The sequence below is a fragment of the Nocardia sp. NPDC050435 genome (genome assembly GCF_040655395.1).
In the GTDB taxonomy this organism is placed as follows: Bacteria; Actinomycetota; Actinomycetes; order Mycobacteriales; family Mycobacteriaceae; genus Nocardia.
The window spans coordinates 1-57,671 of the sequence record NZ_JBFAJW010000011.1; the positions used below are offsets into that span (position 1 = coordinate 1).

Consider the following 57,671-nt stretch of genomic DNA (forward strand, 5'->3'; position numbering starts at 1 on the left):
GCCCGGTCCCATTCCGAACCCGGAAGCTAAGGCCACCTGCGCCGATGGTACTGCACTCGACAGGGTGTGGGAGAGTAGGACACCGCCGGAACATCTTTTGCGGAAGGCCCCCAGCTTATGCTGGGGGCCTTCTTGCGTTGACGGCCCAGTTGGGCATAGCAATTCGCTTCAGCATGGACCGTATGGCGAGAATGACCAGCCAGGCCGATCTGCGCGACAGTAACGCCGAGCTCAAACACCTTGCCGGCCGCACCCACGCCACGTCGGTTGATCTGAAAGCGCGACTCGCTCGATTCGCCGGTGCGAGCACCGCTGCCGAGGAGCGCGCCGAAATCGACACAGTCTTCGGCCCGAATCGTCTCGATGGCTGAGGTACCTCGAGCCCAAGGGCTCCTCGACGCCTGCGTGCTGACGGTATCGCTCGCAGAGCGGGGTCTCGGCGTCTTTGTCGCTGCCCCCCGCGATCCGGTGAAGTGATTCCGAGCGGCTACAGGAAATCGAGAACAGTTTCCGAGCCTCGTCTTTCGACTCTGCCGCAGCTCGTCGATTGACCGTGCTGGCGGACTGGGCGTCGCCGCTGAGCGCTGTGCTCACGATCATTCCGGTGTCCTGATCGCAAGCAGGAGGCCGGCTTTCGGCCCCGGCCGCCGTACACCTGAGGGGGCGGGAATTGGTGGGCGGGGCGAGGCCCTAGACTCGACCGGTGCGCCTTGTGATTGCTCGTTGCCAGGTTGACTATGTCGGACGGCTCACGGCCCATTTGGCTATGGCCAAGCGGCTGTTGATGATCAAGAACGACGGATCGGTGCTGGTGCACTCCGATGGCGGGTCGTACAAGCCGTTGAACTGGATGAGTCCGCCGTGCTGGCTGGAGGAGCGGGATGGGGACGCTCCGGAGGGGGCGAAGGCGCTGTGGGTGGTAACCAACAAGGCCGGCGAGGAGCTGCGGATCACCATCGAGGAGATCGAGCACGACTCCGCCCATGATCTGGGCATCGATCCGGGGTTGGTGAAAGACGGTGTGGAGGCGCATCTTCAGGAGCTGCTGGCCGAGCACATCGAGACCTTGGGTGCGGGGTACTCGCTGATCCGGCGGGAATACATGACCGCGATCGGTCCGGTCGACATCCTGTGCCGCAATGCCGACGGCGCGACGGTCGCGGTGGAGATCAAGCGCCGCGGTGAGATCGACGGCGTGGAACAGCTGACCCGCTACCTGGAGTTGCTGAACCGCGATCCGCTGCTGGCGCCGGTGGTCGGCGTTTTCGCCGCGCAGCAGATCAAGCCACAGGCGAAGACGCTCGCCGAAGACCGTGGGATCCGCTGCCTGACGCTCGATTACAACGCCCTGCGTGGCACGGAGAGCAGCGAGTTCCGTCTGTTCTGAGGTCGGGTCGGGGCGACACGCTCCGACGCGCGTAGCCGGGGATTTGCGTGGTGCGGTGAGGACCTAGGCTGGAATCATGCCTCGTCGGAAACCGCGCCCGCAGAGTCGCAACAGCACCCCCGGTGGCGGCGGTCTGGACGACGGGTTCCCGGCCGGCTTCGAGCTCGGCCGTTCCGTCGCGGGCCCCGATGGCGAGTCCTACGTGGTGCGCACCATTCCGGGCAGCCGCGCTACCAAAACCTACCGGTGTCCCGGCTGTGATCACGAAATCCTCCCCGGCGTAGCCCATATCGTCGCTTGGCCGACATATGGCGGAGAGGAAGATCGCAGGCATTGGCATCGCGGCTGCTGGAACGGCCGCCAAACCCGCCGCATCACGAGACGGTGGTCCTGATCGTCAACGTGCGGCGGGGCTGTCATCAGGCGCATCTATCGGACGAGCAAGGGCCTTCTATCTTCTAGATATACCGTAGGCCCCACCAGCCACATACACCTGGGTCGGTTTCGGGACGGATGTGACAGTGAAACGCCGTCCGCCCACCCTCCGGAAATTAGGAAGGCCGCCCCCTCGCGGGAGCGGCCTTCGAGCGAATTCTGTTGTGGCACTACAGCTTCAGCCGCGGTGCCGCGTTTGTGACCGAGTCACAGCATCGTCCACCCGCGTCGTCGCCTGTGTGGTTGGTGGTCAGGCGATGTCGGCGTTCTCGCGCTCGTCGGCGTCGATGTCCTCGTCCTCGGACGCGACCTCGGGGATGGCCTTGGTGCGGGAGCCGGCGACCTGCTTGTTGCCGCCGCCGATCGACTTGCGCTGATCCGGCACGCCGTCCAGCAGTTCGCTCTCCCGGTTGACCGCCGCGAGCATGGCCGGCACCGAATCGAGCTGGCCGCGGATGCCGAGCAGCTGGGCCAGGACCCGGCCGCGCAGCACGCGCATCTCCTCGGCCAGTTCCTTGGCGTGCGCGATCTTGCGCTCGGAGGTCTGGGTGGCGGAGGTGATGAGACGGTTGGCCTCGTCGGTGGCGTCCTTGATCCGCTGGGCGGCCTCGGCGCGGCTGGTGGCCTCGAGCTCCTCCATGGCGCGGGTGAGCTTGGTGCGACGCTCGGCCATGGTGACTTCGAAGTCCTGCTGGGTGGCCTTGCGCTTGGCGTCGGCTTCCTTGCCGATGCGGTCGGCCTCGGCCTGGGCGGCCTCGATGATCTTGGCGGACTCGGTACGCGCGTTCGCGAGAGTCTGCTCGAATTCGATTTCGAGCGCCTCGCGCTTCTCCTTGGTCTCCGCGAGCAGGGATTCGTACTTACCCCGCATCTCGGTCGCCTGCTGTTCGGCGATCGAGACCATCTCGGCAGCCTCGGCCTGCGCCAGGGCGCGGACCTCGGAGGCCTCGTCGGAAGCCAGGCGCAGCATGCGCGAGATGCGGTCGGACATGCCTTCCGCGGTGGTCGGCGGAACGGAGAGGCGATCGACCTCCTTGCGGAGCTCGTCGATCTCGTCCCGCGCGTCCTCCAGCTGGCTCGCGAGATTCCGGGCCTGCGCCGCAGCGGCATCCCGGTCGGTAGCGGTGACCCTTAGTTCAGCGTCGAAGCGGTCGAAGTAGTTGCGTACCTCGTCTTGCGCATAACCCTTGCGCACAACGGTGAAGGGCAGTGCAACGAAGCGATTGCGATCGGACTCAGGTGACGACATGGCACACAAACTACAGCCTCATCCAACGTCATGGTGACTCGACCGCGAATGTGATTCCGAAGAAGTTTCCGGCTCCGATCTTGGTACTAGTGAGTAAGATTCGGGCTCGGCTCGACCAGCTCGATCAGCACACCGCCAGCATCCTTCGGATGGATGAAATTGATGCGGGAATCCGCCGTGCCGCGCCGCGGAGCCTCGTACAGCAAACGCAGACCTCGATCACGTAAATGGGTCGATACAGCCTCGATATCGGTGACCCGATAGGCCAGTTGCTGCAGGCCGGGGCCACTACGGTCGATGAACTTGGCGATGGTCGATTCGGCGTTCAGCGGGGCCAGCAACTGGATGGCAGTCGCGTTGTCGGCCGCGCCGGGTAGGGAAAGCATGGCCTCGTGCACGCCCTGCGCCTCGTTGACCTCGCGATGTGTCTCGATCATGCCGAGATTCTCGGCGTACCAGGTGATGGCCTTGTCCAGGTCCGGCACGGCGATGCCGACATGGTCGACGGCGATGACGTAATCCCCCGGGATGAATCCCTCTTGATTCGAAGCGTTGCTCACCACTCGAACGTAGCTTGCCCTGCCTGTCTGTGGGGCCGTCATACCAGTTACCGTGGAGTAGTTCCCCATAAGCACAGAACAGCGAGGTCTTGTCGTGACCACTGAGCCAACCCACCCCAACGGCTCCGCCGCTGACCATCCCCTTAGCGTCATCGTTTCCGGTGCGCGTACCCCGGTCGGTCGGCTGCTCGGCGGCCTGAAGGGCTTCACCGGGTCCGACCTCGGTGGCTTCGCCATCAAGGCGGCGCTGGAGCGGGGTGGCGTGGCGCCCGAGCAGGTCGACTACGTGATCATGGGCCAAGTGCTCACGGCCGGCGCGGGCCAGATCCCGGCCCGGCAGGCCGCCGTGGCCGCGGGCATCCCGATGGATGTGCCGGCGCTCACGCTGAACAAGGTGTGCCTGTCCGGCATCAACGCCATCGCCCTGGCCGATCAGCTGATCCGCGCGGGCGAGTACGAGATCGTGGTCGCGGGCGGCCAGGAATCCATGAGCCAGGCCCCGCATCTGCTGGAGAAGTCGCGGGAGGGCTTCAAGTACGGCGACGTGACCCTGCGCGATCACATGGCCTACGACGGCCTGCACGACATCTTCACCGATCAGGCGATGGGCGCGCTCACCGAGACGCGCAACGACACCGACGCGGTGAGCCGCGCCGATCAGGACGCGTTCGCGGCGGCCTCGCACCAGCGTGCGGCGGCGGCCTGGAAGAACGGCGTGTTCGACGACGAGGTCGTGCCGGTCGCGGTGCCGCAGCGTAAGGGCGATCCGATCCTGGTGAGCGCCGACGAGGGCATCCGGGCCGACACCACCGTCGAGTCGCTGGGCAAGCTGCGCCCGGCCTTCCGCAAGGACGGCACCATCACCGCGGGCACCGCCTCGCAGATCTCCGACGGCGCGGCCGCGGTGGTCGTGATGAGCAAGGAGAAGGCGCAGGCGCTCGGCCTGAGCTGGATCGCCGAGATCGGCAAGGCCGGTGTGGTCGCCGGCCCGGATTCCAGCCTGCAGGATCAGCCGGCCAACGCCATCGCCAAAGCGTGCGAACGGCAGGGCATCTCGCCCGCCGAGCTGGATCTGGTGGAGATCAACGAGGCTTTCGCCGCGGTCGGCATCGCCTCGACCCGCAAGCTGGGCATCGATCCGGAGAAGGTGAACGTCAACGGCGGCGCGATCGCCATCGGGCACCCGCTGGGCATGTCCGGCGCCCGCATCGTCCTGCACCTGGCGCTGGAGTTGCAGCGGCGCGGCGGCGGCACCGGTGCGGCCGCGCTGTGCGGCGGCGGCGGTCAGGGCGACGCCCTCATCATCAAGGTCTAGCGGTGACACCCGGGATCGCGAGCGCGCGATCCCGGGTGTGACGCGGCCAACTACGACTTGTCGTAGTGCATACGGCAGAATGTGCCCCATGGGCAATTTCTTCGACCTCAGCACCACTGCGAAGCGTTTCCGCTTCATCGCCGTGCTGGAGGCGATCTCCTGGCTGGGCCTGCTGATCGGCATGGCGTTCAAATACCTGCCCGAGAACGGCAACGAGATCGGCGTGAAGATCTTCGGCCCGGTGCACGGCGCGATCTTCGTCCTGTTCCTGCTCATCTCGCTGCTCGCGGCGCGCGAGCTGGGCTGGAACGCCAAGACCACGCTGCTGGCGCTGGTCTCCAGCATCCCGCCGTTCTGCACCGTGCTGTTCGAGGTGTGGGCGGTGCGTGCCGGCAAGCTGGGTGAGCTCAGTGCCGCCGCGGGTACCCCGGCCGAGGCAGCCGTCACCACTCGTTCGTGACAAACTGGATCCCGTGAATCGACCTGCCCCACGCCGTCCTTCGCCTGCCGTCGCCGCCGCAATGTCCGGTGCGGTGGATCTGTCCAGTTTGAAGCAACCGCCCGCTGGTGCGGCGGGCGCCGCCGCCGGGGGCGATTACGCCGTCGGTGAGGCCGATTTCGAGACGAAGGTCCTGCGGCGTTCCACCGAGGTGCCGGTGGTGGTCGCGCTGTACTCGCAGCGCAGCCCGGGCAGCGTCGAACTGGTCCGCACGCTGGAGCGCCTGGTCGCGGCCGACGGCGGCACCTGGGCGCTGGCCACCGTCGAGGCCGAGAGCAATATGCGCATCGCGCAGGCCCTGCAGGTGCAGGGGATCCCGACGGTCGTCGCGATCGCCGGCGGTCGCCCGCTCGCCGATTTCGAAGGCGCGCAGCCCGAACCGCAGGTGCGCCAGTGGCTGGACGCGGTGGTCGACGCGGTCGCGGGCAAGCTGGCCGGGGCCGGCGAGGAGCAGCCGCAACCCGAGCCGGAGGACCCGCGGTTCACCGCGGCCGAGGAGGCGCTGGAGCGCGGCGATCTGGCCGGTGCGGAGGCCGCGTACGAGGCCATCATCGCCGCCGAGCCGGGGAATGAGGAGGCCAAGTCCGCGCTGCGGCAGCTGCGCTTCCTCGCGCGGGCCCAGTCGATCCCGGATTCGGTGGTCGCCACCGCCGACGGCGATCCGGCCGACCTCGCCGCCGCCTTGGACGCGGCCGACGTCGAGATGCTGAACCAGCGGCCCGAAGCCGCGTTCGACCGGCTGATCGCGGTGATCAAGCGCACCGCCGGCGACGAGCGCACCCAGGCCCGCACCCGCCTGCTCGAACTCTTCGAGCTGTTCGATCCGGCTGAGCCTTTCGTGGTCGCGGCCCGGCGCAAGCTCGCCACCGCGCTGTACTAGAGGCTGGGCTGTACTAGAGGCCGGGCTGTACTAGAGGCTGCGCTGTATTAGAGGCTGCGCTGTACTGGAGACCGCGCTGTATTAGAGACCGTGCTGTACTGGAGACCGCGCTGTACTCGAGGCCGCGCTGCACTGGAGGCCGCGCTGCACTGGAGGCCGCGCTGCACGGAGACCGCGCTGCACTGGAGACCGCGCTCTACTAGAGGTCACGCAGCACTGGAGGCCGCGCTGTCCTGGAGGCCGCGCTGTCCTGGAGGCCGCTGTCCTGGAGGCCGCGCTGCACTGGAGGCCGCGCAGCACCAGAGGCCGCGCAGCACCAGAGACCGCGCAGCACTAGAGCCGGATGTGCTCGAGGGTGACGCGCGCCTGGCGGAGCCGGGTGCGCAGCGGGCCGTCGTCGTTCGGGGTGAGGCGCAGGCCCGCCGAGTCGGCGATGCGGTCGGCCACCCCGGCGACGTCGAGGTGATCGGTGTGGATGTGCTCGGCGAATTCGGGTTGCCGCAGCGCTTCGAGGCACCGGTCGATGCGCTCCACGGCGAAGCTCTCGAAGCGCAGGCCGAAGCGCAGGCCGGGCAGCCCGCGCCCGCGCAGGCGTTCGCGCACCGTGTCGTGCTCGGCCAGCAGGGCGAAATGCCGCACGTCGTGGCCGGTTTCGCGTAACCGGCCGACGGTTTCGGCGAAGTAGCCGGGATGCACCACCGTCATCGGGGCGAGGACGACGCCCTCGTGCCGCTGGAGTACCAGGTCGAGGACCTCGAAGACGCCTTGCCGCCAGGCGGGCAGATCCTGGAAGTCGCCGCGCAGCGCGGCGGGCATGGTGCGGTGCAGGCCGAAGCCGACCATTTCCGGATCGCAGACGACGCTGCCGGGCAGGCGGCGGCGCAGTTCGTGGGCTGTCTGGGTTTTTCCGCCGCCGAACGGGCCGTTGATCCACACGAGCATGGCCGCCACAGTACCGACGGGGCCGGGGGCGGCGTGCGCGTCAGGCGGGCGGCCCGGCCAGCCACAGGGCGCTGTTGGGTGCGAGGGTCAGCGAGACCGAGTGCGGGCGGCCGTGCCAGGGGAGGGCTTCGGTGGGCACCGCGCCGCGGTGGCCCAGGCCGGAGCCGCCGAAGTCGGCGGCGTCGGTGTCGAGGATCTCGGTCCACACCCCCGCGGTGGGCAGGCCCACGCGGTAGTCGCCGTGCGCGGCGCCGGAGAAGTTGTAGACGCAGGCGACCATCGAGCCGTCGGAGCCGTGCCGCAGGAAGGCGAAGACGTTGCGGTCGCGATCGTCGGCTTCGATCCAGGAGTAGCCGCCGGGGCTGGTGTCCTGGGTCCACAGCGCCGGATGCGCGCGGTAGACCCGGTTGAGCGCCTGGACGGTGGTCGTGATGCCGCGGTGCAGCGGGTTTTCCAGCTCCTGCCAGTCCAGGCCGCGGTCGTGTGACCATTCCCGGAACTGCCCGAAGTCCTGGCCCATGAACAGCAGTTGCTTGCCCGGGTGGGCCCACATGTAGGCCAGCAGCGCGCGCACGCCGGCGGCCTTGGCGAAATCGTCGCCGGGCATCCTGGTCCAGAGCGTGCCCTTGCCGTGCACCACCTCGTCGTGACTGATCGGCAGCAGGTAGTGCTCGCTCCACGCGTAGGTCAGCGAGAAGGTGAGTTCGTTGTGGTGCCAGGCGCGGTGGATCGGGTCGCGGCCCAGGTAGCCGAGGGTGTCGTGCATCCAGCCCATGTTCCACTTCATGGTGAAACCGAGGCCGTCGACGTCGGTGCCGCGGGTGACCCCGGGCCAGGTGGTGGATTCCTCGGCGATGGTGACGACGCCGGGGTGGTCGCGGTGCACGGTGTCGTTGAGCTGCCGCAGGAACTCGACCGCCTCCAGATTCTCCCGGCCGCCGTGGATGTTGGGTTCCCAATCGCCGTCGGGGCGTGAGTAATCCAGGTACAGCATGGAGGCGACGGCGTCGACGCGCAGGCCGTCGATGTGGAACTCCTCGATCCAGTACCGGGCGTTGGCGATCAGGAAGTTGCGGACCTCGTTGCGTCCGAAGTCGAAAACGTAGGTGCCCCAGTCCAGTTGCTCGCCGCGGCGCGGGTCGGGGTGCTCGTAGAGCGGCGTGCCGTCGAAGCGGGCCAGCGCCCATTCGTCGCGCGGGAAATGGGCCGGGACCCAGTCCAGGAGCACGCCGATGCCCGCGGCGTGCAGCCGGTCGACGAAGGCGCGGAAATCGTCGGGGGAGCCGAAGCGGGCGGTCGGCGCGTAATAGGAGGTGACCTGGTAGCCCCAGGAACCGCCGAACGGATGCTCGGCGAGGGGGAGCAGTTCGATGTGGGTGTAGCCGACCTCGCGCACGTATTCGACGAGCTGGTCGGCGATTTCCCGGTAGCCGAGGCCGGGCCGCCAGGAGCCCAGGTGCACCTCGTAGACGCTCATCGGCGCGCGTGTCGGATCGCCCTCGGCGCGGCGGCGCAGCCACTCCTGGTCGGTCCACTCGTGCTGTGCCGCCGTGACCACCGACGCGGTGGCGGGCGGCAGTTCGGTGGCGAAGGCCATCGGGTCGGCGTGATCGACGGTACGCCCGTCCGCGCCGTGCACGCGGTACTTGTATTTGGTGCCCACGTCGACGCCGGGGACGAACACCTCCCAGACGCCGGAGCCGCCGAGCGCCCGCATCGGGGCGGTCTGCCCGCCCCAGCTGTCGAAATCGCCGAAGACGGTGACGCCCCGGGCATTCGGCGCCCACACCGCGAACGAGGTGCCGCTCACCTCGCCGTCCAGGGTGGTGTATCGGCGGGGATGCGCGCCGAGAACATCCCAGAGCCGTTCGTGCCGGCCCTCGCCGATCAGGTGCAGGTCGAGTTCGCCGACGGTGGGCAGGAAGCGGTAGCCGTCCGCGCCGAGCATGGTCTGGCCGCCGGGATAGGTGGTGAGGATGCGGTAGTCCCGCAGCTCCGGATACGGCAGCACGGCGGCGAAGACGCCGTGGCCCAGCGACTTCAGCGGATGGTCGGCCGCGCCGACGCGGATCGCGACGGTCTGGGCGTGCGGTCGCAGCACGCGCACGATGGTGCCCTCGGGGTGCGGGTGCGCGCCGAGCACGGTGTGCGGGTCGGCGTGGGTGCCCGCCGCCAGCAGCAGGAGATCGCGGCGGCTGGTGGTCACGACGTGACCGCCGGGCTCATCGCAGCGTCCTGCGATAGGCCAGTTCGGTGCGGGCCCGCTGCGGGACGGGCGGCAGGGCGATGATGTGGGCGACCGCCTTGGCCGGGTCCAGGCGGATGTAATTGCTCTGCGCCCAGTGGTATTCCTCGCCGGTGATCTCGTCGGTCACCACCGGATGGTCGTGCCATTCGCGCCCGATGGCGGGCAGATCCAAGGACAGGAAACCCTGTTCGGGCCCATAGGGATTGAGGTTGAGCACCACCAGCACTGCGTCGCCGCCGGCCGGATCGATCTTCGAATACGCGATCAGGGCGTCATTGTCGATCTGATGGAAATGGATGCAGCGCAGCTGTTGCAGCGCGGCGTGGTTGCGGCGGATCTCGTTCAGCCGGGTGATCCACGGCTCCAGGGATTCGCCGCGGGCCAGCGCCTCGGCGAAGGGGCGCGGCCGCAGCTCGTACTTCTCCGAGTCCAGGTACTCCTCGCTGCCGGGGCGCACCGCCTGGTGCTCGAAGAGTTCGAAACCGGAGTACACGCCCCAGGTGGGCGCCAGGGTCGCGGCCAGGGTGGCGCGGATGGCGAACATGCCCGGCCCGCCGTGCTGCAGGCTCTCGTGCAGGATGTCGGGGGTGTTGACGAACAGGTTCGGCCTGGCCTCGTCGGCCTTCGCGGCGAGCTCGTAGCCGAATTCGGTGAGCTCCCACTTGTGCACGCGCCAGGTGAAATAGGTGTAGGACTGGGTGAATCCGCGCCGCGCCAGGCCGTAGAGGCGGGCCGGGCGGGTGAACGCCTCGGACAGGAAGATCACGTCCGGGTCGGTGCGGCGCACCCGCGCGATCAGCCACTCCCAGAAGTCGGCGGGCTTGGTGTGCGGGTTGTCGACGCGGAAGATCTTGACGCCGAACCCGATCCAGAACCGGACCACGCGCAGCACCTCGGCGTAGAGGCCGTCGGGATCGTTGTCGAAGTTGACCGGGTAGATGTCCTGGTATTTCTTCGGCGGGTTCTCGGCGAAGGCGATGGTGCCGTCGGGCAGCGTGGTGAACCATTCCGGGTGGGCGGCCACCCACGGATGATCCGGTGCGCACTGCAGGGCCAGATCCAGCGCTACTTCGAGACCGGAATGCGCTGCCGCGGCGACGAAGTCGGCGAAATCGGACTCGGTGCCCAGCACCGGGTGGATGGCGTCGTGCCCGCCCGCGTCCGACCCGATGGCCCACGGCGAGCCGACGTCGCCGGGCTCGGCGACCAGGGAGTTGTTGCGTCCCTTGCGGTTCACCTCGCCGATCGGATGGATCGGCGGCAGGTAGACCACGTCGAAACCCATGGCGGCGATGCGGGGGAGTTCCTTGGCGGCGGTGGCGAAGGTGCCGTGGATCGGGGTGCCGTTGGCGTCGCGGCCGCCGGTGGACCTCGGGAAGAACTCGTACCAGGACCCGAACAGGGCGCGGCGGCGCTCGGCCAGCACGGTGTGCTGCGGGCCGCGGGTGACCATGTCGCGCAACGGCGTCGCGCGCAGGATCTCGGCGATTTCCTCGGTGAACGCGGGGGCGACCCGGGCGGGCAACTGCTCGTCGCCGCGCAGCGCGGCCGCGGCCGCGCGCAGGCGCTCGAACTGTTTCTTGGGCACGGCCTGGGCGGCGCGTTCGAAGAGCTGGGCGCCGAGTTCCAGGTCGTTGGCCAGATCGGCGGCGCTCTGCCCGACGGCGAGTTTGGCTTCCACGGCGTGCCGCCAGGTAGCGATCGGGTCGCTCCAGCCTTCGACGCGGAAGGTCCAGGTGCCGGGCTGGTGGGCGACGAATACCGCGTTGAACACGTCCGGCTCGTAGTCGGGTGTCATCGGGATGCGGGTGATCCGGGACGAGCCCGGCCCGCGCACCGCCAGGGTCGCGGCGACCGCGTCGTGCCCTTCGCGCCACACCACCGCGCGCACCGGGAACACCTCACCCACCACGGCCTTGGCCGGGTATCCGCCGGGGATGGATGGGGCGGTGTCATCGATGGCGATGCGGCCGGTCACGTCGACCAACCTACCGGGCGCGGTGCGCGCGGCGTGCGCCCGCGGCCGGACCGGCACCGAGCCCGACCGAGATCGCGCCGCACCCGTCGCCGGATTCCGGGACCGTCACCGCTGTCGGCGGATGCCCTCCAGGAGGCGGTGCAGAGCGGCGATGGTGGTGGGGAGGGCAGCGGGGTCGTCGGTGGCGGCGAGCCAGAGCGCGGCCTCGTTCATGGCACCGGAGAGCAGGTGGGTCAGCGGTGCGATGGGCTGCGGGTCGAGCAGACCCAGGGGGATCAGGGCGGCCAGCGCCTCGCCGAGGTGGCGGGCCGAGGCGGCCTCGTCCATGGCGCGCCATTCGTGCCAGCCCAGCACCGCGGGGCCGTCGATGAGCATGATGCGCTGGGTGCTGGGATCGGTGCAGGCGGTCAGGAAAGCCTCGCAGCCCGCCAGTAGCTGGTCCCACGGATCCGCGGTGGCCTGCGCCGCGGCGGCGACCTGCTCGCCGACCTCGTGCTGGACCTGCTCGAGCACCGCGCGGAACACCTCGGCCTTGCCCGCGAAGTTGTGGTACAGCGCGCCCTTGGTCACCCCGGCGGCGCTGACGATCTCCGAGAGGCCCACGGCGCCATACCCTTTCGCCGCGAACAGGCGGCGGCTCTCGGTCAGCAGCGTGCGCCTGGTCTCTTCGCGCTGCTGGGCGCGCAGGGTGCCGGCCATCCACTACCTCCTCTTGACATACCGATGGTATGCGAACTACCTTCATTGACATACCAACGGTACGTGAAAGGCAAGCGCGATGGAACTACAGAGCTTCTACCCCGTCCTCGGCACCGGCAAGATCGCCGAGGCCCGCGATTTCTACACCAAGTGGCTGGGCTTCGAGATCCTGTTCGAGGCCGACTGGTACATCAGCATGCGCCGGCAGCAGGGCGGCAAGTCCTTCGAACTCGCGCTGCTCGACTACACCCACCCCACCGTGCCCGCGGCCTACCGCAAGCCGGTGCAGGGCCTACTGCTCAACTTCGAGGTCGACGACGTCGACGCGGAATGGGAGCGCATGGTCGTACAGGGCGGGATGAAAGCCGAGCTGGAGCTGCGTTCGGAGAGCTTCGGGCAGCGCCACTTCATCGTCGCCGACCCCAGCGGCGTGCTGCTGGACATGATCACCGAGATCCCGCCGACCGCGGCGTACGCCGAGCAGTTCAGTCCCGAGTACGCGGCGGAGCTGGCGGACAAGGCCGGGCCCGCCGCGATTGGGTAGGGTTCGCGGGGTGAAAGCGCTGCGCAGATTCACTGTCCGGGCCCATCTGCCGGAGCGGCTCGCGAGCCTCGCTGAGTTGTCCACGAATCTGCGCTGGTCATGGCACTGGCCGACGCAGGATCTGTTCGAGACGCTGGACCCGGCGCTGTGGCGCGAAGTCGGCCACGACCCGGTCCGGATGCTCGGCGAGGTCTCCGCCGCCCGCCTGGACGAGCTGGCGCGCGACAGCGAATACGCCGGGCGGGTGGACGCGGCCGCGGCGGATCTGCGCGAATACCTGAGCCGCCCGCTGTGGTTCCAGAGCCAGCTGTCCGAGCAGATCCGGGGCATCGCCTACTTCTCCATGGAGTTCGGTGTCACCGAGGTGCTGCCGAACTACTCCGGCGGGCTCGGCATCCTGGCGGGCGATCACCTCAAGGCCGCCTCCGATCTGGGGCTGCCGCTGATCGGTGTCGGCCTGCTCTATCGCTCCGGCTACTTCCGGCAGTCGCTCTCGGGCGACGGCTGGCAGATCGAGCACTATCCGGCGCTGGACCCGCAGGGCCTGCCGCTGCGCCTGCTCACCGCCGACGGTTCGCCCGTGCTGATCCACGTCGCCATGCCCGACCAGCGGGTGCTGCGGGCCCGGGTGTGGATCGCGCAGGTCGGACGGGTGCCGCTGCTGCTGCTGGATTCCGATATCGCGGAGAACGATCCGGAGCTGCGCGCGGTCACCGACCGGCTCTACGGCGGGGACCAGGACCACCGGATCAAGCAGGAGATCCTCGCCGGCATCGGCGGGGTGCGCGCGGTGCGGGCCTACACCCGCGCCGCCGGGCTGCCCGATCCCGATGTCTTCCATATGAACGAGGGCCACGCGGGGTTCCTCGGCGTCGAGCGGATCCGCGAATACGTTGCGGGCGGGCTGGATTTCGAGACCGCGCTGGCGACGGTGCGGTCCGGCACCGTGTTCACCACGCACACCCCGGTGCCCGCGGGCATCGACCGGTTCCCCATGCACCTGGTGCGCCGCTACTTCGGCGGCGCGCACGGCGAGGCCGAATCAGCGCTGCTGCCAGGGCTTTTCGTCGATCGGATCCTGACGCTCGGTCGCGAGAACGATCCGTCGGTGTTCAACATGGCGCACATGGGTCTGCGACTTGCCCAGCGCGCCAACGGCGTCTCGCAGCTGCACGGTGAGGTCAGCCGGGAGATGTTCGCACCGCTGTGGCCGGGTTTCGACGCCGCGGAGGTGCCGATCGGCTCGGTCACCAACGGCGTGCACGCACCCACCTGGGCGGCGCGCGAGTGGCTGGACAAGGCGCGCGAGCACATCGGCCGCGAACTCGTCGAGGAGGCGCGCGGCTGGGAGCGGCTGCGCGAGGCCGATCTGGGTGAGCTCTGGTCCACCCGCAACAACCTGCGCGCCCTGCTGGTCGCCGAGGTGCGCCGCCGGGTGCGCGCGTCCTGGTTGCAGCGCGGCGCCGCCGAGGCCGAACTGGGCTGGGTGGACGGCGTTTTCGACCCGAACGTGCTGACCGTCGGCTTCGCGCGCCGGGTGCCGACCTACAAGCGGCTCACGCTGATGCTGCGCGACCCGGAACGCCTGCGCGCGCTGCTGCTCGATCCGGAGCGGCCGATGCAGCTGGTGGTGGCCGGCAAGAGTCATCCCGCCGACGACGGCGGCAAATCCCTGATCCAGCAGGTGGTCCGGTTCGCCGACGATCCGCAGGTGCGGCACCGCATCGTCTTCCTGCCGGACTACGACATGTCGATGGCCCGGTACCTGTACTGGGGATGCGATGTGTGGCTGAACAATCCGTTGCGCCCGCTGGAGGCCTGCGGCACCTCGGGCATGAAGTCGGCGCTCAACGGCGGGCTCAACCTCTCCATCCGCGACGGCTGGTGGGACGAGATGTTCGACGGCGAGAACGGCTGGGCCATTCCGACCGCCGACGGCGTCACCGACGAGCACCGCCGCGACGATCTGGAAGCCGCCGCGCTCTACGACCTGTTCGAGCGCACGGTCGCGCCGCGCTTCTACACCCGGGACGCGCAGGACATGCCGGTGCGCTGGGTGGAGATGGTGCGGCACACCCTGCAGACGCTCGGCCCGCAGGTCCTGGCCTCGCGGATGGTGCGCGACTACGCCGTGCGGTATTACGCGCAGGCGGCCGGCGCCTTCCGCGGCGCCGTCGCCGACGAATTCACCGGCGCCCGTGCGGTATCGGAGTACCGCCGGCGGGTGGAGGAGGCCTGGCCGAAGGTGCGGGTGGTGCAGGTCGACAGCGCGGGCCTGCCGGATACCCCGATCATCGGCGCGGATCTGTCGCTGACCGCCCGGGTCGATCTCGGCGGGCTGCGCGTCGCCGACGTGGTGGTGCAGGCGGTCCTGGGCCGGGTCTCGCCGTCCGATGATCTCAGCGACGTCACCACCCTCGCGATGACGCACACCGGATCCGATTCGGGGACCGAGCTTTTCGCGATCGACACCCCGGTCCCGCTGTCCGGCGCCGTCGGCTACACGGTGCGGGTGCTCCCGCACCACGACCTGCTGGCCTCCGACGCCGAGCTCGGGTTGGTCGCCGCGCCGAGCGCCTAGTCCGGAATCGTTGCCACGGCGTCGATTTCGACCAGGGCGCCGGGGCGGGCGTGACCGGCCGTGCTGATGACGGTGATCGCCGTGCGATGCTCGCCCCAGACCTTGTAGGCCGCCGCGTAGCCGGTCCCGGCGTCGACGCCGGAGACCAGGTAGATGTTCAGCTTGACCACGTGCGCGGGGTCGGTGCCGGCGGCGTCGAGCACGGTCAGGACATTGCGCATGGCCTGCTCGGTCTGCGCCTCGATGCCGTCGAGCAGGCGGCCCGTGGCGTCGCTGCCGAGTTGGCCGCCGACGTAGAGGGTGCGCCCGGCCGGGGCGATCACGCCCTGGGTGAAGGCGGGGTTGTAGTGCAGGGCCTCGGGGTCGAGAAGGATGTTTTCGCTCATGACCCCACCCTCGCAGCCCTAGCGGACAGGTACGGTCCGCTAGTTTCGGACCATGGGTGCTGACGTCGAGCGGGGGACCGCCGAACGGGTGCTGGCGCTGCTCGGATTGCTGCAGCAGCGGCAGGTGTGGACGGGGCCGGAGTTGGCGCTGCGGCTCGGTGTCACCGCGCGGACCGTGCGGCGCGATGTCGAACGGTTGCGCGCGCTCGGCTATCCGGTGCACGCCGGCAATGGTGTCGGCGGCGGCTACCGGCTCGGGGCGGGACGGGATCTGCCGCCGCTGCTGCTGGACGACGACGAGGCGATCGTCGTCGCGGTAGCGCTGCTGGCCGGTGTCGGCGGGGCCGTGGCCGTGGCCGGTGACACCGCGGTGCGCGCCCTGGCCAAACTGGATCGGGTGCTGCCGGGGCGGCTGCGCGGGCAGGTCCGGGCGCTCACCGAATCGGTGGAATCCTTCACCGGGGGCAGGATTCCCGCAGATCCGGAGGTGCTGATGACCCTGGCGCGGGCGTGCCGGGACGAGGTCCGGGCCCGGTTCGACTATCCTTCGGGGGACCAGACGCACTCGCGCGAGGTCGAGCCGTACCGTCTGGTCGCCTCCGATCGCCGCTGGTATCTGCTCGCCTACGATCTGGAGCGCGCAGACTGGCGGACCTTCCGGGTCGACCGCATGACCGAGGTGCACGCGCGGACCTGGCGTTTCCAGCCGCGTCCGGCGCCGGAGGCCGCCGTCCACGTCCAGGAGGGCGTGGCCAGCCGGGTCTACCCGCGGCAGGCCCGCGTGCTGGTGCACGCCCCGGCCGCCACCGTGCGTGCCCGCGTCCCGGGCGCCGCCGCGGTCGTCCGGCCGCGCGGGCCGGAGCGCTGCGAGCTGCTCAGCGGCGCGGCCGATCTCGACGCGGTGCTGTATTACGTGCTGCGGCTGGGCCACGATTTCGAGATCCTGGAGCCGCCGGAACTGGCCGAGCGGTGCCGGACGCTGGGGCGGCGGCTGCTCGCGGCGGGCACTGAAAGCCGAGCGCGCCACACCCACCCCGACGGTGACGAATCTTCGATTCGGTCAACTGTCCGCTAACGTGCCTGAGCACCCCTTTTCGTACTCAGTCACGACTGGAGAATCCACATGGCCACCGACGTGCCGGCGCGTCCGCGCAGTCGCTTCGACGACTTCTTCGGCGTCAGCGCCAACGGCTCGACCATGAAGCGCGAACTGATGGCCGGCACGGTCACCTTCTTGGCGATGTCCTACGTGCTCGCGGTGAACCCGGCGGTGCTCGGTGACAATGGACCGCTCGGCGACAAGGGGATTCCCACCCAGGCGGTCTTCACCGCGACGGCGGTCGCGGCGGTGTTCGGCACCCTGGTCATGGGGCTGTGGGCGAAGTATCCGATCGCGCTCGCGCCCGGCATGGGCCTCAACGCGTTCTTCGCCTACACGGTCGTGCTGAGCATGGGGATTCCCTGGCAGGTCGCGCTGTCGGGCACGCTGCTGTCGGGCATCATCTTCTTCGTCCTCGCGGTCACCAAGATCCGGGAGAAGATCCTGGACTCGATCCCGATGCAGATGAAGCTCGCGGTCGGCGCGGGCATCGGCCTGTTCGTGGCCTTCCTCGGCCTCAAGGCGGCCGGAATCGTGCGGGCCAGCGACGCGACCTTCGTCACCCTGGGCGACTTCCACAAGGGCACCACGCTGCTGGCGGTGTTCGGCCTGATCGTGACCGTGATCTTCCTGGTCCGTGGCTGGCACGGCGCGGTGCTCTACGGCATCGTGCTGACGGCGCTGCTCGGCATCGTCACCGGGCTGGTGGATCTGCCCGACGGCGTCGTGGAGATGCCCAAGGGCCTGGACCAGACCTTCGGCCAGGCGATCATCCACCTGCCCGACGCGTTCACCGCGCAGATGGCCATCGTCGTGCTGACCATGCTGTTCGTCGACTTCTTCGATGCCTCCGGCACCCTGATCGGCGTCGCCAACCAGGCCGGGCTGCTCGACAAGGACGGCCGCCTGCCCCGCGCCTCGGCCGCGTTCGCCGCGGACTCGGTCGGCACCATGGCCGGCGCGGTCATCGGCACCTCCACCACCACCGCCTACGTCGAGTCGACGGCCGGCGTGACGGCGGGCGGGCGCACCGGGCTCACGGCGGTCACCACCGCGGGCTGGTTCCTGCTGGCGATGTTCTGCTATCCGATCTTCGCGATCGTGGCCGGTTCCGGTGAGATCACCGCGCCCGCACTGATCGTCGTCGGCATCCTGATGGCGCGCTCGCTCGGCGAGATCGACTGGGGGCGGCTGGAGTATTCGATCCCCGCGTTCATCACCGTGGTCATGATGCCGCTCACATACTCGATCGCCAACGGCTTGGCGATGGGCATGATCTTCTACCCGATCGTGATGGCCGCGAAGGGCAAGATCAGGGAAATCCACCCCGCGATGTGGGTGCTGATGGTGGTGTTCGCCGGCTATTTCTACTTCCTGGCGGAGTGAATTCTCCGGACGGCGGAAATATCTCGCCGGTCGAATGTGGTTGGGTCGGAACATGCTTCGAATCGGACCCCGGTCCGTTTGTTGCCGAGGCTAACGGAAGCTGTCACCGATCACGCAGGGATGAGGAACCAGCATGACCACCACCACCGAAACCAAGCCCCGGGTCCAGTCGGCGTCGTCTTTGGATGCCGACGCCACCGGCGTCGGCCTGCTGATCGCGCGCGTCGTGTTCGGCGGCCTGATGCTCGTGCACGGCGTCCAGAAACTGTTCGGCTGGTTCGACGGGCCGGGCCTGGAAGCCAACAACGCCGGGTTCGAGGCCATGGGATACAACCCCGGCGCGCTGTTCGGCACCCTGGCCGCGCTGAGTGAAGTGGCCGGCGGCCTGTTGCTGCTGCTGGGCCTGGCCACACCGCTGGCCGCCGCCATCGTGATCGGCACCATGATCAACGCGATCAACGCGACCTGGGCCAACGGCATGTTCGGCGCGGTCGGCGCGCAGGGCTGGCAGCCCGGCTACGAGCTGGCGCTGCTGTTCGCCGCCGCCGGTGCGGCGCTCGCCTTCACCGGCCCCGGCCGGTACTCGCTCGACCACGGCCGCCCGTGGCAGCGGCAGGGTGTGGTGATCGGAGCGGGCGCGGTCGCCGTGGGCGTCGTCGCGGCGGTGCTGACGCTGATCCTGAAGTGGGTGCTCTGACCCCCGACCGGATGTGAAGCCCGTCTCCTTTGGGAGGCGGGCTTTTTCGTCGATGTCACACCGCCGGCGGCCGCGTCGTCGTCCCGATATGAGCATCGAGATCAGCAACCCCGCCGAACTGCACGACCCGACCGCATTCGGCTACAGCCATGTCGCGCGGGTGCGCGGCGAACTCGTCTTCCTCGCCGGACAGTACGACTCCGACGCCGCGGGGCACACCACCAGCACCGATTTCGCGACACAGGTGGACCGCGCGTTCGCCAACCTCGGCACCGCGCTGCGCGCGGCCGGACTCGACTACGCCGACGTTTTCCAGCTGCGCACCTTCATCGTCGATCACGACCTCGGCAAGCTCGAGGTGCTCGGCAAGAAGATCGCCGAGATCTGGGGCGACCGGCCGCCGGTGCAGACCCTGCTCGGCGTCGCCGCACTCGCGCTGCCCGACATGCAGTTCGAGGTCGACGCGGTGGCCGCCGCCGGGTGAACCTCTCGTCCCCGCACCTGCGCGCGCGGGTGCGGGGGACTAGGGTCGGGCGGGGTGCCGATCGAGAGGAGGGGGCACGATGGTGGCCGCGGGCGCGCATTTCGCCGGATACGTCATCGAACGCCGGCTCGGGCGCGGTGGTATGGGGGCGGTGTACCTGGCCCGGGATCCGCGCACGGCGCAGCGCGTCGCGCTGAAGCTGCTCAGCCGGGAACTGTTCTCCGACAGCCGGATCCGGGCTCGGTTCGAGCGGGAGGCCGATCTGGTCACGCGGCTGGCGCATCCGAACATCGTGGCCGCGTACGGCAGTGGGCTCGAGGACGGGCAGCTGTGGATCGCGATGCACTACGTCGACGGCGCGGACGCGGGCGCGCTGGAGACTCGCACCCTGCCGCCGCAGCGCGCCATGCGCATCGTGTTCGACACCGCCGCGGCCCTCGACTACGCGCACGGCGCGGGCGTCCTGCACCGTGACGTGAAACCCGCCAACATCCTGCTCACCCGGTCGGTTCCGGAGCAGGTCTTCCTCACCGACTTCGGGATCGCGAAGCTCCGCGACGACGCCGGTCACCTCACCCAGACCGGCGCCTTCACCGCCACCCTCGCCTTCGCCTCGCCCGAACAACTCATGGGCGCCGACCTCGACCCCACCTCCGACCAGTACTCCCTGGCCTGCACCCTCTACTGGCTGCTGACCGGAACCACGCCCTTCGAATCGAAACACGCCCCCGTCATCGTCCAGGGCCACCTCCAGCAACCGCCGCCCGCGATCAGCGAGATCCGCTGGGGCCTCCCGCCCGCCCTCGACGCGGTCCTGCACCGCGCCCTGTCCAAACGCCCCGGCGACCGCTTCCGCACCTGCACGGAATTCGCCCACGCGGCAAACCTGGCCATGGGCGGCGTGCTCCCGGCGCCTGTGACGCGCGCCGCCGACACTGCCGCACAACCCGCGCCCCAGGTCCGACCCGCTGCTGAGGCAGAGCAACTCCCACCGCAGCCGCTGGCTGCCGGGTCGGACGCGCCGCGAGGGTTTGCTCCCGGCCAGGGGCAATCGCAGCCGCCGCTGCCGTCACCTGCTCAGGCCGGTGCGCCGTACCAAACCCACTCCACCGCAGGACAATCGTTACTTGGCCAGCCTGTTTCGCCGTCCGGATCTTCTCCTGTGTCGGGGCAGCCGTTGCCGATGTCGGGGTCGCCGCTCCCGCCCCGTGTCGGCGGAGATGAATCGCTATCCGACGAGTCGCCTGCCGCTGGGCGTCATGCCGCTTCCGCGACCGGGGAGTTTCCGCCGGGGCAGCCGCGCCAGCCACTGTCCGCCCCGCCTGCCTCGTCACAGCGGGGGCCGACGGCAGGCCAATCGCTGCCTGGCGAGTCGGCCTGGCCGCCTCAACCACCCCCGTACGCGGGTCGAGCATTGACTGCTGAGTCGGCGTCGTTGCCGCAACCGCCTTCTTTCGCGGGCGGACCGTCGACCGGTGAGTCGGCCTCATTGCGGCAGCCATCTTCTTTCGCGGGCCAAGCGCCGCCTGGTGATTCGGCTGCTTGGCCGGCGCAGCCATCTTCTTTCGCGGGTCAGCCGCCGTCTGGTGATTCGGTTGCCTGGTCGGCGCAGCCATCTTCTTTCGCGGGTCAGCTGCCGTCTGGTGATTCGGCTGGCTGGTCGGCGCAGCCATCTTCTTTCGCGGGTCAGCTGCCGTCTGGTGATTCGGCTGGCTGGCCGGCACAACCACCTTCTATCGCAGGCCAACCGCTGCCAGGTGAGCCGGCGTGGCCACCTCAACCGCATTCCTCCACAGGTCTATCGGTGCCGCGCGAGTCTTTCGAGGCGTACCGCGACGGTCCGCATTCCCCAGTTGCGCCGCCGGCTCCGGGGCGGCACCTGGGAGATTATGATCACGCGGGGCCGGGAACCGTGGGTCAGCCTATGCCGCACTTGCCCGGTGGGGCAGGGCAATTCACCCCTTATCCGGCGGGTGGTCGGCCGGGGCCGGGTGGCGGATCGCAGCCGATGCCGCAATCCGGGTTGGCGCCTGAGCAATTGGCGCGGCAGGGTCAGGAACCGGGTAGCTCCGGTGCGGAGGGGCCGGAGCAGCCGCGTCCGACGACTGTCGCTGTGATCGGGGTTTGCCTGGGGCTGGCGTTGCTGGGTGTGCTGGTTTTCGTGCTTGTTGCCATGTGATCGGCGGAAAACTCCTGGCTGGTGGGGGTGCGCGTCGATAGCGTCGTGCGGTGACAGTGGACGTGGTGCTGGCGGAGTTGGATCGGGCCTTCGGGGTTGGGGTGGGGCGGACGGCGGCGATCGCCGGTTGTAGTCCGCACTGTTTCAGTGCTGCGGAGCTGGAGCGGCTTTCCGGTCCGCTGGACCGGATTCCGGAACGTGAGTTGTCGCGGGCCGTGTTCAAGTGGGGGACGACGCTGGACGCGAGTGTGGGGTGGCTGCGCTGGGTGTCGCCGCGGTTGTTGCGGGGGGTCGTCGAAAAGAGTAGTGACGCGGAGTTGGTGGGCTGCCGGATGTTCGTGGCCGACTGGCGGTCGTGGCCCGAGGCGGCGGCGATCGAGGGGTTCTGTGCAGGGTACTGGCGGGCGGCGCTGTCCGGCGCCGGGTGCTCGGCGGTCGACGCGCTGTCGTTCCTGGTCGCGCTGACCGGCGCTGTCGAACCCTGGTTGCGGATCTGGACCGAGGATGCGGGGCCGGTGGCGGACGGGCATTTTCGCGAGCTCTGGCAGCGCTGGGCGATGGAGATCCTGGGCGGCGAGCTCGACGTGTGTGTCTACCGGGATGGCCCTAATATCGCGCCGGCGCTGGCCGCGTGGGTGCTCGCGGAGGCCCCGGCTCGGATCAGGCGGGGTGCGCTGGATCCGGGCGGTGAGTGGCTGCTCGCGCAGCTGCCGTTGCCGCCGGAGTCGCGGTGGCGGTGAGAAGCGCTGCGCGGTAAAGGCTCTCGCGGGGGCGCGGTATTCGGGAACAATGGTGTTCGTCGAATGTTACAGTGATTTGTCTAACGCAACATGTGTAGTAACAAGGCTGGTCGCTGCTCCGACAAATTTGACATGACTCTCAAAGGTAAACAGCTGCAACAGTTTTCGATTCGTGCCGGTGTCATCGCCGCGGTGGCGGCCGCCGGGCTGACCGGGCTGGCGGGGCCCTCCGCCGCGCTGCCCACGGACCCGGAGGCCCGCTTCACGCCCACGCTGACGCGGGTCGGCGGGCCGGAGTGCGCCGCGATCATCACCGGTGTGGTGGTGCCGCAACCGAAGTCCGGCGTGTTCGGCGTCCGGCTGAAGATCACGCAGGTCGGGGAGTTCTGCAGTCGATACAAGGTCGCGGTGCGCTGGAAGAATCTGGACACCGGACGGGAGAACGGCCAAGCGCATCCCGTCGACGAGCGCGGCAATGTCCTGAACACCTCGGACGGTGTGATCGTCGGGTTCGGCATGGGGCCGGGCGCGGGGCGCGTCGAAGCGCGGATCGTCACCATGACCGAGCGTGACCAGCCGCTGGAGCAGGTTTCGGGCACGGCCACGTTCACCCTCGGCTGACCCGCGCGGCGCCGGGTCCGGCACCCGCCGGGCCCGGCGCCGTCCGGTCAATCTCCGTGCAGCACCAGCATCGTGTGCGCGCCGTGATGGAACTCGTACTCCGTCTCTCGCAGCGACGTATGAATACCCTTGTGGCGCAGCTCTTTCCGGAGTTGCTCGACGAGCACATCGTGGTGGCGGCCGATGTGGTCGACCAGCGGATAGAGCCGGACCTCGCCGGAGGATACCCGCGACAGTTCGAGCAGGGCCGTCAGATGGAAGTGCGCGTCCAGCCGATCGGCGTAGGTGAACAGCAGGTGCGAACTGAGCGCCAAGTCGAAACTGTTGTCCCGGAACGGGAGCGAGGGCAACTCGGCAGCGATGTAGCGCTCGGGGTGCTCGTTCAGGTCGTCGGCGAAGCGCGCGGCCGCCGCGTGGCGCACGGCGCGGTGCCGCTCCGGATCACCGTCGTACCAGTCCCAGCGGTAGCGGTCGCGATGGGCCGCGGCCCAGTCGCTTCCGCGATCGGTCTCGCTGACCGCGAGTTCGCGCAGCCGCTGGGCGGAGCGGGAGTAGATGGGATCGGCCGCGGTGACGCGGGCGCCCAGAGCACTCGCTTCCACGGTGAAACTGGCTGCTCCGCCGGGGCAGTCGAGGATGCGACCCTGCAGGTCGGCGTCGGTGAGTTCGAAGATCGCGCGGTACTCCGCCAATGATCTTGCGCTGACGAGAAATTCGCCGAGGACATCGGTGTCGAGAGGGTGCTTCATCTGCTCAACGGTCTCATGCGGCGCTCTATGGCGAAACCGAAATTGCGTCACGAGTTAGGTGGGGCTCAGCGGTGCCCCCGCGCCGCGTGCAGGGCTTGGCACGGGGGCTGCCGATGCCTTCGGTGGGGAATTGGGGGTCACCGAAGGACTGCCTCCAACATACTTCCGGATGGAATCAAGTCCAGTTGTTGTGCGCGGTTTCACATCCCGGGCAACCAACCGGCGAAATCACGCCTTGGTCAGGCGTTTCAGCGCCTTGACCACGACCTCGGGATCGGCCGTCTCCCAATACGGCGGCAGCGTCGCGCGCAGATATCCGCCGTAGCGCGCGGTGGCCAGGCGGGAATCCAGGATCGCCACCACACCCTTGTCGTCCACGCTGCGCAGCAACCGGCCGGTGCCCTGCGCCAGCAACAGCGCGGCGTGATTGGCCGCCACCGTCATGAAGCCGTTGCCGCCGCGCGATTCCACCGCCCGCTGCCGGGCCGTGAGCAGCGGATCGTCCGGGCGCGGGAACGGAATCCGGTCCAGGATGACCAGGCTCAGCGACGGGCCCGGCACATCCACGCCCTGCCACAGCGACAGCGTCCCGAACAGTGACGTCTCCGGATCGTCGGCGAATTTGCGCACCAGCGCTCCCGTCGCGTCGTCTCCCTGGCAGAGCACCGGGGTGTCCAGGCGCGAACGCAGTGCCTCCGTCGCCGCCTTCGCCGCGCGCATGGAGGAGAACAGGCCGAGCGTGCGCCCGCCCGCCGCGGTGATCAACCGCTCGATCTCGTCCAGATAGGCGGGCGCCAGGCCGTCGCGGCCGGGGGCGGGCAAATGCTTGGCGACGTACAGGATTCCGGACTTGGCGTGATCGAACGGGGAGCCGACATCGACCGAACTCCAGCGCACCGTCTCGCCGTCGGCGGGCGCCTGCGCGCCGTTCGCGGTGGCGGTGTCGGGGCGGTTCGCATGCTGGGCGGGCAGGCCCCAGGTGACGGCGAGGCTATCGAACGAACCGCCGATCTGCAGTGTCGCGGAGGTCAGCACCACGGTGGAGGTGCCGAACAGCCGGCTGCGCAGCAGCCCGCCCACCGACAGCGGCGCCATCCGCAGCGATTTCCGGGCCACGCCCCGGATCTCCTCGGCGGAAAGCCAGATGACATCGCGGCGCTTCGCCGGATCGGGCTCGTCGAACGCGGTGAGCGCGCGCACCGCGCTGTCGTGTACCTCGTCGATCGCCGCCAGCGCCTGCGTGCGCGCGGCCGCGGTTTCCGGATCGCCCTGCTCCCGCGAGGATCCCGGCGGGGCCAGCTCGGTGCGCGCGTTCCACGCGGCATCGCGGACCAGGGCCAGCACCGGCGCGGCGCCGTCGGGCATGCTGTCCCAGCGGGTGGCCGGGAGGTCGTCGAGGAGTTCGTGCCAGGCTTCGGCGGCGCCTTCGAGCCGGTCCACCTCGCGCTCGTCGATGAGTTTGGCGCAGCGGCGGGCGGCGGCGCTGATCGCCGGCGAGGCGAGTTCGGCGGTGGCCACGCCGGTGACCCGGTCGACCAGTTCGTGCGCCTCGTCGATGACGACCACATCGTGTTCGGGCAGCACCTGGATGCCGCTGATGGCGTCGATGGCCAGCAGCGCGTGGTTGGTCACCACCACATCGGCCTGGCCGGATTCGGCGCGCGCCTTCTCCGCGAAGCAATCCTGGCCGAACGAGCAGCGCGACTTGCCGAGGCACTCGCGCGAGGACACGCTGACCTGCCGCCAGGCGCGATCGGTGACGCCGGGGGCGAGTTCGTCGCGATCGCCGGTCTCGGTGTCGGAGGCCCATTCGTTGAGGCGCTGCACCTCGCGGCCGAGCCGGGAGATGGCGAAGGCGTCGAACAGTTCCTGCTCGGGCTCCTCGGGAATCACACTGTTGATCTTGTTGAGGCAGAGATAGTTGTTGCGCCCCTTGAGGATCGCGAACTGCGCCTCGCGCCCGAGCGGCGCTTTCAGCGCCTGGGCCAGGCGAGGCAGATCGCGGTCGACGAGCTGGCGCTGCAGGGCGATCGTCGCCGTGGAGACCACCACCGTGCGCCCGGTGCGCACCGCGTGCCGCAGGCTGGGCACCAGGTAGGCCAGCGACTTGCCGGTGCCGGTACCGGCCTGGACGGCCAGGTGCTCCTTGGTGTCGATCGCGTGATCCACCGCGGCCGCCATCGTCACCTGACCGCTGCGTTCCTTGCCTCCCAACGCCTGGACGGCGGTGGACAGCAGCTCCAAAGCAGACGGGAGTTCAGGCACCCGAGCAGACTACTGCCCGGGACCGACAGGAATAACCCCCGTCAGCCGACCGACCCCTCCAGCTCCACTCCCGCCTCGCGCAACTGCGCGAGCGCGGCGTCGACGGTGCCCGGCGCGACCCCCGCCGTGAGGTCCAGCAATACGCGGGTGTCGAAACCGGCGCGCTCCGCGTCCAGGGCGGTGGCGCGCACGCAGTGATCGGTCGCGATGCCGACCACGTCGACCGCCTCGATATCGCGCGAGCGCAGCCACTTGGCCAGCGTGCTGCCGTCCGGCGCGGCACCCTCGAAACCCGAATAGGCGGCGGAGTATTCGCCTTTGGAGAAGATCTCCTCGATCCGGTCGGTGCGCAGCCCCGGATGGAATTCCGCGCCCGGCGTGCCGACCCGGCAGTGCGGTGGCCAGGTGTCCACGAAATCCGGATTCGCCGAGAAATGCGGGCCCGGATCGATGTGGTAATCCCGGGTCGCGACGACGGCGGCGTAATCCCGGGTGGCGACGTACTCGCTGATCCGCTCGGCCACTGCGGCGCCGCCGGCGACGGCCAGGGAACCGCCTTCGCAGAAATCGTTCTGCACGTCCACGATGATCAACGCCCGGTTCATGACAAGGCTCCTTTGCGCGGGAATGTAAACGAAGGCTACCGCCGCGCGGATTACTGTGTGCCGCCGCTACTCGGCCCCGGGAGGAAAGACATGGGCAGCACCACTCTTCGCATCGTGTTCGGCATCGCCATCGGCTATCTCGCGTACCTCGGCGTGACGATGTGGCTGGACGGCCCGCCCGAAAGCGCGGGCGGCTGGATCGATCTGAGTATCCGGGCGCTGGCCGTGGTCGCCGTCGCCGCGCTGGCGGTCGAGTTCCTCAACCGCCGCAAGCGAGCCAAGGCCCGCCGGTAACCCAGACCCGTTCACGATTGGTTTTCGCTGTGTCGCAACAACTCGAGCGCGTCGCCGGCGGTGTCCGGAGCACGCTGACGCTGTGGGCGGTGCAGGCGGTCATGTTCACCGCCTGCGCACTGGCCTTCAGCGGCCTGTGGCTGCTGTTCGATCCCCCGGTCGACGGCGTCGAATGGGGCTGGCTCGGCCTCCGGGGCGCGATCTTCGCCGCGCTGTTCATCGGGTGCAGCCTGCTCTACGAACGCCGCCGCGGCTGATCAGCGCACGAAGGTCGTGGGGATCGCGGGCTCACCGGCCGAGAGCTTGAGCCCCTCCCACGGCAGGCTGACCAGGCCGCGGCGCACCAGCTCGCGGCTCTGCTCCAGCGTCGGCAGGTCGTCGAGCACCCGGCCCGCGCGCACCAGCGGCGCCTGCAACTCGCGCACCTCGAATCCGTTCGCCGCGGGCGCGGGACCCGTTGCGGGATAGACGATCTCCTCGACGACGGTGCCGGTGTGCCGGGACAGCCGGATCGCCTTCTTGGTGCCGCCGCGCGACTCCTTGTGGCTGCTGCGTTTGGCGACCGGAACGCCGTCGACCTCGACGAGTTTGTAGACCATGCCCGCCGTCGGCGCCCCGGAACCGGTGACCAGCGAGGTGCCGACGCCGTAGACGTCGACCGGATCGCCGCGCAGCGCGGCGATGGCGTATTCGTCGAGGTCGCCGGAGACCACGATGCGCGTCTTCGTGGCGCCGAGCCCGTCGAGCTGGTCCCGGACCTGCTTGGCCAGCACGCCGAGGTCGCCGGAGTCGATGCGCACGCCGCCGAGCTCGGGGCCCGCGACCGCGATCGCGTTGGCCACGCCCTGGGTGATGTCGAAGGTGTCCACCAGCAGCGTCGTGCCGACGCCCTGCGCCTCGACCTGGCTGCGGAACGCTTCCTTCTCGTGCGCGCCGTCCGAGCCGCTGTGCAGCAGCGTGAACGCGTGCGCGCTGGTGCCCGCGCTGGGCACGCCGAAACTGCGCGCCGCTTCCAGGTTCGAGGTGGTGTCGAAACCGGCCAGGTAGGCGGCCCGGGAACTGGACGGCGCGGCCAGTTCGTGGGTGCGCCGCGAACCCATCTCGATCATCCGGCGGCCGGCGGCGGCGCTGACCATGCGGGCCGCGGCCGAGGCGATCGCGCTGTCGTGATTGAGGATGGACAGGATCAGCGTCTCCAGCACCACGCCCTCGGCGAAGCTGCCCCGCACGGTCAGGATCGGGGAGCCCGGGAAGTACAGCTCGCCCTCGGCGTAGCCGTCGATGTCGCCGGTGAAGCGGTAGTCGCGCAGCCACTCGACAGTGCGGGTATCCAGGAATCGGGAGACCACGGCGAGCTCGTCCGGGCCGAACCGGAACCGCTCCAGCGCCTCCAGCACGCGGCCGGTCCCCGCGACGACGCCGTAGCGGCGGCCGTTGGGCAAGCGCCGGGCGAACACCTCGAACGTGCACTGCCGCTCGGCCGAGCCGTCGGCGAGGGCGGCCGCGAGCATGGTCAATTCGTACTGGTCCGTCAGGAGCGCGGTGCTGGGTGTCTGCACAGGGCCACTGTAGACATCGAGATCGTCCTGTGGCCTTCTCGCGCGCCTGTTGTCCTGCCCCGGTCGAGTCGTACCCTGGACGTTATGGCCTTGTGCGAATCGGAACTGACAACGACGCTGTCGGCGGCACAGGCGACTCCGGAAGCGGTCGAGTTCACCGAGATCCTGGAGGCGGAGGACCGCCCCTGGGTGACGGTGGTCTGGGACGACCCAGTGAACCTGATGCACTACGTCACCTACATCTTCCAGAAGCTCTTCGGCTACACCAAGGCGAAGGCCACCGAGCTGATGCTGCAGGTGCACAACGAGGGCAAGGCCGTGGTGTCCTCGGGTTCGCGGGACAAGATGGAGCAGGACGTGCGGCGCCTGCACGCGGCTGGCCTGTGGGCCACGATGCAGCGGGATGACTGACTGTGCGACTACCCTGACTCACCGTGCGTAGGTGGAGCCGGAAGAACTCGCTGAGCGGCCTCAAACTGCGATCCGAGATGGATCAGCGGGAGGCCGCGGTCCTGCGGTCGCTGGTCGGCGCGGTGTCCGGGCTGCTGGTCGAACGGGCCCAGTCCGCCCCCGAAGACGAGCTCGCCGCCCTCACCGGACTGCGCAGTGGCAACACCGCCCCGCCCGACGACCCGCGCCTCAAGCGCCTGCTGCCGGACTTCCACCGCAGCGAACCCGGGTCACCCGACGCCGACCGCTCGGACCTCAACAGCGCGCTGCGCGGTCTGCACGAGCCGGAGATCATCGATACCAAGGTCGCGGCCGCCACGGTCGTGCTCAACACCGTCCCCGTCGAGGGCGGCAAGATCTCGCTGACGCCCGAGCAGGCTGATTCGTGGTTGACGGCGCTGACGGATGTCCGCCTTGCCTTGGGCACTGTGCTGAACATCGACGCTGATACTCCCGATCACTACGAGCCCGGGGACCCGCGGGGCGTGCATCTGGACGTCTACCACTGGCTCACCTGGATGCAGGACTCGCTGCTGCAGGCGCTGTCGCCGGAGTAGGCGCGCCGGGTTCCGCTCGAGGGGCGGCGATGGTCCGGGCAACCCCGTGCGCAACTCGATTCGTTTCTTCCTATCGGCTGCGGCGCGGTGCGCTGTGGGGCAGGTCACCCCGGCCGGGTCCGGCCGGGGGATGCCGGGAATAGGTGAATATCGTGGTGGGTTGTCGGCTGGGACGGCCGGGGTATGGAAGGGTTCGACTGGTGCTGGTGATCAAGAGCGACCTCGTGGACGCGATGGTGGCGCACGCGCGCGCCGACCACCCGGACGAGGCCTGCGGCATCATCGCCGGGCCCGAGGGTTCGGACCGGCCCGAGCGCTTCGTCGCCATGATCAACGCCGAGCGCTCGCCCACCTTCTACCGGTTCGATTCCGGTGAACAGCTGAAGGTTTGGCGCGCGATGGACGACGCCGACGAGACGCCGGTGGTGATCTACCACTCGCACACCGCGACCGAGGCCTACCCGAGCCGCACCGACATCTCCTTCGCGTCCGAACCCGACGCGCACTACGTGCTGATTTCCACCCGCGATCCCGAGCAGCACGAGCTGCGCAGCTACCGGATCCTGGACGGCGTGGTCACCGAAGAGCCCGTGCAGATCGTCGACGCGTACTAAATCACCAGGAAATCGAGGAGTTCCCATGTCGGTAACCGTGTCCATCCCGACCATCATGCGCAGCCTCACCGGCGGCGAGAAGCGGGTGCAGGCCAGCGGCGAGACGCTGTCGGCCCTGATCACCGACCTCGACGCCAACCATCCCGGCCTGGCCGAGCGACTGCTCAAGGACGGCAAGCTGAATCGCTTCGTCAACATCTATGTCGACGACGAGGACGTGCGGTTCTCCGGCGGGCTCGCGGCGGAGGTGCCCGAGGGCGCGTCCGTCACCATCCTGCCCGCCGTCGCCGGAGGCTAGATTCCGCCGTGGCGCGCTATGAATCGCTGATCGCGACCCTCGGCGACACCCCGCTGGTCGGGTTGCGCACCCTGTCTCCGCAGTGGGACGGCGACGACCATGTCCGCCTGTGGGCCAAGCTCGAGGACCGCAACCCCACCGGATCGATCAAAGACCGTCCGGCGCTGCGGATGATCGAGCAGGCCGAGGCCGAGGGCAGGCTCACCCCCGGCTGCACCATCCTGGAACCCACCAGCGGCAACACCGGCATCTCGCTGGCGATGGCGGCCAAGCTGAAGGGCTACCGCCTGGTCTGCGTGATGCCGGAGAACACCTCGGTGGAGCGGCGTCAGCTGCTCACCATGTTCGGTGCGGAGATCATCGATTCGCCCGCCGCCGGCGGGTCCAATCAGGCGGTGGCCAAGGCCAAGCAGATCGCCGCCGAGCATCCCGACTGGGTGATGCTCTACCAGTACGGCAACCCGGCCAACGCGCTCGCGCACTACGAGACCACCGGCCCGGAGATCCTCGCCGACCTGCCCGAGATCACCCATTTCGTGGCCGGGCTCGGCACCACCGGAACGCTCATGGGCACCGGGCGTTTCCTGCGCGAGAAGGTGCCGGACATCGAGATCGTCGCCGCCGAACCGCGCTACGGCGAGCTGGTGTACGGGCTGCGCAATATCGACGAGGGCTTCATACCCGAGCTGTACGACGAATCGGTGCTCACCACCCGGTTCTCGGTGGGGCCGTTCGACGCGGTCAAGCGCACGCGCGAATTGGTCTTGGAGGAAGGGATTTTCGCGGGTATCTCGACCGGCGCCATCCTGCACGCGGCGCTCGGTGTCGCCCGCAAGGCGGTTAAGGCGGGCAAGCGCGCCGACATCGCGTTCGTGGTCGCCGACGGCGGCTGGAAGTACCTGTCCACCGGTGCCTACGACGGCACGCTGGAGGAGGCCGAGGAGCGTCTGGACGGCCAGCTCTGGGCCTGAGTCGCACCTGCCGCCCCGGTACCCTCGGTAGGGCGGGGCGTCGCGCTCGGGCGTCCCGGACCAGGAGGTAGTCATGGCCGGCGGTATGGGGGCCTCGTTCGATCCGGACCGGATCGCGCGGTTGCGCGGCCGGTCGTCCGGCGGCGGTCTCGGGCAGCGGGTCTGGGCGCAGGCCGCGGTGTTGATCCTCGGTTTCGTCGCACTGCTCTACGGGATCGAGGGCGTCGACACGCTGGAAAACGGCCGCCTGGAGCAGGCCGGGATCGAGCCGCGGGAGGCCGACGGTCTCTGGGGCATCCTGTGGGCGCCGCTGCTGCACGGCGGGTGGCCGCACCTGCTCGGCAATACGGTGCCGGTGCTGGTGCTCGGGTTCCTGGTGCTGCTCAGCGGGATCGCCCGCGGGCTGGCCGCCACCGCGATCATCTGGGTGGTGGCGGGCGTCGGCACCTGGCTGATCGGGCCGGAGTACAGCGTGCACATCGGCGCGTCGTCGCTGATCTTCGGCTGGCTGACCTACCTGATCTCGCGCGGCTGGTTCGCCCGCGATATCGGCCAGATCCTGCTCGGACTGGTCATCTTCGTGATCTACGGTTCGGCGCTGTGGGGAGTGCTGCCGGGACAGCCCGGAATATCTTGGCAGGGCCATCTTTTCGGCGCGTTGGGTGGACTGCTCGCGGGCTGGGTACTCTCTGGTGATGCACGCCGAAGCCGCCGCAGCGATCTGCCGAAGGTCACCGGGCGGCCCAGGTGAGGCCGTTGACCATTCTTTGCGACGATTCAGCCGAATGTGGGGGATCCGTTGGTGACCGAAAATTCGTCGTGGCAGCATGAGGGAATGCGCCTTACCGTCCTCGGGTGCTCGGGCAGTGTGTCCGGCCCGGACTCCCCAGCGTCGGGGTACCTGCTGACCGGACCGGATATGCGGCCGGTGGTCATCGATTTCGGACCCGGTGTGCTCGGTGCGCTGCAACGCTACGCCGACCCGGGCGAGGTCGACATCTTCCTCACCCATCTGCACGCCGATCACTGCCTGGACCTGCCGGGCCTGCTGGTGTGGCGGCGTTACCACCCGACGCCGCCGGTCGGCAAGGCCATCGTGCGCGGCCCGTCCGACGCGCCGCTGCGAATCGGCAACGCCTCGGCCGAGGTCGGCGGCGAATGCGACGACTGGTCCGATGTGATCGACCATCGGGCCTGGGCCGAGAACGCCCCGGTCGAGTTCGGTCCCGGCCACGTCGTGGAGGCCCGGCGGATGTTCCACCCGCCGGAGTCCTACGGTCTGCGCATCACCACCAAGGCGGGCAAGACCTTCGTCTATACCGGCGACACCGCCATGTGCGACGCGGTGCTGGAGCTGGCGCAGGGCGCCGACATCCTGATGTCGGAAGCCTCCTGGACGCACGATCCGGCCAATCGCCCACCCGGGATTCATCTTTCGGGCACCGAGGCGGGGGAGATCGCGACCCGGGCCGGGGTGAAGGAGCTGCTGCTCACCCACATCCCGCCGTGGACCTCGCGCGAAGACGTGATCGCCGAGGCGAAGGCCGCCTTCGCCGGTCCCGTGCACGCCGTCGCCCCGGGCGAGACCTTCGACATCTGAGCGGCCCGCCATCTCCCCGGAGGACGCGATCCGGTTAAGCTCAGCCGGTGTCGAGACGAGCTGATGGCAGGGCGGACGACGAACTCCGCGAGGTACGGATCACCCGGGGATTCACCACGCACCCGGCGGGCTCGGTGCTGGTGGAATTCGGGCAGACGCGGGTGATGTGCACCGCGAGCGTGACCGAGGGCGTGCCGCCGTGGCGGCGCGAGTCCGGGCTGGGCTGGCTCACCGCCGAGTACGCGATGCTGCCCGCCGCCACCCACACCCGCTCCGGGCGGGAGTCGGTGAAGGGCAAGGTCGGCGGACGCACCCAGGAGATCAGCCGGCTGATCGGCCGGTCGCTGCGCGCCTGCATCGATCTCGCCGCCATCGGCGAGAACACCATCGCCATCGACTGCGATGTGCTGCAGGCCGACGGCGGCACCCGCACCGCCGCGATCACCGGCGCCTACGTCGCGCTGTCCGACGCGGTCACCTACCTCGCCGCGGCCGGTCGCCTGACCGATCCGCAGCCGATCTCCTGCGCGATCGCCGCGGTCAGCGTCGGCGTCGTCGACGGCCGGGTGCGGCTGGACCTGCCCTACGAGGAGGATTCGCGCGCCGAGGTCGACATGAACGTGGTCGCCACCGACACCGGAACGCTCGTGGAGATCCAGGGCACCGGCGAGGGCGCCACCTTCCCCCGCTCCACCCTGGACAAGATGCTCGACTCGGCGCTGGCGGGGTGCGAGCAGATCTTCGCGTTACAGAAGGAAGCGCTGGGGCTCCCGTACCCGGGCGTGCTGCCGGAGCCGGTGGAGAAGCGCAAGTGAGCAGGGTCCTCGTCGCCAGCCGGAACGCCAAGAAGCTCAACGAACTTCGCCGCATCCTCGCCGACGCGGGGATCGCGGGCATCGAGATCGTCGGCCTCGACGACGTGCCGCCGTATCCGGAGGCCCCGGAGACCGGCGCGACCTTCGAGGAGAATGCCCTGGCCAAGGCGCGCGACGGGGCGGCCGCGACCGGATTGCCCTGCGTCGCGGACGATTCCGGTATCGCGGTGGACGCCCTGAACGGCATGCCGGGCGTGCTCTCGGCCCGCTGGGCCGGCGGCCACGGTGACGACGCGGCCAACAACGCGCTGCTGCTCGCGCAGCTCGGCGACGTGCCCGACGAGCGGCGGGGCGCGCAGTTCGTGTCCACCTGTGCGCTGGTGGTGCCCGGCGGCGAGGAGATCGTGGTGCGCGGCGAGTGGCCGGGCCGGGTGGATCGGGCGCCGCGCGGCGACGGCGGTTTCGGTTACGACCCGCTGTTCGTTCCGGACGGTGGCGAGGTCTCCGCGGCGCAGCTGACCCCGGCCGAGAAGGACGCGGTGTCACATCGCGGGCGCGCCTTGAAGCAGCTGCTGCCCGCCCTGTCGGCGCTGGCCTTACCCGCTCAGACCCCGAATTCTTGCTTGACCTTCTGCGCGTTCACGTGCTCGACGTAGAAGGACAGGAACGGGATGGTGCCGGCGATCAGCGTGCCGACGGTGCGGGCCAGCGGCCAGCGCACCTTGACCGCGAGATCGGCGGTGACCAGCAGGTAGGCGAAGTAGACCCAGCCGTGCACGACGGCGATCCAGCTCGGGGTGTCGACGCCGAAGCCGTACTTGGCGACCATCTCGCCGGTGAGCAGCAGCAGCCAGAGGCCGGTGATCCAGGCCAGGGCGCGGTAGCGGGTGAGGGCCGCCGCGATCTTCTGCGTCTTCGCGCCGGGCGCGGTCTCGGTGGCGCTCATCCGGCGCTCCTCTCGGTGCGGTCGTCCAGGCCGGCCTCGCGGACCTGGGCGGCGATATCTTGGGCGTGCAATCGGGCTAGGTAGTCGTTGTACTCGGCCAGGACCGGGTCGTCGTCGCGCGCGGCCCGCGGGCGCTCCGGCAGGACTCCGGCCGGGATTTCCCGGGGCGCAACGGGTTTCGAGATCCTGGGCGTGTCTTCCCCGGTTTCCTCGGATTCGCGTTCCAGCCGCACGAAGCGGAAATAGGCGAAGACCGCGAAACCGGCGAACAGCGGCCACTGCAGCGCGTATCCGAGATTCTGTCCGGTGCCGCTGGCCGACTCGAAGCGCTCCCACTGCCACCAGCCCAGCGCCAGGCAGGCGGCCGCCGACACGATGACCAAGGCGATGAGAGCCGGGCGATTGTGTGCCGAGCGGCGGGGAGGAGCAGACACGGCTACCACGGTACCCGTCTACTACAGCGCCCGTAGGAGCAGGTCGGGGCCGACGTGCGTCGTCCCGGCCGCATCGGACCGGGACGACGGGCGCGCCGCGCTCAGAACTTGTAGGTGACCCCGGTCAGGCGCTCGGACTCTTCCCACAGTCGCCGCCAGAGCTCGCGGTCCTGGGAGAGCTTGCTCGACGGCGACGGCTCCACCGGGCCCTGGCTCTGGAAGTAGCGGGTCGGCCCCCAGTAGGTCTCGGGGTCGGCGTCGGCTTCGGTGGCGGCGAAGAGGGTGGAGTGGGCGGCCTTGGCGGGCGGGTGGCCGACCAGGCGGATGAAGGGCTTGCTGACCCAGTCCAGCGGGGTCTCGGTGCGGGCGAACAGGTCGGTGGCCGAGACGCCGGGGTGCACGCCGTAGGAGCGCTTGCCGGAACCGGCCTCGCGCAGGCGGCGCTGGAGCTCGCGGGCGAACATCAGGTTCGACAGCTTGGCCTGGGCGTAGGCCAGGTTGCGCTGGTAGCGGCGGTGCTCGTAGTTCAGGTCGTCGGCCCAGAACTTCGGGGTCTGCTTGTGCGCGATGCTGGCCAGCGTGACGACGCGATCCCGGATCCGGTCGAGCAGCAGGCCGGTGAGCGCGTAGTGCCCGAGATGGTTGACGCCCCACTGGGTTTCGAAGCCGTCCTTGGTGCGCGAGAACGGCACGTTCATCAGGCCCGCGTTGTTGATCAGGACGTCGAACTCGCCGGAGGCATCGGCGAACTTGCGCACCGAATCCAGGTCGGCCAGATCCAGCGTCGCGGTGCGTACGTCGCCGGGGATGGCGTCGGCGACGGATCGGGCCTTCTCGGCGTTACGGCACGCCATGATGACCGTGGCGCCCTTGGCGGCGAGGACTTTGGTGGTCTCCGTCCCCAGACCGCCGTTCGCGCCGGTGATGACAAAGGTGCGCCCGGTTTGATCCGGGATCTGTGTTGGTTTCCACGCCATGCGCCAACCTTACTCTGGAGTAAGTTCCGAGGGAAGGGCGCGGCGTAATTGACTCAGACAATACGCCCTGGACCGGCTGAGTACCGTGAAGCGGGTGACAACCGTGGGCAGGCAATACGGCGGACGCGCCGTCACCGAACGCAAAGCCGAACGCCGGCTACGGTTCCTGGACGCCGCGACCCGCATCTTCGCCGAGCGAGGCTACACCGACTGCTCGCTCGCCGACGTGTGCGCGGCCGCCGGGCTGTCCAAAAGGCAGTTCTACGAAGAGTTCCAGACCAGGGAGGACGTCCTGGTCGCCGCCTACGACCGGATCCAGGACGAGGCCGCCGCCACGGTGATCGCCGCGGTGCGCGCTTTGGATCCGGCCGGCGACGCGCTCGCGGCGATGCACACCTCGATGTCGGCCTACCTCGGGTCGATCGGCTCGGATCCGTTCCGCGCCAAGGTCGCCTTCATCGAGGTGGTCGGGGTCAGCGAGCGGATGGAGACGCACCGCCGCGCCCGCCGGCACAAGTGGGCGCGGCTGGTGGAATCGGTGGTGATCCCGCGGGTCGCGCCCGGCGGCCGCCTGCGCGGCGGCACGCACCTGGGCGCGTCCGCGCTGATCGGGGCGATCAACGGTCTCGCACACGAATGGCTGCTGGCCGACCCGCGCCCGCCGGTGGACGCGCTCGTCGACCTGCTGGTGCCGATCTCGCTGGCACTGATCGAGCCGCCGCGCTAGCTTCGCGCGGCGTGCTCAGCCGAGCATGTCAGCGAGGGTGCGCGCGCGGCTGGGCTGGCGCAGCTTGCCCAGCGCTTTCGCCTCCAGCTGCCGGATCCGCTCCCGGGAGACGCCGAGCGCGGTGCCGACCTGCTCCAGGGTGCGGGGTTCGCCGGCGCGATCGAGCCCGTAGCGCAGCAGGATCACCTCGCGTTCCCGGTCGCTGAGCGTCGCGAGCACCGCGTCCAGCCGCCCGCGTACCTGACCGTCGGCGACCAGTTCGGCCGGGTCCGGGGCGTTGTCGGCGATCAGGCTGCCCAGCTCGGTGTCGTCCTCGTCGCCGACCGGGGTGTGCAGCGAGATCGGGGTGCGGCCGTGGCGCATGACCTCCTCCACCTGGGTGACCGAAAGCTCCAGCTCCGCGGCGATCTCGGCCGGGGTGGCCACCCGGCCCAGCTGCTGCGAGAGCGTGCGCTGCGCGCGGGTGACCTTGTTCAGCACCTCCACCACGTGCACCGGGATGCGAATGGTGCGGCCCTGATCGGCCAGCGCCCGGCCGATCGCCTGGCGGATCCACCAGGTGGCGTAGGTGGACAGCTTCAGGCCGCGCTCGGGTTCGAACTTCTCGATCGCGCGAATCAGGCCGAAGGTGCCCTCCTGCACCAGATCCAGCAGTGACATGCCCGTCGGCAGCGGATAGCGCTTGGCGATCGAGACGACCAGTCGCAGGTTGGCCTCGACCATGTGCTCCTTGGCGCGCTCGCCCTCGGTGGCCGTGCGTCGCAGCGCGCGCCGGGTGGCGGTGTCCAGGTCGCCGGCTTCGTCCAGGCGTTGCCGGGCTTGCAGGCCGGCCTGGATGTGCTCGGCCAGTTCGACTTCCTCACCGGCCGTGAGCAGCGGTGTGCGGCCGATGGCGCGCAGGTAGTCCTTGACGGGATCCTCGCTGACCGAGCCGGAGATCGGGGCGAGCCGGCGGGTGGCGCAGAACTGAGGCATGGGTGGGCCTTTCGATCGTGGAGACAACCAGTGCGCGCCGATGCGCGGGCGGGGGCCGGTGCGGATCAGTGCCTGGTAGAAGCGCACCGAGGGGCGGAATATTCCGCGACGGCGGACTTCTACCGACCGGGAATCCGCAGGGGACGCCGCACCTGCGGACGTCGCGTTTGCGGCTGCCGCGGCCCTTCGCGGCGGAGGTCGCGCCGGGTGCTCGGCGCGGCCGGGAATCGCGAGGTGGGGGCCGCGGTGCCAGGGGCGTGAATCATGCGCGAGATTTCTCCTTCGATCGCGTGCCGTCGCCGGCAACGAAGACAAAATTAGAACAGACCTAAAAATATGTCAAGTATAAATTTATGACGGATTCAGCTAGGCTGTCCGCATGACCGAACCCGGACTCCGAGCGCGCAAGAAACAGCAGACCAGGCAGCACATCTCCGATCAGGCGACGCAGCTGTTCCTGGAGCGCGGCTTCGACAAGGTGACCATCGCCGAGGTCGCGGCGGCCGCCGACGTCGCCAAGATGACGGTGACCAACTACTTCCCGCGCAAGGAGGATCTGGCGCTGGATCTGGGCGAGGTCTTCGTCGAACAGCTCGCTACGATCGTGCGCGACCGGGCGCCGGGGGAGTCCGCGCTGACGGCCCTGCGGCAGGAGTATCTGGCAGCGGTGGCCCGGCAGGATCCCGTGGTGGGTTTCTCCGGTCCGGTCTTCGCTCGGATGATCGCCGACAGTCCGGCGCTGACGGCGCGGCTGCGCGAGTTCCACGAGGACCGGGAAGCGGCGCTGGCGCGCGCGCTCGCGGCGGAGACGGACGCGCCCGCCGAGGAAATCGCGCCCCGAGTCGCGGCGGCACTGCTGGCGGGCGTGCACCGGGTGCTGTTCGCCGAAACCATGCGGCGCACGCTCGACGGTCAGAGCAACGACGAGATCGCCACGGCGCTGACCGAATACACCGCCGCCGCCTTCGCCGCCCTGGCGCCCGCGCTGGCCGACTACGCCGTTCGCGCTGATTAGCTGCCGTGTCGCTATAGGGGCGGGGTGACGGCGTCAGACCATACTGGGCCCATGACCGAGGCAGTTGCTGTCGCCGAAAAGCCCGCCTCCGCAGCGCTGAGTCGCGCCCGGATCAACCTCATCTTCGGCACCATCGTGCTGGGCATGCTGATGGCCGCGCTGGACCAGACGATCGTGTCGGCGGCCCTGCCCAGCATCGTCGCCGACCTCGGCGGAGCCGGGCACATGGCCTGGGTGGTGACGGCCTACATGCTCACCGAGGCCGTGTCGACGGCGCTGGCGGGCAAGCTCGGCGACCTGTTCGGCCGCAAGCTGATCTTCCAGGTCAGCGCCGTCATCTTCATCGCGGGGTCGGCGCTGGCCGGGCTCGCGCACGACATGCTGCTGCTGATCGTCGCGCGCGGCATCCAGGGCGTCGGCGCGGGCGGCCTGATGGTGACCGCGATGGCGCTCATCGCCGACACCATCCCGCTGCGCGAGCGCGGCAAGTACCAGGGCGCGCTCGGCGCGGTGTTCGGCGTCACCACGGTGGTGGGGCCCACCCTCGGCGGCCTGTTCACCGACCACGCCAGCTGGCGGTGGTGCTTCTACGTCAACGTGCCGATCGCGATCATCATGATCGCGCTGGCGGCGCGGACCATTCCGCACGTGCGGGCCGCCGCCCGCCCGATCATCGACTACGCGGGCATCGGCCTGGTCGCGGCCGGCGTCTCCTGCCTGATCCTCGGCCTGGAGTTCGGCGGGCAGGAATACCCCTGGGGCTCTTGGCAGATCCTCGCGCTGTTCGTGGCGTCGGCGGTGCTGCTCGCGGCCTTCGTGGCGGTGGAGCTGCGGGCTCGCGAGCCGATGCTGCCGATGAAGCTGTTCCGCAGCAACGTCTTCACCGTCTGCTCGATCCTGAGCTTCATCGTCGGCTTCGCGATGATCGGCTCGATGACCTTCCTGCCCGCCTACTTCCAGTACGTGGACGGCGTTTCGGCGACCATGTCCGGCGTGCGCACGCTGCCGCTGGTGGTGGGCCTGATGTTCACCTCGATTCTGTCCGGTCAGGTGGTGGCGAAAACCGGCCGCTACAAATACTTTCCGATCGTCGGCACCGCGGTGATGGCGCTCGGGCTGTTCCTGATGTCGACCATGGGCCGGTCCACGGGCACCTGGCGCGAGTCGCTGTACATGCTGGTGCTGGGCATGGGCATCGGTCTGTCCATGCAGGTGCTCACGATCGTGGTGCAGAACACGGTGCCCTACGCCGATCTGGGCACGGCCACCTCCGGCGTCACGTTCTTCCGCACACTCGGCAGCGCCTTCGGCGCCACCATCTTCGGCACGCTCTACACCAACCAGCTCACCCCGAATCTGGCGGCGGCGCTGGAACGTTCGCCCGGGGTGCCGCCGCAGGTCGCCTCCAGTCCGGAGGCGCTGCGCCGGCTGCCGATCGAGCAGGCCGCCCCGATCATCGACGCGTATGCCGAGGCGATCGACTTCGTCTTCCAGTGGGTGGTGCCGGTCGCGCTGCTGGGCTTCGTGGTGGCGTGGTTCCTGAAGCAGGTGCCGCTGCGCGACAGCGTGCGCGGCGGGGCATCGGATGTGGGCGAGGGCTTCTCGATGCCCAACAGCTCGGATCGGGTGCTGCTGCTGGAGCAGAGCGTCTCCCAGGTGATGCGTAAAGCCAAGCGGGACAAGACTATCGGCCCCGCCGTTCTGGCGGATTCGGGCAGCGGACTGACGCGGGGCCAGGCGTGGGCGCTGGGGCAGGTCTACATGGTGAACCGGGTGCGGGGCCGGGCCACCATCGCCGCGATCGCGCAGCTCCACCACGTCCCGGACGAGGTGCTCGAGCCGGTCTTCGTGCGGCTCATCGGCACCGATCACCTGGAGGCCGAGGACGGCAGCCTGCGCCTGACGGCGGACGGGCTGCTGGAGGTGGAGCAGGTGCGCGCGGCGTGGCGGCGCTGGCTGGACACCCAGCTCGAGGACTGGGACAACCGGGATCCGGCGGATCGCGCACTGCTCGATCAGGCCCTGGACAACCTCGCCGCGAAGCTGCTGGACGAGGCGTTCCAGGAGGCCGACACCGCGAAAGTGGTCTGATCGCACCCTTGCCGCCGATTACTCGTAGACGTATATTCGTAGACGAGTAAGGAGGCGCGATGGCTACCAAACGCAAGGTCAACAACCTGCTGGCGCTGGCGGTGCTGTCGGTGATCGTGGAGCGGCCGATGCACCGCTACGAGATCGCGTCGAAGCTCAAGGAGCGCGGCAAAGACCGCGACATGGACATCAAATGGGGCTCGCTGTACACGGTTGTGCAGAACATGGCCAAGGCCGGATTTCTGGAGGCGATCGGCAGCGAGCGCGACGGCGCCCGGCCCGAACGGGTGATCTACCGGATCACCGAGGCCGGTCGAACCGAAATGCGGGATTGGACCGCGGAGTTGATCGCCGACCCGGATCTGGAGGCGTCACGGTTCACCGCCGGGCTCTCGATCCTCGGCGCGCTGCCGCCCGATCTGGTGATCGAACTGCTCGGCCGGAGGATCGCCGTCCTGGACGAGACGATCGCGGGTATCCGGCAGGAGCTGGGCGCGCTGGTGGGCAAGCTGCCGCGGATGTTTACCGTCGAGACCGAATACGGCCTGGCCATGCTGAGTGCGGAGGTCGAGTGGGCGCGGTCCTTCCGCGCCGAACTGGCCGAGGGCACTTTTCCCGACTTGGAGTTCTGGCGGCGCGTACACGCCGACAACATCGATCCGGCCGAATTCTTCGACCAGGTGGAGAGGGGGGAGACACCGCAGTAGACAGACCCGGGCTCAGCGGAGGTGCGGCAACACCACCGCCGAGCTCGAGCTAACCGTCTCGAACCGTGCCCGCGTACGCGCACCCAGCCCAAGGTTTGGCAACCACAGGATAGCGGGATGCGCCGCGGGGCGTTTCGAGGAACCTCGAACACCTCGATTCGGAGTACAACCATGTCCACCACACGTTCCGCCCTGGTGATCGGCGGCGGCATCGCCGGCCCGGTCGCGGCCACCGCACTGCACAAGGCGGGCATCGCCGCCCGCGTCTTCGAGGCCTACCCCGGGCCCGCCTTCAATATCGGCAGCGGCCTCGCGCTCGCCGCCAACGGGCTGGCCGCCCTCGATCTGGTCGGTGCCGGAGATCCGGTGCGCGACATCGCCGTTCCGATTCCGGGAGCCCGTCTCTCGGTCGGCGGCAAAACCCACCAGGTGCCCAGCCTGCCCGGCTCGGAGCCGTTGCAGATGGTCGACCGCAGCGAACTGCACCGCACCCTGCACGACCACGCCGTCGCCGCGGGCGTGCCGTTCGAATACGACAAGCGCCTGGTCCGCGTCGAGGAGCACGCCGACGGCGTCACCGCGCACTTCGCCGACGGCAGCACCGCCACCGGCGATGTGCTGATCGGCGCGGACGGCATCCGCTCCACCGTGCGGCGCCTGATCGATCCACAGGCGCCCGGCCCGGACTACACCGGAATGCTGGGCTTCGGCGCGATCGTCGAATGCGACCTCGACACCCCGCCGGGGGTGATGGTGTTCGCCTTCGGCAAGCGGGCGTACTACCTGTACGGCGCGCTCGGCGACGGCCGCTTCATGTGGGGCGCGAATCTGCCCAGCAAGCAGTACCTTTCGCTGACCGAGGCGCGGGCCATCCCGAACGAGCACTGGCTGGGCGTCCTGCGCGAGACCTACGGCGCGGACGCGGCGGGCGGCGTGCTCGTCGCGGCGACCACCACCGACAACCTCGAGGTCGCCGGCGCGCTGCACATCATGCCGCCGGTGCCGCACTGGTACCGGGGCCGCATGGTGCTGGCGGGGGATTCGGTGCACGCGCCGTCCAACAGCTCCGGGCAGGGCGCCTCGCTCGGCATCGAGAGCGCGATCCAGCTGGCCCGCTGCCTGCGCGACCTGCCGCACGAGCGGGCGTTCGCGGCGTACGAGGGGCTGCGGCGAGCGCGGGTGGAGGGCGTCGCCCAGCGGGCCGCCAAGATCAACCACAGCAAGACGCCGGGTCCGATGGCGCGCAAGATGATGAATCTGGTGATGCCGGTGATGTTCCGGTTGATGGATCCGGAGAAGCAGCTCGGCACCGAGCAGCGCTACCGGATCCAGTGGGACGCACCGGTCGCCGGGTGATTCCAGCGCCGTTTCGCACCCTTGGGTGGGGAATCGCTCACCCCCGGGGGTTGCGTGCGCCAGCACTGGGGTTCCTGTCGAGAGGCGTCTGAACAGGGGAAATTAGAAGTCGTCAACAAGATACGGATTACGACTTCGGAGGACCCCATGTACACCGCGAACCTCTCCCAGAACCGCACCGGCGCTGGCCAGGCGCTGGCGGTGTCCACCCTCGACACCGACCGCGACCACCTGGACCGCTGGTCCAACCGGCTGGCCCGGGTGCTGCTGGCGCGCGGCGCCGCGCCCGGCACCCGGATCGCCGTGGCGGTCGACCCGGCCGTCGAGTTCGTGGTGACCCGGTGGGCGATCGAAAAGATCGGCGCCACCGTGGTTTCCGCCGACTCGGCCGCGCTCGGCGGACGGCTCGGCGTCACCACCAAGGAGGATCGCGGCGCGCTGACCGACGCGATCGACTGGCTGGTGCTCGACGATCGCTCCACCCTGGTGGGTTACCTCACCGGCTCGGACGCGCCGATCACCGAGGCGGATCTGTTCCACGTGCCGCACGCCTGCTGAGCCAGAACTACGGACGGACAACGGTGTCCGTCCGTAGTGCGTTGAGCGCATTTCAAGTTATCCGCGTATCGCCGCGAGATAGACTCCCGAGGAAAGAAATACACGCGCACGCTGGTCGAATATCCCGCTGAAAGCCGCGATCCCGCGCGATCGGACAGGCTGATCGGCCTCGACTGCGCGCCCGCCGGGCACCGGTGCGGCGCGCGTTCTGCCTTGTCCTCACTGGCTATCTCCTGAACTTCCAGGAACTTCTATGCGATCCCCTTCGCCGGTCGCGCCGGAGCGGTTGCCCGCCGGTGCTTTTCCCCTGTCCGCCGCCCAGCGTGGTATCTGGTTCGCCCAGCATTTCGCCGGTGACACCGCCATCTCCATCGCGCAGTACGTCGAGTTCGCCGGACCCGTCGACGTCGGCTTGCTCGCCGACGTCGCGCGGCAGGCCGGGCGCGAATTCGGCACCGGCTATGTGCGCCTGACCGAGGTCGACGGCTTTCCCTACCAAGTGGTGGACACCGCGCAGGACGACCGGATCCCGGTGCTGGATCTGCGCGGGGAAGCCGATCCGGTGGCGGCGGCGCAGGCCTGGATGAATGCGGAATACACCGCGCCGCTGGATCTGCTGCGCGATCCGCTCGGCTGCTATGTGCTGCTGCGGCTGGCGGAGGATCACTGGTACTGGTATCAGCGAATTCACCACATCGTGCTGGACGGGTTCGGCGCGATGACGATGCTGCAGCGCACCGCCGAGCTGTACAACGCGGCGCTGGCCGGGCGGGAGCCGCCGCCGAACCGCGCCGAGGATCTGCGCAAGATCATCGACAGCGATGCGGCATACCGGGATTCGCCGCGGTTCCAGGCCGACGGACAGTACTGGCGCGAACATCTGGCGGGGATGGCCGAGCCGGTCAGTCTGGCCGGGCGGGCCGCCGAGGTGGACGCGCATCCGCGGGTCGCCGCCGGCGAATTGCCCGCGGGGACCGCCGAACTGCTGGACGCCGTCGCCAAGGCGGAGAACTCCAGCATCGCGCCGATCGTGGTCGCGGCCTTCGGCGCCTACCTCGCCGCCATGACCGGCGCGCCGGAAGTCGTGCTCAGCCTGCCGGTTTCGGGACGCACCACCGCCTCGCTGCGCCGCTCCGGCGGCATGGTCGCCAATGTCGTGCCGCTGCGGCTGCGGCTGGACGCGGCGCCGACGGTCGGCGCGGTCATCCGGGCCGCGCAGGGCGAGCTGACCTCGGCGTTGCGGCGGCAGCGCTACCGGCAGGAGGACATCGTCCGCGATCTGGGCTGGGCCGTCGACGAGGGCGCGTCCTTCGGGCCCACGGTGAATCTGATGATGGCCGACACCCGCATCGAGCTCGGTGAGGTCACCGGGCGGATGCACGTCCTGACCTCCGGAATGATCGACGACCTGTTCCTGAACCTGTATCCGGGGATGGGCGGGGAGAGCACCCACATCGATTTCCAGGCGAATCCGAACCTGTACAGCGCGGCGGAACTGGCCGGGCAGCACCGGCGGTTCCTGGCGTTCCTGCACCGGTTCCTGCTCGCCGGGCCGGACGCGCCGCTGTCGACGGTGCCGGTGCTGTTCGACGACGAGGCGGCGGAGCTGGTTCCGGCGCGCGGCGCGACCGACGTGCCGCCGCGGACGCTGCCCGAGATCCTCACCGCGGGCGCGGCGCTGGATCCGGCGGCGGTGGCGCTCGTCGCGGGTGCGGAGCGGCTCACCTACCGCGACTTGGACCTGCGCACCAACCGGCTGGTGCGGGCGCTGATCCGTGCCGGGGCGGGACCGGAACGCACTGTCGCGCTGTCGATTCCGCGATCGCTGGATTCGGTGCTGGCGATGTGGGCGGTTGCCAAGACCGGCGCGGCGTTCGTGCCGATCGATCCCGGGTACCCGGCGGATCGCATCGAGTACATGGTGCGGGACAGCGGGGCGGTCGTCGGCGTCACGGTGCTCGAGGTGCGCGCGGCGCTGCCGGACGCGCTCGAGTGGTGTGTTCTCGAATCGGGGAGGCTCGAGATCGCGGGGGCCGCCGCAAGTTCGGAAGAGCCTGGCGATCTGACGGCACCGGCAGCCGAGCAACTGGCTGCGGATAGCGAGCCGTCGGGGCAGGTCTCCGACTCGAGTGAATCCCTCCGCGGCCCCGGCGCGTTCGTCGCGGACCCGGCGGCGTCGGCAGCCGGTGCCCCGTCTGCTGTGCCGACCGACGCTGACCGGATCGCTGCCGTTCATCTCGACCAGCCTGCCTACGTGATCTACACCTCCGGGTCGACCGGACTGCCCAAGGGCGTCACCGTGACGCATCGGGGGTTGGCGAATCTGGTGGCCAACTCCGGTGCGGCGTTTCAGGTCGACGCCGATTCTGTGGTGGCGCACGCGGTTTCGCCGAGTTTCGATATCTCCATCGAGGAGCTGCTGGTCGCGTTCGCCGCCGGGGCGACCGTGGTGGTGGTGCCGCCGGCGGCGTACGCGGGTGCCGAGCTCGCGGAAGTGCTGCGGGCGCAAGCGGTTACGCATTTGAATGTGACACCGGCGGTGGTCGCTTCGCTGGATCCCGCGACCCTGCCCGCGTTGCGCACTGTGATCGTCGGCGGCGACGCGTGCCCGCCGGAGCTGGTGGCGCGGTGGGCCGGGCGCAGGCTGCTCAACGGGTACGGTCCGACCGAGACCACGATCACCGTGACGGTGAGCGCACCGCTGGAACCCGAGGCGCCGGTCACCATCGGCAGCTTGGCGCGCGGCGTCACGGCGGTGGTGCTGGATCCGTTCCTGCGGCCGGTGGCGCCCGGGGCGACCGGGGAGCTGTACCTCGGCGGTCCGGCGGTGGCCCGGGGCTATCACCGGCGCAACGGGTTGACCGCGAGCCGTTTCGTCGCCGACCCGTACACGCCGGGGGCGCGGATGTACCGCACCGGCGATCTCGTGCGCTGGTGCCGCACCGAGGGACGGCTGGAGCTGGAGTACGCGGGCCGCAGCGACTTTCAGGTCAAGGTGCGTGGGTACCGCATCGAGCTCGGTGAGATCGATGCCGCGTTGCAGCGGCAGCCCGGGGTCGAGTTCGCGCTCACCATCGGTGCGAAGACGCCGGCCGGTGCGACCGCGCTCGTCGCCTATGTGCTGGGCGAGCCGGGTGTGGAGGTGGCTGCCGAAGCGCTGAAAGCGGCGCTGGGGCAGGAACTTCCGGCCTACATGGTGCCTACGGTCGTGATGCCGATCGACCGGGTTCCGCTGACGCCGGTCGGCAAGGTGGACCGCAAGGCGCTGCCCGCACCGGATTTCAGCGTGCGCACCGTGGTGAGCCGGGCGCCGTCGACGCAGCGCGAGGAGGTGCTGGCGGCGCTGTTCGCGGAGGTGCTCGGCGTGGACGCGGTCGGCGTCGACGACAACTTCTTCGGCCTGGGCGGCGACAGCATCATCTCCATCCAGCTGGTGTCGCGGGCGCGCGCGGCCGGTCTGGCGTTCAGCGCGCGTGACGTGTTCGAGCGCAAGACCGTCGCCGCCCTCGCGGCCGTGGCCACCGAGGCGGCCGACACCGCCGTGCGCGAACTGCCCGGCGGCGGCGTCGGCGCGATCGATCCGACGCCGATCGCGCACGCCATGCTCGCCCAGGGCGAAACCTGGCAGCGCTACAGCCAGGCTGTGCTGATAGGGCTGCCCGCGGGCGCCACCCGCGAGCAGTTGGCCCGAGCGGTCCAAGCACTGCTCGACCGCCACGACATCCTCCGGAGCAAGGTGCTTCGCGCGGGCGACACCTGGGAATGGCAAGTCGCCGAACCGGGTTCGATCGACGCGGAAGACCTGATCGACACGGTCTCGGAAGGCCCCGACCCGGACGCGACCTACGAGCACGAATTGCAGCGCGCCGCTGACCAACTCGATCCAGCGGCCGGTGTGATGGCCCGCTTCGTGCTGATAGAGGCTGCGCCGGGCGCTGCGCGAGCCGAATCCGATCACACAGCCGCGAATACCCCGGTGTTGTGGCTCGTGGCGCATCACCTGGTCACCGACGGTGTCTCCTGGCGAATTCTGCTGCCGGACTTGGCTACCGCGTTTCTCGGTGGGGAGCTCGAGCCGGTGGGGACGTCTTATCGCCGCTGGGCGCATGCGAATGTGCTGGAGGCGGGGCGGCGGGCGCCTGAGCTCGAGGCGTGGGAGCGGATTGTGCGGACGCCCGATCCACTGATCGGTGCGCGGGCGGCCGATCCGGCGGTCGACGTGGTCGCGACCATGGCCGAGCTGCGGACGAGCGTGGCGGCGGAGGTGGCGGGTGCGGTGCTCGACGTTGTGCCGCAACGTTTTCACTGTGGCGCGGATGATGTGCTGCTGGCCGCCTTGGCGCTCGCGGTCGCCCGCTGGCGAGATCGGGCGGGTGCGCTGTTCCTGCTGGAGGGGCACGGGCGGGAGGAATCGGTGCTGCCGGGCGCGGATCTCGGGCGCACGGTGGGCTGGTTCACCAGCGTCTATCCGGTGGCCATCGATCTGACGGGCATCGACGTGGACGACGCGTTCGCGGGGGGCCCGGCGGCCGGCGCCGCGATCAAGGCCGCGAAGGAACAGTTGCGGGCGGTGCCGGACAAGGGTGTCGGCTACGGCATGCTGCGGTACCTGAATCCGGAGACCGCGCCCGTGCTGGCGGCCGCCGCGCCGCCGCAGATCGGTTTCAACTATCTGGGCCGCGCGGCCGGGGGACCGGAGGGCGATTGGCTGCCCAGGCGGTTCGCCTCGACCCAGGACGACCGCGCGCCGCTGCCCGCCGTCCTCGACATCAACGCGATCATGGGGGCCACCGACCTGGAGGTGACCTGGGCGTACGCCTCGGGGATCCTGGACGCGGCGCAGGTCGGCGAACTCGCCCGGCTGTGGTCGGCGGCGCTGGCCGCGCTGGCCGGGGCGCAGGCCGGTGGGCACACCCCCTCCGATTTTCCGCTGACCCGCGTGACGCAGTCCGAGATCGAGACCTGGGAGCGCGCCTACCCGGCGCTCGCGGATGTGTGGCCGCTCTCACCGCTGCAGTACGGGCTGCTGTTCCACGCCCTGTACGACACCGACACCGCGGACGGCTACACCGTGCAGACCCGGCTCACCCTGGCCGGGCACGTGGACGCACCGCGATTGCGTGCCGCCGCACAGGCGCTGGTGGACCGGCACGAGAACCTGCGCGTCGCCTTCGTCGAAACCGCGGACGGCCCCAGGCAATTGGTGCTCGCGGCCGCCGAAGTGCGCTGGCGGGAACTGGATCTGCGGCACCTCGGCGAGCCCGGCGCGCGGCAGCGGGAACTGGACCGCACCCTCGCGGTGGACGCGAGCAGCCGCTTCGATCTGACCCGCCCGCCGCTGCTGCGGTTCCTGCTGATCCGCACGGCGGACGACACCTACACGCTGCTGATGACCAATCACCATGTGGTGCTGGATGGCTGGTCCACTCCGCTGCTGGTGCGCGAGCTGCTGACCATGTACATCGCCGCCGCGTCCGGCATCGCGACGAGTGCGGCGCTCCCGCCCGCGCCGTCCTACCGTGGGTTCCTGACCTGGCTGGCCGATCAGCGGGCCGTGGAGTCGCTCGAGGCGTGGCGCACGGCGCTGGCGGGGGTGGACGCCGCGACCCGGGCGGTGCCGACGCTGGCCGAGGTGCAGTCCACCGAGTCGGGCATGGTGTCGGTGGATCTGCCCGCCGAGCTGATCGCCCGGCTGGAGGCGACCACCCGCGGCGCCGGAGCCACCACCAATACTGCCGTGCAGGCGGCGTGGGCGCTGCTGCTGGTGATGCTGACCGGCCGCACCGACGTGGTGTTCGGCGGCACGGTGTCCGGGCGGCCGCCGCAGCTGGCCGGCGTCGAGGACATGGTGGGGCTGTTCATCAATACCCTGCCGGTGCGGGTGCGGCTGGATCCGGCCGAGCGCGTCGCGGATCTGCTGGCGCGGTTGCAGGCCGAGCAGGCGCGGCTGCTGGATCATCAGCAGGTCGGCCTGGCCGAGATCCACCAGGCGGTGGGTCTGGCCGAATTGTTCGACACGCTCACCGTTTTCGAGTCGTACCCGATCGATCGGGAGACGCTGTCGCGGTCGCTGGACATCGCGGGCATGCGGGTCCTCGACGTCGAAGGCACGGACGCGACGCCGTACCCGCTGAATCTGATGGTGATTCCGCTGCACGGCGAGGCGGGCGGGCGCGACACCCTGCGGATCACGGTGAAATATCTCGCCGACTATTTCGCCGAACCCGACGCGGCTCGGCTGCTGGATCGTTTCGTCCTGCTGCTCCGCCAGATCGCCGAGCGGCCGGACGCCCGGGTGGCGCGATTGCGGCACTGTGACCGGGCCGAGCACGCGGCGCTGTTGCCGCGCCGGGGCGCGCCGCCGGTGCCGGGGCGCACGATGCCGGAGCTGCTCGGCGCGGGTGCCGCGATAGACCCGGACGCGATCGCGGTCAGCCTGGGCGGTGACCGCATGACCTACCGCGATCTCGACGCCTGGTCCAACCGGTTCGCCCGGGTGCTGCTGCGGCGCGGCGTCGGCGCGGAGGTGTTCGTGGTGCTGGCGCTCACCCGATCCATCGAATCGGTGGTCGCGGTGTGGGCGCTGGTGAAGACCGGCGCGGCGTTCCTGCCGCTGGATCCGAACTATCCGGTGGAGCGGATCGAGCACATCCTCACCGACTCCAAGGCGCCGATCGGCGTCACGGTGCACGCCACCGGCGAGACGCTGCCCGGCTCCATCGACTGGCTGCTGCTGGACGAGCTCAACACCATCCGCCGGGTGATGACGGTCTCGGCGGACCCCATCACCGACGCCGAACGGGGCGGGGCGATCCGGATGGATCAGACCGCCTACCTGATCTACACCTCCGGCTCGACCGGAAAACCCAAGGCGGTGCTGCTGAGTCATCGCGGCGTGGCCAATCTCGTGACCGCACAGCGGGAGTCGCTGGCCCTGGATCCGACGGCGCGGCAACTGCAGGTGGCCTCGCCGAGCTTCGACGCCTCGGTCTTCGAGATGCTGTGTGCGCACGGCATGGGCGGGCAGCTGGTGCTGTCGCCGGCGGAGGTGTACGGCGGCAGCGAACTCGAGCAACTGCTGCGGGCCGAACGCGTCACGCACGCGGTGATCACGCCGTCGGTACTGGCCACCATGGACCCGCGCGACCTGCCCGACCTGCGGGTGCTCTCGGTCGCCGGCGAGGCGGCGGGCGCGGAGTTGACCGCGCAGTGGTCGGCCGGGCGGCGCATGCTGAATCTGTACGGCCCCACCGAATTCAGCATCTGGGCCACCGGGCCGGGCGAACTGCGAGCGGGGGAGCCGGTGACCATGGGCGGCCCCATCCGGGGTGCGGACCTCATGGTGCTGGACGGCTGGCTGCGGGCGGTGCCGGTCGGTGTCGAGGGCGAGCTGTATCTGGCCGGATCCGCCATCGCGCGCGGCTATTTCAACCGTTTCGCGCTGACGGCGGCCCGGTTCGTCGCGAACCCGTTCGCCGCGCCGGGGGAGCGGATGTACCGCACCGGCGACATGGTGCGCTGGGTGCTGCGCGACGGTGCGCTGGAGCTGGAGTATCTGGGGCGCAGCGACTTCCAGGTCAAGATTCGCGGTCTGCGGATCGAGCTGGGCGAGATCGACGCGGTGCTCGGCGCCGACGCGGACGTGGAGTACGCCGCGACGATCGGCCTGCCGGGACCGGGCGGTGAAACGGTTCTGGTCTCGTATGTCGTGCCCACGCAGGCATGGCGGGAATCCGTCGGCGCGGAAACGGAATTCGACACCGAGCGGCTGCGCACCAAGGTGGCGGGCCGACTGCCCGGCTACATGGTGCCGGGGTATCTCCTGGTGCTGGACGACGTGCCGCTCACCCCGGTCGGCAAGCTGGACCGGAAGGCGCTGCCGATACCGGATTTCGAGCGGGCGCAGCGCCCCTACCTCGCGCCGCGCACCCCGGTGGAGGAGGCCGTGGCCGCGGTGTTCGCCGATGTCCTCAGTACCGAGCGGGTCGGCGTCGACCAGTCCTTCTTCGAACTCGGCGGCAATTCGCTCAGCGCGACCCGGGTCGTCGCCCGCGTGAACGCCGCGCTGGGTTCGACCATCGCACTGCGTGACCTGTTCGACGCACCGACCGTGGCCCAGCTGGCGAGCCGCGTCGTGCCCGCCGCGCCCGGCGCCCGTGCCCGCTTCGCCCTGGCTCCGCGCCTGCGGCCCGACCGCCTCCCGCTGTCGCCGGCCCAGCAGCGCATGTGGGTGCTCAACCGGCTCGAACCCGCCTCGGCCGCGTACAACATCGCGGTCGCGCTGCGCCTGACCGGGGCGCTCGACACCGCGGCGATGCGACGGGCGCTGGCCGAGGTGGTGCACCGGCACGAGAGCCTGCGCACCATGTACCCGGCCGACGCCGAAGGCCCGCGCCAGGTCGTCGTCGGAACCGACACGGCGGCAACGGAACTCGTGGTCGTCGACACCGAAGACGGTGCGCCGCTGCGGGCGCGGATCGACGCGCTGGCGGGCGTCGGCTTCGATCTGTCGATCGAGCCGCCGCTGCGGGTGGGCCTGTTCCGGGTGCGGGGCGACGACACCGCGGATCACGAGCTCGATGCGCCGGTACACGTGGTGGTGCTCGTGGTGCATCACATCAGCGCGGACGGCGCGTCCATGGCGCCGCTGGCCACCGATCTGATAACCGCCTATGCCGCGCACTCCGCCGGGGCGGGCGCGGCGCTGGCGCCGCTGCCGGTCCAGTACGCCGACTTCGCCCTGTGGCACCGCGAACTGCTGGGCGACGAAGCGGACCCGGAGTCGCTGGCGGCCGGTCAGATCCGGCAGTGGCGTACCGCGCTGGCCGGTGCCCCGGATCTGCTGGAGCTGCCCGCCGATCGGCCGCGCCCGGCGGTGCAGTCGATGCGCACCGCCGATCTGGACTTCGCGCTGGCGGCGGACCTGCACCGGGGCGTGCTGGAAGTGGCGGCCGCACACGAGGTCAGCGTGTTCATGGTGGTGCACGCCACGCTCGCGGTGCTGCTGGCGCGGCTGGGCGGCACCGACGACGTGGTGATCGGGACGGCGGTGGCCGGGCGCGGTGAGGCGGCGCTCGACGGCATGGTCGGGATGTTCGTCAACACCCTCGCGCTGCGGTCCCGGGTCGATCCGAACCTCGCCTTCGGCGAATTCCTCGCCGCGGTCCGCGATGCCGACCTGGCGGCGTTCGCCGCCGCGGACATGCCGTTCGAGCGCCTGGTGCAGGTGCTGAATCCGGCCCGCTCGACCGCGCACGCGCCGATCTTCCAGGTGTCGCTGTCATTGCAGAACTTCGTGGAGCCGGTCCTCGAACTGCCGGGGCTGCGGGTGACGGTCGAGGATCTGGAACGCAGCGCGGGCCAGTTCGACCTGGCCTTCGACCTGCGCGAGCGGTTCACCGGCGCGGGCCCGGACGGCATCGCGGGCGTACTCACCTACGCCGCGGATCTTTTCGACCGCGCGACCGTGGAGTCGGTGCTGGCCCGCTGGCGGCGGGTGCTGGCGGCGATCATCGCCGACCCGGCGCGCACTCTCGCCGACATCGATCTGCTCGAACCCGCGGAGCGGGCCGAGCTGGTACCGGTGCGCGGCCCGGCCGGAGCGAATGCCGTGACGCTGCCGTGGCTGCTGACGGACTCGGCCGCCCGCTACGCCGAGCGTCCGGCCCTGGTCCACGCGGGCCGCACCACCACCTACGCCGAACTCGACGCGCGCTCGAACCGGCTCGCGTGGATCCTGCTGGCCGCCGGAGCGGGGCCGGAAACCGTGGTGGCGCTGGGTCTCACCCGCGGCCCCGAACTGCTGACCGCAGTCTGGGCGGTGGCCAAGGCCGGCGCGGCCTTCCTACCGGTCGACCCGAAACATCCGATGGACCGCATCGGGCACATGCTCACCGACTCCGGAGCGGTGCTGGGGCTCACGCTCGCCGGGCACCGCGCAGCGCTCGGCGACGGCCACTGGCTCGTGCTCGATGATCCTGCGTTCCAGCGGGATTGGGCCGCCGCCGACGACACGGCCGTGCCGGCGACGGCGTTGCGACTGGATCATCCCGCCTGGATGATCTACACCTCCGGTTCGACCGGGACACCCAAGGGCGTGACCGTCAGCCATCGCGGCCTCGCCGATGTGGTTGCCGCCCAGCGCCGGTCCCTGCGCGTGGACGAGCACTCCCGGGTCTTGCAGGTCGCCTCGCCGAGCTTCGACGCCTCGATCTTCGAGGCGCTGATGGCGTTCGGTTCCGGCGGCGCGGCGGTCATCGCCCCGCCCGAGGTGTTCGGCGGTGACGCGCTGACCGAATTGATCGACGCCGAGCAGGTCACCCACGTGGTGATCACGCCGTCCGCGCTGGCGACGGTGAATCCCGCGCAGGTGCCGAGCGTGCGGGTGCTGGCGGTGGCCGGGGAGGCGGTCGGCGCGGAACTCGTCGAGCGGTGGTCCACCGGCCGGTCGATGATCAATCTGTACGGTCCAACCGAATTCACCATCTGGGCAACGGGTTCGGCGGCGCTGAGCGTGGAGCGGCCGGTGACCATCGGCGGCCCGATCCAGGGCGCGGCGGCGCTGGTACTGGACGACCGGCTGCGACCGGTGCCGCTCGGCGTGCCCGGCGAGCTGTATCTGGCGGGCCCGGCGCTGGCGCGGGGCTACCACGCCCGGCCCGACCTGAACGCCGCCCGCTTCGTGGCCCACCCCTACGGCGACCCGGGTGAGCGGATGTACCGCACCGGCGATCTGGTGCGCTGGACCCGCGGCCCGGCCGGGATGGAGCTGGAATACCTCGGCCGCACGGATTTCCAGGTGAAGGTGCGCGGCCAGCGCATCGAGCTCGGCGAGATCGACGCGGTGCTCGGCCGGGCCGAGGGCGTGGAATTCGCTGTCACCCTGGGTGTTCCGGGGCCGACCGGCGCGACGGCGCTCGCCGCGTACGTGGTGCGCGAGCCCGGGGCCGAGCTGGATGTGGCGCGGCTGCGCGCCTACGCCGCGGACGTCCTGCCGGGCTACATGGTCCCCGCGGCCGTCGTGGTGCTCGACGCGATTCCACTCAACGCGGTGGGCAAGCTGGACCGGAAAGCCCTGCCCGAACCGGTGTTCGGCGACGATCGCGCCGAATACGTGCCCCCGGGGACCCCGACCGAAACGGTCCTGGCGGAGGTCTTCGCCGAGCTCCTGGGTCGCGAGCAGGTCGGCACCGCCGACTCGTTCTTCGCCCTCGGCGGTGACAGCATCCTCGCGATCCAGCTGGTGTCCCGGGCCAAGGTGCGCGGGGTCACCGTCACCCCGCTCCAGGTGTTCGAGCACCGCACCGTGGCGGCGCTCGCGGCCGCCGCCGACGCCGCGGGTGAGACGGTCACGCTGGCGGAACTGCCCGGCGGCGGCGTCGGCGAGCTGCCGTTGCCGCCGATCGTGCACTACATGCTCGAACGCGGCGGCGACCACCGCCGGTTCGCGCAGACGGCGGTGCTGGAACTGCCGGTCGGCATCCGGCACGAGCAGCTGGTCGCGACCATCGCCGCCGTGCTGGATCGGCACGACATGCTGCGCGCCGGACTCTTCCACGACGGCGAGCGGTGGCGGCTGCGGGTCGGCGAACCGGGCTCGGTCGACGCGGCGGCGCTGGTGCACCGGGTCGAGTTCGCGGCCGACGCCGACGTCGTCGACCTGCGCGAATACGCGCTCGGCGAACTCGAATCGGCGATGCGGCGGCTCGATCCCGGCGCCGGCGCCGTGCTGCGATTCCTCTGGCTCGACCCGGTCGGGGAGGCGGGCGACCGCAGCCGCGCCGGCCGGCTGATCGTCATCGCACATCACCTCGTCATCGACGGCGTCTCCTGGCGCATCCTGGTGCCCGACTTCATGGCGGCGTGGGCCCAGATCTCGGCGGGCTCGGCGCCGGTGCTGGCCGAGACCGGCACCTCGATGCGCCGGTGGTCGCACGCGCTGACCGAGGAGGCGCACTCCGCCACGCGCACAGCCGAACTCGACTATTGGCGCGCGGTGGCCGCGGGACCCGACCCGGCCCTCGGCGCGCGGGACCTCGATCCCGCCCTCGATACGGCGGAGACGCTGCGCATGGTCGAGGTCGAGGTGCCCGCCGACGTCACCAACGCCCTGCTCACCACCCTGCCGGGCCTGTTCCACGGCAGCGTCGAGGACACCCTGCTCGCGACCCTCGCGGTGGCCGTGGAGTCCTGGCGTGCCGAGCGCTGCGGCAGCGTGCTGCTGCGGCTGGAAGGGCACGGCCGGCAACAGGAAGTGGTGCCGGGCGCGGATCTCGCGCGCACGGTCGGCTGGTTCACCAGCGTCTACCCGGTGCGGGTCGAACTCGGCGGGCTCGACCTCGACCAGGCCCGCGCCGGCGGCCCGGCGCTGGGCGCGGCCATCCGGGCGGTGAAACATCAGCTGCTGGCGGTGCCGGACAAGGGCCTCGGGTTCGGTCTGCTGCGCTACCTGAACGCCGAGACCGCGCGGCAGTTGCCGCGGCGGCTGCCCGGCCGGATCGGGTTCAACTATCTCGGCCGCTACTCGGTCGGCGACATTCCGGCCGGACTGGAGGGTTTGGGCTGGCTGCCCACCGACGAACTCGGTGAGCTGCCCGCGACCGAATCGCCGGATGTGCCGTTGCAGACCGAGATCGACGTGAACGCGGTCGTGATCGACGATTGCCTCCAGGCGAGTTTCGGGTTCCCCGAGCGGCTGCTGTCGGGCGGCGCGGTGGCCGAGCTGGCCCAGCGCTGGGTCGAAGTGCTCGGTGCGGCAGCGGCTTTCGCGCAGACTCCGGCGGCCCGCGAACTCGGCGCGGCCGAGGAACGGGCGCTGGCGGAGCAGGCGGCCGCGGCGGCGTCGTCCGGCTCGGCGCTCGGCTTGGACGTGCTGCTGCCGATCCGGGTCGACGGCGAGCGACCGGCGCTGTTCTGTGTGCACCCCTCCTCCGGAATGTCGTGGACGTACCTGGGTCTGGCGGAGGCGCTGGCCCCCGGGCGGCCGATCTACGGCTTGCAGGCCCCGGACCTGAGCGGGCGCGAAGCGCCCGTGGGCAGCATCGAGGAATTCGCCGACCGGTACGTCCGCGAGATCCGCGCCGTGCAGCCGGACGGGCCGTATCACCTGCTCGGCTGGTCGTTCGGCGGCTTGATCGCGCATCAGATCGCCGTGCGACTGGAGCGGCAGGGCGCCCGGGTCGGGGTGCTGGCGCTGCTGGACGCCGACACCGCCGACATCGACGGCGACAGCATCGAACCGCTCACCGCGGGCTCGTTCGTCAGCACCTTCGGCGCCGTGTTCGGCATCGAGGACGTGCCCGCCGACGCGACCGCGCAGCAGGCGGCCGACCTGATCAGCGCCCGGATGGGCGGCGCGGCCCTGGTCGACGCGGTCACGCTGGAGCGCATGGCGGGCTCCTACAACGCCTCGGCCCGCACCCGGACCGGCTACCGCCGGCCCGTCTACCCCGGCGACGTGCTGTATTTCCATGCCACCGTGGACAGTTCGGACATCTTCGGCCCGCAGGGGTGGCGGCCCTACGTCACCGGGGCGATCACCTCGCACGACGTGGCAGTCACCCACGACGAAATGACGGCTCCGCACGTACTTCCCAGCATCGCGCGTGTGCTCGACGAATATCTTGGAGGAAGCAGTGAGCACTGACACCGGCGTAGTGGTGGAGGGCATCGAGAAATCATTCGGTGCGGTGAAAGCCTTGCGCGGCGTGAATTTCGTTGCCGCGCAGGGCGAGGTCCTGGGCATTCTCGGGCCGAACGGGGCGGGCAAGACCACCACGGTCAACATTCTGTCCACGCTCATCGCACCGGACCGGGGCCGCGCCACGGTGGCGGGCCACGACGTGGTCGCCGATCCGGCGGCGGTGCGCCGCGCGATCATGCTGACCGGGCAGTTCGCGGCGCTCGACGACATGCTCAGCGGCTACGAGAATCTGGTGATGTTCGGCCGGCTGATGGGCCTGCGCAAACGGGCCGCCCGCGCCCGCGCCGACGAACTGCTGGCCGAATTCGATCTGCTCCCGGCGGCGGGCCGGCGGGTCGGCACCTACTCCGGCGGCATGCGCCGGCGCATCGACATCGCCTGCGGGCTGGTGGTCCGGCCCGACGTGGTGTTCCTCGACGAACCCACCACGGGACTGGATCCACGCAGCCGCCAGGGGGTGTGGGATCTGGTCTCGAGTTTTCGTGAGCACGGCATCA

At 69.9% G+C, this 57,671-nt stretch carries 49 protein-coding genes and 1 rRNA gene (1 of these 50 running past the window's edge); 35 read left to right on the forward strand and 15 right to left on the reverse strand.

Translation table 11 applies throughout. The features are described 5' to 3' along the window. The 4 genes from rrf to AB0I43_RS30150 all read left to right on the forward strand — a co-directional run. Nucleotides 1-91: ribosomal RNA gene (gene rrf, locus AB0I43_RS30135) — 5S ribosomal RNA — on the forward strand; the annotation flags it as partial. A 91-nt stretch (nt 92-182) separates the two neighbouring features. Next, entirely contained in the window at nt 183-371 is a 189-nt protein-coding gene (locus tag AB0I43_RS30140; protein ID WP_356980383.1) for a hypothetical protein, read from the forward strand. A gap of 332 nt (nt 372-703) precedes the next feature. Further along, a complete protein-coding gene (nucS, locus tag AB0I43_RS30145) occupies nt 704-1,387 on the forward strand; it encodes an endonuclease NucS (protein ID WP_356980382.1) in 684 nt (227 codons plus the stop codon). A 76-nt stretch (nt 1,388-1,463) separates the two neighbouring features. Beyond that, the gene (locus AB0I43_RS30150) at nt 1,464-1,781 is read left to right on the forward strand and encodes an ATP/GTP-binding protein (RefSeq protein WP_356980380.1); all 318 of its coding nucleotides are present in this window, start codon (nt 1,464-1,466) and stop codon (nt 1,779-1,781) included. Between the two features lie 291 nt (nt 1,782-2,072). On the opposite strand, the gene AB0I43_RS30155 is transcribed toward AB0I43_RS30150, so the two are convergent. Beyond that, nucleotides 2,073-3,071: a hypothetical protein gene (locus tag AB0I43_RS30155; protein ID WP_356980379.1), complete on the reverse strand. Its 999-nt coding sequence runs from the start codon at nt 3,069-3,071 to the stop codon at nt 2,073-2,075. A gap of 86 nt (nt 3,072-3,157) precedes the next feature. After that, the gene (mce, locus tag AB0I43_RS30160) at nt 3,158-3,631 is read right to left on the reverse strand and encodes a methylmalonyl-CoA epimerase (protein ID WP_356980377.1); all 474 of its coding nucleotides are present in this window, start codon (nt 3,629-3,631) and stop codon (nt 3,158-3,160) included. 94 nt (nt 3,632-3,725) lie between these two features. Between mce and AB0I43_RS30165 the strand changes: the two genes are divergently transcribed. From AB0I43_RS30165 to AB0I43_RS30175, 3 genes are all read left to right on the forward strand, one after another. After that, the gene (locus tag AB0I43_RS30165) at nt 3,726-4,946 is read left to right on the forward strand and encodes an acetyl-CoA C-acetyltransferase (protein ID WP_356980376.1); all 1,221 of its coding nucleotides are present in this window, start codon (nt 3,726-3,728) and stop codon (nt 4,944-4,946) included. 88 nt (nt 4,947-5,034) lie between these two features. Beyond that, nucleotides 5,035-5,406 (forward strand): DUF3817 domain-containing protein, encoded by a 372-nt coding sequence (locus AB0I43_RS30170; protein WP_356980374.1) that lies wholly within the window; start codon nt 5,035-5,037, stop codon nt 5,404-5,406. 61 nt (nt 5,407-5,467) lie between these two features. Further along, on the forward strand, nt 5,468-6,325 hold the full coding sequence (locus tag AB0I43_RS30175) for a tetratricopeptide repeat protein (protein ID WP_356980385.1): 858 nt from the start codon (nt 5,468-5,470) through the stop codon (nt 6,323-6,325). 333 nt (nt 6,326-6,658) lie between these two features. Here the strand turns inward: AB0I43_RS30175 and AB0I43_RS30180 are convergent, their stop codons facing one another. From AB0I43_RS30180 to AB0I43_RS30195, 4 genes are all read right to left on the reverse strand, one after another. Continuing rightward, nucleotides 6,659-7,267, reverse strand: a complete 609-nt coding sequence (locus AB0I43_RS30180; protein ID WP_356980373.1) for an AAA family ATPase — start codon at nt 7,265-7,267, stop codon at nt 6,659-6,661. Between the two features lie 40 nt (nt 7,268-7,307). After that, complete coding sequence (gene glgB, locus AB0I43_RS30185) at nt 7,308-9,473, reverse strand: 1,4-alpha-glucan branching protein GlgB (RefSeq protein WP_356980372.1); 2,166 nt, start codon at nt 9,471-9,473, stop codon at nt 7,308-7,310. 16 nt (nt 9,474-9,489) lie between these two features. Next, complete coding sequence (locus AB0I43_RS30190; RefSeq protein ID WP_356980371.1) at nt 9,490-11,493, reverse strand: maltotransferase domain-containing protein; 2,004 nt, start codon at nt 11,491-11,493, stop codon at nt 9,490-9,492. Between the two features lie 105 nt (nt 11,494-11,598). Continuing rightward, on the reverse strand, nt 11,599-12,192 hold the full coding sequence (locus tag AB0I43_RS30195; protein ID WP_356980370.1) for a TetR/AcrR family transcriptional regulator: 594 nt from the start codon (nt 12,190-12,192) through the stop codon (nt 11,599-11,601). A 79-nt stretch (nt 12,193-12,271) separates the two neighbouring features. On the opposite strand from AB0I43_RS30195, the gene AB0I43_RS30200 reads away from it, so the two are divergent. Beyond that, a complete protein-coding gene (locus AB0I43_RS30200) occupies nt 12,272-12,736 on the forward strand; it encodes a VOC family protein (protein ID WP_356980368.1) in 465 nt (154 codons plus the stop codon). 10 nt (nt 12,737-12,746) lie between these two features. Then, nucleotides 12,747-15,317 carry an alpha-glucan family phosphorylase gene (glgP, locus tag AB0I43_RS30205; RefSeq protein WP_356980367.1) on the forward strand — a complete coding sequence of 857 codons (2,571 nt, stop codon included), beginning with the start codon at nt 12,747-12,749 and terminating at the stop codon, nt 15,315-15,317. Here glgP and AB0I43_RS30210 read toward each other — a convergent pair. Next, the gene (locus AB0I43_RS30210) at nt 15,314-15,703 is read right to left on the reverse strand and encodes a RidA family protein (protein WP_356980366.1); all 390 of its coding nucleotides are present in this window, start codon (nt 15,701-15,703) and stop codon (nt 15,314-15,316) included. The genes glgP and AB0I43_RS30210 overlap by 4 nt on opposite strands. Nucleotides 15,704-15,755: 52 nt before the next feature. Here AB0I43_RS30210 and AB0I43_RS30215 point away from each other — a divergent pair, with 52 nt between their 5' ends. From AB0I43_RS30215 to AB0I43_RS30245, 7 genes are all read left to right on the forward strand, one after another. Then, nucleotides 15,756-16,778, forward strand: a complete 1,023-nt coding sequence (locus tag AB0I43_RS30215) for a WYL domain-containing protein (RefSeq protein ID WP_356980365.1) — start codon at nt 15,756-15,758, stop codon at nt 16,776-16,778. Between the two features lie 48 nt (nt 16,779-16,826). Then, a complete protein-coding gene (locus tag AB0I43_RS30220; RefSeq protein WP_356980364.1) occupies nt 16,827-18,188 on the forward strand; it encodes an NCS2 family permease in 1,362 nt (453 codons plus the stop codon). 133 nt (nt 18,189-18,321) lie between these two features. Beyond that, nucleotides 18,322-18,885 carry a DoxX family protein gene (locus AB0I43_RS30225; RefSeq protein WP_356980363.1) on the forward strand — a complete coding sequence of 188 codons (564 nt, stop codon included), beginning with the start codon at nt 18,322-18,324 and terminating at the stop codon, nt 18,883-18,885. Nucleotides 18,886-18,973: 88 nt separating this feature from the next. Further along, entirely contained in the window at nt 18,974-19,369 is a 396-nt protein-coding gene (locus AB0I43_RS30230) for a Rid family hydrolase (protein ID WP_356980361.1), read from the forward strand. Nucleotides 19,370-19,448: 79 nt separating this feature from the next. Beyond that, nucleotides 19,449-21,548, forward strand: a complete 2,100-nt coding sequence (locus AB0I43_RS30235; protein ID WP_356980359.1) for a protein kinase — start codon at nt 19,449-19,451, stop codon at nt 21,546-21,548. Between the two features lie 50 nt (nt 21,549-21,598). Beyond that, nucleotides 21,599-22,288, forward strand: coding sequence for a hypothetical protein (locus tag AB0I43_RS30240; RefSeq protein WP_357433045.1), 690 nt, complete (start codon nt 21,599-21,601; stop codon nt 22,286-22,288). A 132-nt stretch (nt 22,289-22,420) separates the two neighbouring features. Further along, entirely contained in the window at nt 22,421-22,909 is a 489-nt protein-coding gene (locus tag AB0I43_RS30245; protein ID WP_356980355.1) for a hypothetical protein, read from the forward strand. A gap of 47 nt (nt 22,910-22,956) precedes the next feature. Here the strand turns inward: AB0I43_RS30245 and AB0I43_RS30250 are convergent, their stop codons facing one another. The 3 genes from AB0I43_RS30250 to AB0I43_RS30260 all read right to left on the reverse strand — a co-directional run bounded on the left by AB0I43_RS30250 (nt 22,957) and on the right by AB0I43_RS30260 (nt 26,528). Then, on the reverse strand, nt 22,957-23,658 hold the full coding sequence (locus AB0I43_RS30250) for a methyltransferase domain-containing protein (RefSeq protein ID WP_356980353.1): 702 nt from the start codon (nt 23,656-23,658) through the stop codon (nt 22,957-22,959). A gap of 228 nt (nt 23,659-23,886) precedes the next feature. Beyond that, entirely contained in the window at nt 23,887-25,923 is a 2,037-nt protein-coding gene (locus AB0I43_RS30255; RefSeq protein WP_356980352.1) for an ATP-dependent DNA helicase, read from the reverse strand. Nucleotides 25,924-25,964: 41 nt separating this feature from the next. Further along, nucleotides 25,965-26,528: a nicotinamidase gene (locus tag AB0I43_RS30260; RefSeq protein WP_356980350.1), complete on the reverse strand. Its 564-nt coding sequence runs from the start codon at nt 26,526-26,528 to the stop codon at nt 25,965-25,967. Between the two features lie 90 nt (nt 26,529-26,618). Between AB0I43_RS30260 and AB0I43_RS30265 the strand changes: the two genes are divergently transcribed. Together AB0I43_RS30265 and AB0I43_RS30270 are read left to right on the forward strand one after the other, a co-directional pair. After that, the gene (locus AB0I43_RS30265; RefSeq protein ID WP_356980348.1) at nt 26,619-26,822 is read left to right on the forward strand and encodes a hypothetical protein; all 204 of its coding nucleotides are present in this window, start codon (nt 26,619-26,621) and stop codon (nt 26,820-26,822) included. A gap of 29 nt (nt 26,823-26,851) precedes the next feature. Further along, nucleotides 26,852-27,079 (forward strand): hypothetical protein, encoded by a 228-nt coding sequence (locus AB0I43_RS30270; protein WP_356980346.1) that lies wholly within the window; start codon nt 26,852-26,854, stop codon nt 27,077-27,079. Here AB0I43_RS30270 and AB0I43_RS30275 read toward each other — a convergent pair whose 3' ends face one another. Next, nucleotides 27,080-28,381, reverse strand: coding sequence for a nicotinate phosphoribosyltransferase (locus tag AB0I43_RS30275; RefSeq protein WP_356980344.1), 1,302 nt, complete (start codon nt 28,379-28,381; stop codon nt 27,080-27,082). A gap of 84 nt (nt 28,382-28,465) precedes the next feature. Here AB0I43_RS30275 and clpS point away from each other — a divergent pair, with 84 nt between their 5' ends. From clpS to rdgB, 9 genes are all read left to right on the forward strand, one after another. Continuing rightward, the gene (gene clpS / locus AB0I43_RS30280; protein WP_356980342.1) at nt 28,466-28,792 is read left to right on the forward strand and encodes an ATP-dependent Clp protease adapter ClpS; all 327 of its coding nucleotides are present in this window, start codon (nt 28,466-28,468) and stop codon (nt 28,790-28,792) included. A gap of 23 nt (nt 28,793-28,815) precedes the next feature. Next, the gene (locus tag AB0I43_RS30285; RefSeq protein ID WP_356980341.1) at nt 28,816-29,388 is read left to right on the forward strand and encodes a DUF2017 domain-containing protein; all 573 of its coding nucleotides are present in this window, start codon (nt 28,816-28,818) and stop codon (nt 29,386-29,388) included. Nucleotides 29,389-29,588: 200 nt separating this feature from the next. Beyond that, nucleotides 29,589-30,002, forward strand: a complete 414-nt coding sequence (locus AB0I43_RS30290) for a M67 family metallopeptidase (protein ID WP_356980340.1) — start codon at nt 29,589-29,591, stop codon at nt 30,000-30,002. A 25-nt stretch (nt 30,003-30,027) separates the two neighbouring features. Next, a complete protein-coding gene (locus AB0I43_RS30295) occupies nt 30,028-30,300 on the forward strand; it encodes a MoaD/ThiS family protein (protein ID WP_356980338.1) in 273 nt (90 codons plus the stop codon). 8 nt (nt 30,301-30,308) lie between these two features. Beyond that, on the forward strand, nt 30,309-31,271 hold the full coding sequence (locus AB0I43_RS30300; protein ID WP_356980336.1) for a cysteine synthase: 963 nt from the start codon (nt 30,309-30,311) through the stop codon (nt 31,269-31,271). A gap of 73 nt (nt 31,272-31,344) precedes the next feature. After that, nucleotides 31,345-32,022, forward strand: a complete 678-nt coding sequence (locus AB0I43_RS30305; protein ID WP_356980335.1) for a rhomboid family intramembrane serine protease — start codon at nt 31,345-31,347, stop codon at nt 32,020-32,022. A gap of 84 nt (nt 32,023-32,106) precedes the next feature. Next, nucleotides 32,107-32,871 (forward strand): cyclic nucleotide-degrading phosphodiesterase, encoded by a 765-nt coding sequence (locus AB0I43_RS30310; protein WP_356980333.1) that lies wholly within the window; start codon nt 32,107-32,109, stop codon nt 32,869-32,871. 47 nt (nt 32,872-32,918) lie between these two features. After that, entirely contained in the window at nt 32,919-33,686 is a 768-nt protein-coding gene (gene rph / locus AB0I43_RS30315) for a ribonuclease PH (RefSeq protein WP_356980331.1), read from the forward strand. Beyond that, nucleotides 33,683-34,342: an RdgB/HAM1 family non-canonical purine NTP pyrophosphatase gene (rdgB, locus tag AB0I43_RS30320; RefSeq protein WP_357433046.1), complete on the forward strand. Its 660-nt coding sequence runs from the start codon at nt 33,683-33,685 to the stop codon at nt 34,340-34,342. Before rph ends, rdgB begins: the two co-directional genes overlap by 4 nt. Here the strand turns inward: rdgB and AB0I43_RS30325 are convergent. From AB0I43_RS30325 to AB0I43_RS30335, 3 genes are all read right to left on the reverse strand, one after another. Continuing rightward, nucleotides 34,291-34,632 (reverse strand): DUF3817 domain-containing protein, encoded by a 342-nt coding sequence (locus AB0I43_RS30325; RefSeq protein WP_356980327.1) that lies wholly within the window; start codon nt 34,630-34,632, stop codon nt 34,291-34,293. The two genes, rdgB and AB0I43_RS30325, sit on opposite strands and share 52 nt — an antisense overlap. Then, a complete protein-coding gene (locus AB0I43_RS30330) occupies nt 34,629-35,075 on the reverse strand; it encodes a transcriptional regulator (RefSeq protein WP_356980325.1) in 447 nt (148 codons plus the stop codon). The genes AB0I43_RS30325 and AB0I43_RS30330 overlap by 4 nt, the downstream gene beginning before the upstream one ends. Nucleotides 35,076-35,167: 92 nt before the next feature. Next, nucleotides 35,168-36,043 (reverse strand): oxidoreductase, encoded by an 876-nt coding sequence (locus tag AB0I43_RS30335; protein ID WP_356980324.1) that lies wholly within the window; start codon nt 36,041-36,043, stop codon nt 35,168-35,170. Nucleotides 36,044-36,137: 94 nt separating this feature from the next. On the opposite strand from AB0I43_RS30335, the gene AB0I43_RS30340 reads away from it, so the two are divergent. Further along, complete coding sequence (locus tag AB0I43_RS30340; protein ID WP_356980322.1) at nt 36,138-36,770, forward strand: TetR/AcrR family transcriptional regulator; 633 nt, start codon at nt 36,138-36,140, stop codon at nt 36,768-36,770. Between the two features lie 15 nt (nt 36,771-36,785). Here the strand turns inward: AB0I43_RS30340 and AB0I43_RS30345 are convergent, their stop codons facing one another. After that, complete coding sequence (locus AB0I43_RS30345; RefSeq protein WP_356980320.1) at nt 36,786-37,745, reverse strand: sigma-70 family RNA polymerase sigma factor; 960 nt, start codon at nt 37,743-37,745, stop codon at nt 36,786-36,788. 379 nt (nt 37,746-38,124) lie between these two features. Between AB0I43_RS30345 and AB0I43_RS30350 the strand changes: the two genes are divergently transcribed. The 7 genes from AB0I43_RS30350 to AB0I43_RS30380 all read left to right on the forward strand — a co-directional run. After that, a complete protein-coding gene (locus tag AB0I43_RS30350) occupies nt 38,125-38,760 on the forward strand; it encodes a TetR/AcrR family transcriptional regulator (RefSeq protein WP_356980318.1) in 636 nt (211 codons plus the stop codon). Between the two features lie 51 nt (nt 38,761-38,811). Beyond that, entirely contained in the window at nt 38,812-40,851 is a 2,040-nt protein-coding gene (locus AB0I43_RS30355; RefSeq protein WP_357433047.1) for an MDR family MFS transporter, read from the forward strand. Between the two features lie 59 nt (nt 40,852-40,910). Next, nucleotides 40,911-41,558: a PadR family transcriptional regulator gene (locus AB0I43_RS30360; protein WP_356980314.1), complete on the forward strand. Its 648-nt coding sequence runs from the start codon at nt 40,911-40,913 to the stop codon at nt 41,556-41,558. Nucleotides 41,559-41,729: 171 nt separating this feature from the next. Next, a complete protein-coding gene (locus AB0I43_RS30365; RefSeq protein ID WP_356980312.1) occupies nt 41,730-42,914 on the forward strand; it encodes an FAD-dependent monooxygenase in 1,185 nt (394 codons plus the stop codon). A gap of 147 nt (nt 42,915-43,061) precedes the next feature. Beyond that, on the forward strand, nt 43,062-43,472 hold the full coding sequence (locus AB0I43_RS30370) for an AMP-binding protein (protein ID WP_356980310.1): 411 nt from the start codon (nt 43,062-43,064) through the stop codon (nt 43,470-43,472). 253 nt (nt 43,473-43,725) lie between these two features. Next, nucleotides 43,726-57,117, forward strand: a complete 13,392-nt coding sequence (locus AB0I43_RS30375) for an amino acid adenylation domain-containing protein (RefSeq protein ID WP_357433048.1) — start codon at nt 43,726-43,728, stop codon at nt 57,115-57,117. Continuing rightward, nucleotides 57,107-57,671: the 5' portion of an ATP-binding cassette domain-containing protein gene (locus AB0I43_RS30380; RefSeq protein WP_356980306.1), read on the forward strand. Its footprint extends 410 nt past the window's final position; only the first 565 of its 975 coding nucleotides appear in the window; it begins with the start codon at nt 57,107-57,109; its stop codon lies beyond the right edge, outside the window. The genes AB0I43_RS30375 and AB0I43_RS30380 overlap by 11 nt, the downstream gene beginning before the upstream one ends.

Excerpts from the sequence above, each read along its gene's own strand:
- AB0I43_RS30150 (WP_356980380.1), top strand. The coding sequence starts at position 1,464 with ATGCCTCGTCGGAAACCGCGCCCGCAGAGTCGCAACAGCACCCCCGGT.
- AB0I43_RS30295 (WP_356980338.1), top strand. The coding sequence starts at position 30,028 with ATGTCGGTAACCGTGTCCATCCCGACCATCATGCGCAGCCTCACCGGC.
- AB0I43_RS30175 (WP_356980385.1), top strand. The coding sequence starts at position 5,468 with ATGTCCGGTGCGGTGGATCTGTCCAGTTTGAAGCAACCGCCCGCTGGT.
- AB0I43_RS30365 (WP_356980312.1), top strand. The coding sequence starts at position 41,730 with ATGTCCACCACACGTTCCGCCCTGGTGATCGGCGGCGGCATCGCCGGC.
- AB0I43_RS30360 (WP_356980314.1), top strand. The coding sequence starts at position 40,911 with ATGGCTACCAAACGCAAGGTCAACAACCTGCTGGCGCTGGCGGTGCTG.
- AB0I43_RS30225 (WP_356980363.1), top strand. The coding sequence starts at position 18,322 with ATGACCACCACCACCGAAACCAAGCCCCGGGTCCAGTCGGCGTCGTCT.
- AB0I43_RS30155 (WP_356980379.1), bottom strand. The coding sequence starts at position 3,071 with ATGTCGTCACCTGAGTCCGATCGCAATCGCTTCGTTGCACTGCCCTTC.
- AB0I43_RS30310 (WP_356980333.1), top strand. The coding sequence starts at position 32,107 with ATGCGCCTTACCGTCCTCGGGTGCTCGGGCAGTGTGTCCGGCCCGGAC.
- AB0I43_RS30250 (WP_356980353.1), bottom strand. The coding sequence starts at position 23,658 with ATGAAGCACCCTCTCGACACCGATGTCCTCGGCGAATTTCTCGTCAGC.
- AB0I43_RS30260 (WP_356980350.1), bottom strand. The coding sequence starts at position 26,528 with ATGAACCGGGCGTTGATCATCGTGGACGTGCAGAACGATTTCTGCGAA.
- AB0I43_RS30375 (WP_357433048.1), top strand. The coding sequence starts at position 43,726 with ATGCGATCCCCTTCGCCGGTCGCGCCGGAGCGGTTGCCCGCCGGTGCT.
- AB0I43_RS30210 (WP_356980366.1), bottom strand. The coding sequence starts at position 15,703 with ATGAGCGAAAACATCCTTCTCGACCCCGAGGCCCTGCACTACAACCCC.
- AB0I43_RS30265 (WP_356980348.1), top strand. The coding sequence starts at position 26,619 with ATGGGCAGCACCACTCTTCGCATCGTGTTCGGCATCGCCATCGGCTAT.
- AB0I43_RS30180 (WP_356980373.1), bottom strand. The coding sequence starts at position 7,267 with ATGCTCGTGTGGATCAACGGCCCGTTCGGCGGCGGAAAAACCCAGACA.
- AB0I43_RS30325 (WP_356980327.1), bottom strand. The coding sequence starts at position 34,632 with ATGAGCGCCACCGAGACCGCGCCCGGCGCGAAGACGCAGAAGATCGCG.
- AB0I43_RS30245 (WP_356980355.1), top strand. The coding sequence starts at position 22,421 with ATGACTCTCAAAGGTAAACAGCTGCAACAGTTTTCGATTCGTGCCGGT.
- AB0I43_RS30370 (WP_356980310.1), top strand. The coding sequence starts at position 43,062 with ATGTACACCGCGAACCTCTCCCAGAACCGCACCGGCGCTGGCCAGGCG.
- AB0I43_RS30230 (WP_356980361.1), top strand. The coding sequence starts at position 18,974 with ATGAGCATCGAGATCAGCAACCCCGCCGAACTGCACGACCCGACCGCA.
- AB0I43_RS30140 (WP_356980383.1), top strand. The coding sequence starts at position 183 with ATGGCGAGAATGACCAGCCAGGCCGATCTGCGCGACAGTAACGCCGAG.
- AB0I43_RS30170 (WP_356980374.1), top strand. The coding sequence starts at position 5,035 with ATGGGCAATTTCTTCGACCTCAGCACCACTGCGAAGCGTTTCCGCTTC.
- AB0I43_RS30355 (WP_357433047.1), top strand. The coding sequence starts at position 38,812 with ATGACCGAGGCAGTTGCTGTCGCCGAAAAGCCCGCCTCCGCAGCGCTG.
- AB0I43_RS30335 (WP_356980324.1), bottom strand. The coding sequence starts at position 36,043 with ATGGCGTGGAAACCAACACAGATCCCGGATCAAACCGGGCGCACCTTT.
- AB0I43_RS30195 (WP_356980370.1), bottom strand. The coding sequence starts at position 12,192 with ATGGCCGGCACCCTGCGCGCCCAGCAGCGCGAAGAGACCAGGCGCACG.
- AB0I43_RS30350 (WP_356980318.1), top strand. The coding sequence starts at position 38,125 with ATGACCGAACCCGGACTCCGAGCGCGCAAGAAACAGCAGACCAGGCAG.
- AB0I43_RS30220 (WP_356980364.1), top strand. The coding sequence starts at position 16,827 with ATGGCCACCGACGTGCCGGCGCGTCCGCGCAGTCGCTTCGACGACTTC.
- AB0I43_RS30305 (WP_356980335.1), top strand. The coding sequence starts at position 31,345 with ATGGCCGGCGGTATGGGGGCCTCGTTCGATCCGGACCGGATCGCGCGG.
- AB0I43_RS30200 (WP_356980368.1), top strand. The coding sequence starts at position 12,272 with ATGGAACTACAGAGCTTCTACCCCGTCCTCGGCACCGGCAAGATCGCC.
- AB0I43_RS30235 (WP_356980359.1), top strand. The coding sequence starts at position 19,449 with ATGGTGGCCGCGGGCGCGCATTTCGCCGGATACGTCATCGAACGCCGG.
- AB0I43_RS30215 (WP_356980365.1), top strand. The coding sequence starts at position 15,756 with ATGGGTGCTGACGTCGAGCGGGGGACCGCCGAACGGGTGCTGGCGCTG.
- clpS (WP_356980342.1), top strand. The coding sequence starts at position 28,466 with ATGGCCTTGTGCGAATCGGAACTGACAACGACGCTGTCGGCGGCACAG.
- AB0I43_RS30345 (WP_356980320.1), bottom strand. The coding sequence starts at position 37,745 with ATGCCTCAGTTCTGCGCCACCCGCCGGCTCGCCCCGATCTCCGGCTCG.